Below are 54,254 nucleotides of genomic sequence, written 5' to 3'. Positions count from 1 at the left end.
GGGTAGCGGCTTCCTTCAAAATCTGTTGTTCCTCCGGCTTGAGCGCTCGTTCTCCACCCACCTGGAGGCGCTGAAGATATTGGGATAGCTGCGTAATACTTGAGAGCGGCGTCAGGAACTCCGATCCCCCAGCTGCAAGTACAAGCCGCTCATGGGCGAAGCCTGCCGAATACAGCGCCAGTTCGCTGGCATCGAGCTCATCGGTCGACTTGCTCTTCGAAGCCTCCTCCAAGTAGCTTTTCAGCAGCTCCATCTGGAACAACGACACTTGATACAGCAGATGCGTCGCGTCATGTTCTTCTTTATGCGGCCCGATCATCTGAACCAATTGATAAATCGGCCAGATGATGAGAAAGATGACGATACTGTACAGGATGGCTTTTCTCGTTAATTTTCGTCTCACTGCGCAATCCCCGCTTCCTTAATCGGACATGTGATCGGACATCTGCTTGGACAGCTGCCGCAATAACATTGTATGGGCGCAGGGACAAACAAATAACCACGGATTTGCTCCGTGGCTATCGTTTATTATGATGGGCAGATTGTTATTTCACGAGCTCTGCCAGTTTAATTTCAGGAGTTTCAACTTGCAATTCACCCATGCCGCGAACTAGCTTCTTCGCATGGAACGTTTCTGGTTTCAATACGGATACCATAAAATCAATGGCCAGTTGCGGGTCCACCGTCTCGCCGCAAGTATAACAGTCCAGCGCGGCAAAACCTCTCTCAGGATACGTGTGAATGGAGAGATGACTCTCAGACAACATAACAAGTACAGTTGCGCCTTGTGGTTCAAATTGCTTGGATTGTACAGATAGTACGGTTGCTCCGCATACCTCGGCAGCTTCAATCATCTGAGCCTGCAACCATTCTGCATTGTTCAGAAGTTCGAAATCTACCCCCCAAGTATCAACAGCAACGTGTCTTCCGAAAGTTGAGTATTCAGTTTCCATCTTTCGGTTCCCCCTTCCTAGGAATAAAATGTGTGTAAAAATTTCATCCGCTAGGACCTACGTCATTCACTTCCCGAGGGTATTATCTCTCGCAACATTCAATGTCCTGAGTGAATCCTGGTTCCTATATTGTTTCAACGAGAATAAAAATAACATCTATCGACGAGAAATGCAATAGTTTTTTTTGCCAAGCGCCTTCTCATCCCGACACGCAATATCTAATGTATGACGAAGCTCTTTCAGTTGTTCATTCCAGGCAAAAAGTCGTAAAAAAGACACAAAAAAGACCCGAAACCGGGTCCTTCATCTAGTGCGTATATGTGGTTGTTATGCCTCCAGGATAAACAAACGATGTGTAAGTTCTCCCAGGCGTGTGTCGATCTGCTGATGTTCCCCTTGATCCTGCACCATGTTGCGCAGGTCCAGAAGATGGTTGATTTGGTCGTAGATCATTTCGATCTCTTGCTCGACTTCTTTCTTTTCGAACATTTCCTGCATCAGACCGATAGTGTCTCTGTACTCATAAATGACAGTCAACACTTGTCCTTTGACTTCTTCGATCTTAACGACAGTACCGCGTTCATAGTGGTAAACCATTGTATAGCCGGGGTAAATGCGGTTCACCTTGGCGCTGCCTTTGAACTCGGATACGGCTTTGCGCATTAAATTAGCCAATAAAGTATTACTTAATCTGCAGGATCCTGTACATTCATATAGGCCCGATTTCTTCTCAAATGAAAGGACGATTTCTTGACCTGCGCCATCTTGGAACACAACCTCTTGGTTGCCGTTTTCCAAAACTTTCACTTGCAAAGTCACTTGGTGATCCACGAACATTTGAAAAAACCTGAACATCTCGGCTTCTGTTAACTGGAGGCAGGTCTTGACATATTCAGTCGCTAACCTTTGTGCCATAAAAATCCCTCGATTCTTTGTTTTCAAGCGATGAACAATTACCTTGTTTATATTATACTACATGCGTCTCTAATATTCCTGCGTACATTTCATGATAATCCGCCAAATATTCTGAAAAAACCAAGGAAATACGGAATGCCAGCAAATTTTCCCCAGAAAACCTCACTTTCCTGTATCCTTCTTTTTGATTTCCTCGCTCTTATGGCTTCCTTCTCTTATTTACACAAAAAACCGCCCCATGAATCAGGACGGCTCTTTAAGATCATTATGTTCGCTGGCTGCAGCAGGAGCTGTCTCCGGTGCAGTCGCGGGTCCATCCTCTCCGTAAGCAATGGCGCCCTCGAGAATACCCCACAGTTCGTCCCTGCCTAGCGTGAGCTCTGAAGAGAACAGCAGCGGCTGAACCCCTTTATCCATGCCGAGCGTTTCCCGCACGATCTTAAGGTGTTTGGGCCACTGGCTTTTGGGAATCTTGTCCGCTTTGGTCGCCACGACGAGTACCGGGACATCATGATGTCTCAGCCACTCATACATCGCTTGGTCATCCTTGGATGGCGGATGTCTGAGATCGACCAACTGCATGACAAGCCGCAGCGTTTCACGGTTCAGCAAATAGCTTTCAATGAATTTGCCCCACTGCTCCCGTTTCGTTTTGGATACTTTGGCATAGCCGTATCCGGGAAGATCGACGAAATATAAGTCCTGATTGATCCGGTAATAGTTCAATGTTTGGGTTTTCCCCGGCTGCGAGCTGGTTCTGGCCAAATTTTTGCGGGAGATCATACAATTGATAAGAGACGATTTCCCGACATTAGAACGCCCTGCCAGAGCAATCTCCGGCAAGGCATCCTGTGGATATTGGCTAGGTCCAACCGCACTGATGACGAATTCAGCTTGATTGACTTTCACTTTGATTCAACTACTTTCTATGGTTATCCGACATGAGCGGGCGGCCTGTTCTTCACAAGCGCATGTTCGAGCACTTGATCCATATGGCTCACCGGGATGAAGGTCATCTCTTCGCGGACGCTTTCTGGTACTTCGACGATATCCTTCTCATTATCCTGCGGCAGCAGGACGGTACGAATGCCGGCGCGATGAGCTGCCAGGGCTTTCTCTTTCAAGCCGCCGATCGGCAGTACGCGGCCGCGCAGCGTAATTTCGCCCGTCATCGCAACACTTCTGGAGACCGGGATATTCGTTAGCGCCGAGATCAAAGCCGTCGCCATCGTGATCCCTGCGGACGGACCGTCCTTTGGAATCGCGCCTTCCGGGATATGAATATGGATATCATTCTTCTCGTGGAAATCAGGTGCGATGCCGAGCACATCAGCCCGCGTACGCGTATAGCTGAACGCCGCCTGGGCGGACTCCTTCATAACGTCACCGAGTTTCCCCGTTAAAGTGAGCTTGCCTGTTCCCGGCATTACGGTAACTTCAATGACCAGCGTGTCGCCGCCGACTTCCGTCCAGGCAAGCCCGGTCACGGCTCCGATCTGGTCCTTCTCTTCCGCTACGTTATACCGGAACTTGACTGGTCCCAGATAATCCTTCAAGTTCTCTTCTGTCACATGAACCGGTGTCGAGGGATCGGATACGATCTTCTTGGCCGCTTTGCGGTTCATGCCCGCAACTTGCTGTTCCAGGTTCCGTACGCCGGCTTCGCGTGTGTACTCGCGTACAATCTTCATCAAAGCGGCATCGTCGACAACCAGTTGGTCTTCCTGCAGACCGTGATCACGCTTCTGCTTAGGCAGCAAGTATTTCTTTGCAATTTGCAGCTTCTCAATCTCCGTATAGCCCGGGATGTAGAGAACTTCCATACGGTCCAGCAAGGGACGCGGAATGTTGTGAACGGCGTTCGCCGTTGTCACGAACATGACATTCGACAAGTCAAACGGTACTTCAATGAAATGATCGCTAAAAGTGCTGTTTTGCTCGGGATCAAGTACTTCAAGCAAGGCCGACGCAGGATCGCCGCGGAAATCCATCGCCATCTTATCGATTTCATCCAACAAGAAGACGGGGTTGTTCGCACCTGCATTCTTCATCCCTTGAATAATCCGGCCGGGCATCGCGCCGACATACGTTCGACGGTGGCCGCGAATCTCGGCTTCGTCTCTGACACCGCCCAATGAGATGCGGATGAACTGTCTGCCCATCGATCTGGCAATGGAACGGGCAATGGATGTCTTCCCGACTCCGGGAGGGCCGACGAGACACAGGATAGGCCCTTTGAGCTGCTGGACCAGCTTCTGAACGGCCAAGTACTCCAGCACCCGCTCCTTCGGCTTCTCCAGACCGAAATGATCTTCATTGAGAATCTCTTCCGCTCGCTGCAGATCAAGATCATCCTCCGTCGACTTGGACCAAGGCAAGCCCAGAAGCCAATCGATATAGTTGCGGATGACGCCGCCCTCAGCGGAAGTCGCAGGCATCTTCTCCAGGCGGTCGATTTCCTTCTCGACCTTCTCCCGCACTTTGTCCGGCAGCTCGGCTTCCGAGAGCTGGTTGCGCAGCTCATCGGCTTCGCCTGCCCGCCCCTCTTTGTCGCCGAGCTCCTTCTGGATCGCTTTCATTTGCTCGCGAAGGTAGTATTCCTTCTGCGTTTTCTCCATCTGCTTCTTCACGCGCTGGCTGATTTTGCGTTCCAGCTCAAGCACTTCGCGCTCATTGTTCAGAATATTCAGCATCTTCTCAAGGCGCTCGCGAACATCAACCGTCTCCAAGATATCCTGCTTATCTTTGATTTTGAGCGACAAATGGCTGCAGATGACATCCGCCAATCGGCCCGGCTCATCGATATCCGAAACGGCCGCCAGCGTCTCCGGGGTGACCTTCTTGGATAAATTGATGTAATGCTCGAATTGATTCAATACCGTACGCATGAGCGCATCAATCTCAGGATCGGTAGTCTCTTGCTCCGGCAGCTCCTTGGCGGTAACTTCGTAGTATTCATCATTCACGAGGTACTCTACAATCTCAGCACGCAACACGCCTTCGACCAATACGCGGATCGTTCCATTCGGAAGCTTCAGCATTTGCCGCACTTTGGCAATCGTCCCGATGCGGTAAATATCCTCTTTGGAAGGTTCTTCAATGTTGATCTCAGATTGAGAGCAGAGGAGAATCATGCTGTCATCCACCATTGCCCGCTCAAGTGCTTTAACCGACTTTTCTCGCCCTACATCCAGATGTAGAACCATACTCGGATAAACCAGCAGTCCCCTCAGAGGCAATAGCGGCAATCTGCGCATCTTGATTTTTCCGGGTCCCATCCTCTGCACCTCCATATATAGGGAGCTTTGAGCCCAGCCCAAAGTCTCTCATGATTGTAATCATTTTAATTCGTTGCTTTTACATTTTATCAAAACTGCAAACAAAACACCAATTGGCACCCTGACAAAACGTGTGAGGTTCAAAATGTATCGCAGGATAAGCTCACTACGAATCGATCGTATGCTGTGGATTCGCATGCAAAATTGGCAGCGATGAGGAGGCAATGTTGCGATCTGCGGCATAAGGCATCGGAATCACATTATCATGCAGCTCGATACCCAGCGCTGTCATCAACACTTCTTCAATGGAGTCAGCGGCAATGACTTCAACGCCCGGCAGATCCGTAAACATCTCCTGCCAATTTTCTTTCGGGATAATCACCTTCGTCGCTCCAGCCTGGAACGCCGCCTCCACCTTTGCCACCACGCCGCCTACCGGCTTCACCTTCCCGTGGATGCTCATTTCTCCCGTCATGGCCAGCTTATTGTCTACCGGGATTCTATGTATCGCAGAGGCAATCGCTGTCGCCATGGAAATGCCTGCAGAAGGTCCGTCGATCGGCACGCCGCCTGGGAAATTGATATGCAGGTCATAATCGGAGGTGTTGAAGCCAAGCTTGCGCAGAACGGTCAGCACGTTCTCCACCGAGCCGCGCGCCATGCTTTTGCGGCGAATGGTGCGGGAGCCTCCTCCCACTTCCTCTTCATCGACAACACCTGTAATGTTGAACTTCCCTGTTCCTGGAGCGGCAGGAATCGCCGAAACCTCAATCTCCAGCAGGGTTCCCAAGTTAGGGCCATACACCGCTAACCCGTTCACAAAGCCGACTTGCGGCTGGGCAGGCACTTTGCGCTCCGGTCTCGGAGGGATTTGCGATGAATTTACAACCCATTCTATGTCGGAAGCCGTAATTTCATCTCTTTTATCCGATAAAGCAATACCTGCGGCAAGCTGAATCACGTTGACCGCTTCCCTTCCGTTCGTCGCATACTTCATGACGACTTGAATGGCCGCTTCGCATTTTTTGAAGCCAATCTTATCGAGCGCCTTGCGGGCAATCTCCCCAACCTCTTCCGGCAGAAGGGGACGGAAAAAAATCTCCATACAGCGGGAACGAATCGCCGGAGGGATCTCGCTCGGCGTACGCGTCGTCGCCCCTACCAAGCGGAAATCCGCAGGAAGTCCGTTTTGAAAAATATCGTGAATATAGCCTGGAATATTCGTATCTTCGGAGCTGTAATAAGCGCTCTCGAGAAATACTTTCCGATCCTCCAGCACCTTTAGTAATTTGTTCATTTGTGTTGGGTGCAATTCACCGATTTCATCGATGAACAAAATGCCGCCATGGGCTTTCGTTACAGCGCCTGGCTTCGGCTGCGGGATACCGGCAACGCCCATCGCTCCCGCGCCTTGATAAATCGGGTCATGCACCGAACCGATCAGCGGATCGGCAATGCCTCGCTCGTCGAAGCGCGCCGTCGTCGCATCAATTTCTGTAAATTTGGAGTCCGGGCGGAACGGCGACTCCTGGTTCTTCTTCGCTTCTTCCAGAACGACGCGCGCTGCGGCCGTCTTCCCGACACCCGGAGGCCCGTAAATGATGACATGCTGCGGATTCGGTCCGCATAGCGCGGCTTTCAGAGCCTTCAGCCCTTCGACTTGGCCAACGATATCCTGCATGGTGGATGGTCTTGTTTTCTCCGATAACGGCTTGGTTAGCGAGATCGATCTCAGCTTTCTCAGCTTCTCCAATTCTTTCCTCGACTCTCTATCGACAGCAGTACGGTTCGTCTGTTGGTTACGCAGCAAATTCCAGAAATACAGCCCGATTACAACCGCAAAGAACACTTGAATGACCATCAAAACAATACTTAAACTCATTTGTCGTACCTCCTTCGTAAACCTTAGCGATAACTTCCATTATTCCCGTGTAAAAGAAGGTTAATCCAATCCATGCAAACTTTTGGATGACGTATGATCGCCCTCTCCAAGAAGAAGGATAAGTACAGATCATCATGCAAAAGGATGTGGCGTTTTGAAGCGGCTCTTAACAATGTTCGTACTCCTACTTTGCTTTTGCGCAGCAGGTTCGGAAGCCTATGCTCTGGCAGGCAACCCGCTTCTGCCCTATGCCGACGTATTGATCGATGTCGGTCATGGCGGTATTGATACCGGGGCCAGATTCGGCAAATATGATGAGAAAGATATGAATCTGGCCATATCCAAAAAAACATATAAGCTTTTGCAGAAAAGAGGCTATCGGGTCGTTATAAACCGGACGGAGGATTATGCCCTAAGTACGGATAATAAGTGGTCCGTTGGCAGCAGGCACCGCAAAGACTTGGCGCAGCGTTCCGGCATCGCCAATACGATCAAACCCAAAATGATGCTCAGCATGCACATCAACTGGTCCGGCAAACCCGACCGCAGAGGGCCGCTCGTTTTTCACCAAAATCAATCGGAAAGCATTCTGCTGGCCAATCTTCTTCAAGATTCGCTCAACCGCGTATATGGAACGGAAGACGTGCCTATTCTCGGCAAAAAGTATTATGTGCTCCGGAATACGAAATGCCCTTCCGTCATCATCGAGTTCGGCTTTATATCCAATAAATCGGACCGTAAGCTGCTGAACAGCTCGCATCACCAGGCTAAGCTTGCCGAAGCCGTTGCACGCGCCGTGGATCAATTTTTTGCGATGACCCAATCGCCAGCTAGAACGTCTTCCCTCCAAGGCTCACCGTCTGGGAAAGGGGCACGAAGATTGCTTCCTTTTGGATCGAAGGAATAGCTTCTTTAATTACACTAGCCGTCTTCTTCCCCGGAGGGCCTACATGGCCGATGGCGATGACCAAATCTCTGTCGTGGACAAGCTTTTTGAACCGCACCATCTGTTTACTGATATGGCTGTATGTATACAAATCATCAAAAAACAACTGATTTTCTGAAAATGGTACCCCTTTGCGGGAAGCCAGCTTCCCAATCAGACTTTTGGGCGACGTGCGGCTGTCAAGAAGGATCAAGTTTCTCTCTTTGCATATATCGACCAAGATGTTCATGATTCTTTCGTCAGCCGTCACCTTGGAGCCCATATGATTGTTAATCCCGATCGCATAAGGGACATCCTCGACAGCCGCTACGATTCGCTTGCGAATCTCATCGCTGGACAAGTCCGTTGTGAGGGCACCCGGGCCCAGCCAGCTCTTCTTGCCGCGCACAGGCTCCATCGGCAGATGCAGGATGACCTCATGCCCTTTATCATGGGCCAGCTGGGCATCCTGTTTCGTGGACGGAAGGAATGGCATCACGGCAACCGTGAAGGGGATCGGCAAGTCGAGCATTTCGGCGGTGCCTTCCATGTTGTTGCCGAAATCGTCAATGACGATGGCCACCTTCTTGCTTTTGGTCTCGACGGCCGGAGACAGTTCGCTCGGTTGCGAAGCTCCCGTATGCACCGGCAGCAGCAGCAAAAACAGGCTAACGGCTGCAGCCAGGGAAATGTGGCGTCTTGGTTTCATTCTTTTAAGCATGTTCATGAGGTATTCTCCTTAATGATCGTGAGTTCGTGGTGCGAGCAAATTTCCAGTTTATCTCATTATGCTACGTATGCCGCTGAAATATGCGCCAGAAGAATAACAAAAAAGCCGTTACCTTCACCTCCAAGAGGCAAGTATAACGGCTGATAGGTTCATGAATGATTAGTGCTTACGACCGGGAATAACGCCTGTTTCTTCATAGGCTTTGACGATAACGTCGATCTCTCGCTTCAGCTCGCTCAGCAGCTCGGCTTCCGGCACTTTACGGATCATCTCTCCGTAGCGGAACAGCATTCCCTCGCCGCGCGCTCCCGCGATTCCGATATCGGCCTCACGTGCTTCGCCAGGGCCGTTGACGGCGCAGCCTAGAACGGATACTTTAATCGGCACCTTGATCTTCGCGATGTAATCCTCCACCTCATTGGCGATCGAGAACAGATCGATGTCGAGGCGTCCGCAGGTTGGACAAGACACCAGGGTAGCTGCGTTCGTAATCAAACCGAACGTTTTGAGCAGCTCGCGCGCAACCTTGATCTCTTCCACCGGGTCTGCGCTCAAAGAGATACGCAGCGTGTTGCCGATGCCCATATGGAGCAGCGTACCGATTCCCGCAGCGCTCTTCACCGCGCCGGTGAACAGGGTCCCCGCTTCCGTAATCCCAAGATGCAGCGGATAGTTGAAAGCCTTGGCCGCCTGCGAATAAGCCGCGATGGCCATCGGTACATCCGAGGCTTTGAGCGAAACGATAATATCGTGGAAATCGAGCTCTTCCAGAATATTGATATGGAACAATGCGCTTTCTACCATCGCTTCAGGCGTCGGGTATCCATACTTCTCGAGAAGATGATTCTCCAGCGAGCCTGCGTTCACTCCGATCCGAATCGGAATGCCGCGTTCCTTACAAGCCCTCACGACCTCCTCCACTTTCTCCCGGCGGCCGATATTGCCCGGATTGATACGAACCTTATCAATACCGTTCTCAATCGCAGCAAGCGCCAACCGGTAGTCGAAGTGAATATCGGAAACTAGCGGAATATGAATCTGTTTCTTAATCTCTTTAATTGCCTCGGCCGCTTCCTTATTGTTCACCGTGACGCGAACCAATTGACAGCCCGCTTCTTCCAAGCGATGAATTTCGGCTACTGTCGCCTTCACATCCGCCGTCTTGGTCGTACACATGCTTTGCATGATCACTTCGTTGCTGCCGCCGATCGTCAAGTTGCCTACGCGAACGGGACGTGTGTCTTTTCTATGGAACATTATGGTTTCTCTCCCCATGACACCAAACATCCTCCGCTCCAATTCCCTGTGAAGGGAACCGGATTGGAGGCTGTGTGTTCGTTTATGAAATTATGGGTTACGCACTTTCTTCTTTCTTCTTGCCTGCTGTCGAACCGTCCTTGGTCGTCAATACAGGAGCAAGCTTGTTTTGGACCGTTTCCTTGGATACGACACAAGTGGATACATCCGTTCTCGAAGGGACTTCGAACATCACATCAAGCATAATGCTCTCAATGATCGCTCTAAGACCGCGCGCACCAGTGTTCCGTTTGATCGCTTCCTTGGCAATGGCGTCAAGCGCCTCTGCGTCGAATTCGAGCGAAACGTTATCCATCTCCAGCATCTTCTGGTATTGCTTCACAAGCGCGTTCTTCGGCTCGGAAAGAATCCGAACGAGAGCAGCCTCATCCAGCGGCTCCAGAGTGGAGATAACCGGCAGACGTCCTACGAACTCCGGAATCAAGCCGAATTTGAGCAGATCCTCCGGAAGCACCATAGACAAGTACTCGCCCGGTTTCAAATCGACTTTGGCACCGTCCGTGCTGAAGCCGATCACTTTTTTACCGATTCTGCGTTTGATGATTTGCTCCAGGCCGTCGAAGGCACCGCCGCAAATAAACAGAATATTGGTCGTATCGATTTGAATAAACTCTTGATGCGGATGCTTGCGGCCGCCTTGCGGTGGAACGGAAGCTACCGTACCTTCAAGAATTTTCAGCAATGCTTGTTGAACGCCTTCACCGGAAACGTCTCTCGTAATGGACGGATTCTCGGATTTGCGCGCTACTTTATCGATTTCATCGATGTAGATGATGCCGCGCTCGGCTTTCTCCACATCATAATCGGCAGCTTGAATCAATTTGAGCAAAATGTTCTCAACGTCTTCACCCACGTAGCCTGCTTCGGTCAAAGAAGTTGCATCCGCGATAGCGAACGGCACGTTCAGGATTTTGGCAAGCGTTTGGGCAAGAAGCGTTTTACCGCTTCCTGTCGGTCCGAGAAGCACGATGTTACTTTTTTGAAGCTCTACATCTTCCAGCTTGTTCTGCGAATTGATACGCTTGTAGTGGTTATAAACCGCTACGGCAAGCGACTTCTTCGCTTGATCCTGGCCGATGACATACTGGTCCAGAATGTTGCGGATTTCCTTCGGTTTCGGAACATCCTTCAGATCCAGTTCTTCCTCGTGACCAAGTTCTTCTTCCACAATCTCGGTGCAAAGCTCTATACATTCATCACAAATGTAAACTCCCGGACCCGCAACAAGCTTGCGCACTTGGTCCTGAGATTTTCCACAAAAGGAACATTTGAGTTGGCCTTTTTCATCGTTAAATTTAAACATGGGATCACTCCTTTATTTCAAGTCGTTTCGAGTGATAACCTCGTCGATTAACCCATATGCCTTCGCTTCTTCAGCGCTCATAAAGTTATCCCGGTCGGTGTCTCTTTCGATCTTTTCAAGCGGCTGTCCCGTACGATCCACATAAATCTGGTTGAGTTTTTGCTTTGTTTTGATAATCCAATCCGCGTGAATCTTTATATCGGTCGCTTGACCTCTTACGCCGCCAAGCGGCTGGTGAATCATCACTTCTGCATTCGGCAGCGCGTATCGCTTGCCTTTGGCGCCTGCCGTGAGCAGCAGGGAACCCATACTTGCGGCCATCCCTACGCAAATCGTAGATACGTCAGGCTTGATAAATTGCATGGTATCGAAGATACCCATTCCAGCTGTTACAGATCCACCTGGCGAATTGATATATAAGTGGATATCCTTATCCGGATCTTGAGCAGATAAAAAGAGCAGCTGGGCAATGACCAAATTAGCCACATCATCATCAATGGCGCTTCCAATGAAAATAATGCGGTCCTTAAGTAGACGTGAGTAGATGTCGTAAGAACGTTCCCCACGTGCTTCTTGTTCGACAACCATAGGAATAAGACTCATTGTACCAACTCCTTTTGTGGCCAAAGCCATGTTCTCAAATTGGGATTCAGTAACAGTTTAACATGTTTGAGCAGCAAAGTCATTTTTTCAGAGGCGTGCTATGTATGGGATGGGCTTGCTTATGTTTGTGAGACGGTTCGGGAGCTAAAATAGGGTAAAAGAAAGGCACGTTGCTTACGTACGTGCCTTTACTAACCTTATTTATACTGCTGCGGAAACATGCTTGCTATTTTCGAGCAGGAAGTTCACCGTTTTTCTGACCACAAGATCGTTGCTCAGACCTTCCAAGCTGCCGTTGGAAGCAAACAGCTCACGAAGCTCTGCAGTTGTTTTCTGGTAAGAAGGAGCATATTTCTCGAGTTCCGCGTCAACTTCTTCATCGGAAACTGTGATGTTCTCAGCCGCAGCGATAGCTTCAAGAACCAAGTTGTTGCGAACACGCTTAGCCGCGTCTTCTCTCATTTGATCTTTCAGCGCGCTCTCGTTTTGACCGGAGAACTGGTAGTAGATTTCAAGCGTCATGCCTTGGGAACGCAGACGTCTTTCGAATTCTTTCACCATTACATCAAGCTCTGCTTCTACCATGGAAGCCGGGATTTCTACATCAGCGTTTGCTGCAGCCTTCTCAACAACAGCTGTTTCACGTGCAGCCTCTGAATCTTGTTGTTTGCGCTCTTGAAGACGGTTTTTCAGGTCTTCTTTGTACTCGGCAAGCGTATCGAACTCGCTCACGTCTTTGGCAAACTCATCATCAAGCTCAGGCAAGTTTTTGCGTTTGATGTCGTGGATTTTCACTTTGAACACAGCCGCTTTGCCTTTCAGCTCTTCGGAGTGGTAGTTCTCAGGGAAAGAAACTTCAACGTCTTTCTCTTCGTCTTTACCAAGACCAACTAGCTGCTCTTCGAAACCTGGGATGAAGGAGCCGGAGCCAAGCTCAAGGGAGTATTTCTCCGCTTTGCCGCCTTCGAATGGTACGCCGTCAACGAAGCCTTCGAAATCGAGTACGACAACGTCGCCGTTCGCTGCTTGTCCTTCTTCAAGAACGACCAGCTCAGCATGGCGTTGTTGCAGACGGGAAAGCTCGCTGTCCAATTCTTCGTCCGTTACATTCGCATCTGCAGTTTCAACTTCGATGCCTTTGTAGTCGCCGAGTGTAACTTCCGGCTTCACTGTAACTTTCGCTTTGAATTTCAGAGCTTGTCCTTTGCCGAATTGCTCAACGTCAACTTCCGGACGGTCAACCGGCTCGATTTTGACTTCTTCAATCGCTTGTACGTATACTTCTGGCAAAATGATGTCCAGTGCATCTTGGTACAGGCTTTCAACGCCAAATTTAGCTTCAAAGATCGAACGCGGCACTTTACCTTTACGGAATCCTGGAACATTCACTTTCGCGGATACTTTTTTGAATGCTTTATCAAGTGCATCTGCGACGCGCTCAGCGCCAACTTCCACTTCAAGAACGCCTACGTTCTTCTCTATTTTTTCCCAACTTGCTTTCATTTTATGCTTTCCCCTTCCAAAAATGTACGATGACATAGTTTTCACGTTACGCTCATTATAACCATTCTATTATAACATATAACAAATTCATTTCAAGGCGCGCCTACTCACTTTGATGAATCAGGGTCAAACTGCTTCACAAACGCTTGCAGGACAAGGTGTGCGCGCTTCCACGGAAGTGACATTGAATCCACAATTCCGTAGGTATCAAGCAGTTCCTCCCGGTCCACGGATCCGAACAGCTGCTCTTGAAGAACCACGTGCAGCGCGGATGCCCAGATGTCGACGGCCCCTTCCTCCGTCCGCACCAAATCCGTATACAGCGACGTTCCGTAAGCATAGGCCAGAAATTCCTGCCACATCTGTTTTGCAAAATAAACAAAATCGGGTTGGTTTATTTCACTAATGTCCCCTACTCTGCGAATCATATCACGGATTTGCATTGGAAATTCCTCCGGGCACAGCGGAGTCTCCTCAATATCTACAGCAATCCGGGTTCCATTCTTGGGGAATTCCACGATTCCCTGTTCCCCAAGCTGCTTCAGCGCCTGCAACGCCTTGAATTGAATGTGCGGATGCCGCGGTCTCTCGTACAGCCATTCTTTAATGGCTGCGCCAATTTCCGGCCGGTCGATGAAGCTCAACTGCTCCAGAGAGCTCACTTGTTGTTCTAATGTTCCTTCTCGGAGGGACTGGATCAGTTTCTGTGCGTAAGCACCGTCATCGGCTGCTTTCTCATGAATGTACTGGCGCAGCAAATCCTCTTCCGCCTCCAAATCTTCCTCGGACGGCACCTGATCCGGGAACATCGTCTCGGGAAACATCGTTTGCAGCCAAACGAGCAGCGCCCCCCATTGTTCCGCTTTGAGCGGATCGATTCCCGGAAATTGCAGCAGAAAAGTCAACAGCTGGAGAGCGTCGCTATACTGCTCCTTATGTAGAAAGCGGGTCAGTTCATCCTCGTAATACTGTATGGTTTTCGGAAAAAGAATCACATTGTTCATCGATGCTTCAGTTATGTGGATCACCTCAAGATCTTGTTCTCGCTGGTGACAGTTTACTTGATTGTTTCCACGAATGCAAAATAATTTTATAAGAAGGGTTGACTTCCCATAAAACGATGTGATAGTATTACTCTTGCTTCGCCAAACAGCCACGTGCCGGGCGGTAAGAAGTGATCTATGTCCCAGTAGCTCAGCAGGATAGAGCATACGCCTTCTAAGCGTACGGTCGGGGGTTCGAATCCCTCCTGGGACGTTCTGCAAGACGAAGAGACCACGAGAAATCGTGGTCTTTTATTTTTTCTCTTCTATTATAAGTGCGTTATTCTGACTAACTCGGATGTGCTTTTTATGGCTCCCTTTGGGTCGCCTATCTATGAATTCGGGAACTGCTAGAATTCATCAATAGCGCCAGTCGAGAGTTTTTGGAGGTCCTACAAAAGAGAAAATAAAAAGGAGCTTCCCCTCGAGCGGGGAGGCTCCTTTTCGGCATTACACGTGCGGCCGGTTCGGGGGCAAATGGCCTGGCTCCGTAGAGTCCAGGTTAGACTGAATCCGCGACGATTGCTTGGAATGATCGATGGTGCTTTGTATTTTCTGCTTCATGCTTTTCCCTTTACCACCCATATGAATGATTCCTCCTAGAAGTGAATTGATCACTCTACTAGTATGGAGCTACAGCGGAGCTAATATGCTGTATGAAATAACCACTTTATGCCGGGCTAACGGACACCAGCGCCGTTATTGCCGCGATAATGCCCCCTCCTCGCTTCTAACGGACACCAGCGCTCTTATTTGCCTATTTCGGGGGATGTTTCCTTCAAAATGGGGCAAATAGGGGCACTGGTGTCCGTTACAATTACCAGTCGGCGATATTTGGCAAAATAAGCGCCGCTGTGTCCGTTAGGCCGGTAGGGGAGACCAGGGCCTAGGCTCGGTTCGGGCCAGGCTCAGTTCGGGTCTGGGTTCGTTAACACCACACCCGAAAATACCCGAGCATAACAAAAGCCCGCAGAGAAACTTCTCTGCGGGCTCCCGGTGGTGCCATTAGACGTTAGTGCTTGTTGTTAGGCAAGTTACTGCCCGGTCGACCGTCACCTTGAGTCCTGAAATTCTTCGCGGCTTTCCTCTGCTTGTCGTGCAGCTTGCTGATGAAATGGCTATCCATGAGCATTCGCCTCCTGAAGAAAGAATGGCACTACCCTTTTAGCATGTCACGCAAGCTCTAAATTTAAACGCATAGCTAAATTAAGAAGAGCTCCTCTGGATTCGGCATCCACTTTGGCTTTCTCATAAAGCTCCTCGATCTGACTGCGTTGCTCGATAAAAGCAGGCTCCGATTTGATGGCGGTTTGCGTCCAGTTGATGAGAACGTTCTCGGCTTGGGTCAGCTCATTATAGGCACGGTGCAAGCCGACGCGCTCGATCACTTCTTCCAACTCGGCTTGACCGATTTCTTTGCCAGCCTCTTTCAACTCATTAATGCGTTTATCCGCTTGATTACTGATTTGTAAAAAATGCTCTCTGGCTGCCAGATAATCAATCTGCGCTTTGGAATGCTTCTTTTTCATCGTCATCACCTTTGCCTTTAGTAAGTAAGAATTGGATTAATTGTAACAGGCTTCATCTAAAAACACAAAATCCGTCTGAAAAGTCGACCCCCCTCGACGTTCGGACAGACATTATATGCCACCATTCCGCATACCTTTTATCATTATGCTCTCTTCATAAAGAAAGGAAGGAACGTCTATGTGCGGAATAACGGGTTGGATAGATTGGCGGAAAGACTTGACCGGGTACCCGTCCATTCTAGAAAATATGACGGAAACGCTCCATTTGCGCGGACCGGATGCTTCCGGCACCTGGATCTCGCAGCATTGCGCTCTCGGCCATCGGCGGCTTAGTGTCATGGATCCGGAGAACGGCGCTCAGCCCATGGTCCGGAAACAAGGCGACTACACCTATACAATCGTATATAATGGCGAACTCTATAATGCCCCTGAGCTGAAAAAAGAGCTGGAGCTGCGCGGTCATCATTTCCGCACGACATGCGATACGGAAGTGCTGCTTGTTGCCTTTATGGAATGGGGGCGGGCTTGTGTAGACCGTTTGAACGGGATTTTCGCTTTTGCGGCATGGAATGACCAAGAACAATCGCTGTATTTGGTTAGAGACCGGCTTGGCGTAAAGCCGCTTTTTTATTCTCATCAGAACGGCGTTCTTCTATTCGGATCGGAGCCAAAAGCCATCCTGGCCCATCCGGACTTCCAAGCGGAAGTCGGTGCCGAAGGGTTGGCAGAAATATTCGCAGTCGGTCCGGCGCGCACGCCGGGACATGGCGTTTACCGCAATATGTCGGAGCTGAAGCCAGGCCAATGCGCGGTTTATGACCGCAACGGCTTATCCATTCGCACCTACTGGAAGCTGGAGAGCCACGCGCATCCGCACGACGTCGCTGCCACCGCGGAGCATGTCCAAGAACTGCTGAACGACACAGCGCAGCGGCAGCTCATTTCCGATGTTCCGATTTGTACGCTTTTATCCGGCGGTCTCGATTCCAGCGCCCTGACCTCCCTTGCGGCCGAGCATTACAAAAATAGCGGGAAAGGCGCCCTGCACACTTTTTCAGTGGATTATAAAGACAATGATAAGCATTTTAAAGCCAATCTGTTTCAACCGAATGCGGACGCCCCGTGGATCAAACGAATGACGGAGCATCTCGGCACCGAGCACCACTTCATCGAATTCGACACACCTGAGCTTGTGGAGTCCTTGAAAACGGCCGTGTTTGCCAGGGATACGCCGGGGATGGCCGATGTCGACGGGTCCCTTTATTTGTTTTGCCGGGAAATTAAGAAGGAGGCTACCGTCGCCATTTCCGGTGAAGCGGCCGATGAAATTTTTGGCGGATATCCGTGGTTTCATAATGAGGAAGCCTTAAATGCGTCGACCTTCCCTTGGTCGCTCAAACTGCCTAACCGGGTGAACCTGCTCGCCCCCGATCTGGTGGACTGGATCAAACCGGTCGAGTATGTCAGCAACCGGTACCAGCAAGCGTTAAGCGAAGTGCCGCGGCTCGCCGGAGAGACAGGTCAGCAAAACCGCATGCGGGAAATGTCTTATCTCAACATTACCCGGTTCATGCCGACGCTGCTCGATCGCAAAGACCGCATGAGCATGGCCGTCGGGCTCGAGGTCCGGGTGCCCTTCTGCGATCACCGTCTCGTAGAGTATGTGTGGAACATTCCTTGGGAAATCAAAACGTCGGGGGACCGGGAAAAAGGCATTTTGCGCAAAGCCTTGAAAGGCGTTCTCCCGGACGATGTTCTGACCCGTAAGAAAAGCCCGTACCCAAAAACGCATAATCCGAATTATTTGGCGGCTGTGCGCAAGTGGGTGCTGGAAATTTTGGATGATCCCAGTTCACCGCTGCTCCCTTTCATCGATGTGAAAAAAATTCGCGCCTTGGCGAGCTCGGACAACAACGACTTCGACCTGCCATGGTTCGGTCAATTGATGACAGGACCCCAAATGTTCGCCTACTTGGCACAAGTGGATACGTGGCTGCGTCACTACAAGATATCTATCCGTTAAAAATCAAAAAGACCTGCTGTCCACGATATGTGGAAGCAGGTCTTTGGTATAATCAGCCGTTCTGATCCGGCAAGCGATCCAAAAACAGCCGTAAAGCTTTGGCCCTGTGGCTGATTTCATTCTTTTCTTCCACTGTAAGCTCCGCCATCGTTCGGCCGAGCGCAGGAATATAGAACAACGGATCATACCCGAAGCCCCCTTCGCCGCGCTCTTCTGCAATAATATAGCCGCGGCAGGAATCCTCGGCTTCAATCGTCTCGTTCGCAACAGGATCAATGAGCGCAAGCGCGCACACGAAAGACGCTTCGCTAAGAAGCTTGGGATGCGTCCCATCCGCCGGAATTTCTTCGGCCGGCGCGGCCGCATGCAAAGCATGCAGCAGCTTGGCGTTGTTATCCGCATCGGTGGCTTGCTCGCCCGCATAGCGGGCCGAGTATACGCCCGGCGCTCCACCCAGCGCTTGCACGCACAATCCGGAGTCATCGGCGAGCACGGGAACGTGCAGATGCGCCGATATGATTTGCGCCTTGATCCGCGCGTTCTCGGCGAACGTCTCGCCGCTTTCTACGATATCCGGCAAGTCCGTATAATCCGCCAAACTGCGAACCTTATACCCTTTGGCGCCGAACAGCCGTTCAAACTCCTTCACTTTCCCTTCATTGCGTGTTGCAATGACGACGATATTACTTCGAAGCCGCATGTTGAACACCTCGAATACGGTCAGCGATCGGGCCGAGCACCTTGCTCTGCTCTTCGATCATCGTACGAATGCCCGCCTCTGCGAGCAGCAGCAGCTCATCCAATTCCTTGCGCGAGAACGGTGCCTCTTCACCCGTGCCCTGAATTTCGACGAATTGACCTTGCCCTGTCATCACAACGTTCATGTCCACCTTCGCCTGCGAATCCTCTTCATAATTCAGATCAAGGCGCGGCGTATCGCCGATGACTCCGACGGAAACGGAAGCCAGAAAGTCGTTAATCGGGAACTTCGCCAAATTTTTCTCCGTGGCCACCTTGTTGATGGCAAATGCCATGGCAACGAAAGCGCCGGTAATGGATGTCGTACGCGTTCCGCCGTCGGCTTGGATGACGTCGCAATCCAGCGTAATGGAGCGCTCGCCCAGCGCTTCCAAATTAACGACGGAGCGCAGCGCCCGGCCGATCAAGCGTTGAATTTCCATAGTGCGGCCGCCAAGCTTGCCCTTGGCAGACTCACGCTGATTCCTAACCTGTGTCGCACGAGGCAGCATGGAGTACTCAGCGGTTACCCAGCCCTTGCCCTGCCCTTTCAAGAACGGAGGAACGCGCTCCTCCACAGTTGCCGTACAAATCACTTTGGTATCGCCAACTTCGATCAGCACGGAACCTTCAGCATGTTTTATGTAATGTGGGGTTATTATCATGGGACGTATTTCTTCGTTCGTTCTTCCGCCAATGCGCATTTTAATCGTATTCTCCTCCTGTTGCTTCGAACCGAAGCTAATTGCTCTCGCCCCATTAAGATGGAGTATTCTATCAGTATTATTCCTAATTAATACTAAGTTATCTCGACAGCATGCGCAACTTTTTTGACTTGTAAATAATCCCGGGAATAAATCCACATAAAATAAGAACCCCCATGCAAGTGACTGCATAGGGGGCTATAGAGCGGTACAAGCTATTACAGCTTTGAAGGGTTAATCTGATTAGGTCTGAGCACCGGCTTGGTGTAGGTCTGGCTGTTGTCCGATGTCGTGAACTTCACGGAACCGTCCACTTTAATTTGCACTTGTTTGAACGGCGTATTCTCGGTCAAGGAAAGAATCACCGACTGCAGCGCATCCGTGGAAGCCTTATTGTCTGCGCCGAGAAGCTTGTTCGAGAAGTCAACCGTCACAAGGGAGTCCGCCGGCTGAATGCTCTTGACCTGCGTTGTCGCATTCAGAACGGATGTCAGCCCTTTCTTCTGGTCGGGCCCTTTGATTAATTGGTCGACGACCGCTTGCGCGATGTTATCGGTTCTTTTCACGAGCCGTGTGACCGGTACATAGTACTTATAATTTTGATCGTTCTGATTCAGGAAATAGAGTGTCACCGGCGTCGATTGCCCGAACTCCGCATCTTCAGCCTTCTCTAAGTTAATCCCCATCGAACGGGCCAACGGCGTGTCAAGCGGGGTTTTCCCTTTCGGCATTTCTTTGAGGTCTTTGCCTTCAACACGCAGCTGCACTTTCTCAACCGTTGGGAAGTTTGTCAAATTCCACGTGATGGCTTCCAATATTTTTCTCTCATTTTGCTGATCATAGGCAAGAAACTCTTTGGAGAAGTCTACGATCGCCCGTTTGTCGTTGGTGACGTTCAAGCTGATTACTTTCGTCCCCTGCGGGAGCAGCGCTTGGAAGCCGGATGGGAGCAGGCTCGCAACAGGACCTCCGTCAACCATGTACTCCAGCGTCGTTTTCGCTACGGATACCGTCTTGGGCAATCCCAGACTGAGCGGTGCGACGAAGCCTTTGGCATCCTTCACATAGACTGTCATTTGGGCTGAGTTCTCTTCCGCCATATCAATCGTGACCGCGGCCGATGTGGTTTTCGCGTCTGCTTCCGCACCCGTGGTCGGAGGTGCATCGATGTCACTCTTCTTCCCTGTGCCCAGGACCGAGCATCCTGTGGTCAGCAAGGCAATCACCCCCGCGATAGCGGCTGAACGAATCCAATGTTGATGTTTCATTTGCTTATTTCCTCCTTCGAGTTTTGCAGAAGCTTGCCAGGAAGCATCTGCCGTGTATTTTTTTCGGCTTGGCCTGTACACTGCTTGTTCGTATTAATATGTATACGGAGCTTTGTCCGATTTATAACTACTTTTTGTCCACTCTATGAAAAAAACAAAATAGCTGAAAAGCGCGCAGCTTCCGCACGTTTTCAGCTATTGGAAATGATATGCTATACTTGGTAACATAACCGAGTTGCACATAGAAAGATCCCTATACTGGAGGGCCTATCATGAGAACATTCCTCAAAGATAAAACACTCATTTTCAATGAATTCCGGGAAGAGGTGTTCAGCCACTACCCGCAAGCCGTCATCGAAGAAGCTGTAGCCCGTCTGCTCGTCGAAATCAAAGGCATCAAGAAAATTCCGCACGAAATGATTACGTCGACTTTACTTGGCGTTCTGAGCAAAACCGAAACTTACAATGTCATGTCCACGCTCATGGAGCTGGAAAAAAAGGTCAAACACGATTCCGAGCTGCTCGCCAGCATGAAAGATCCCGCTTATAACGTTCATCGTACGATCGCAATGTCCATTTGCGGCTTGTACGGCAGCGGCGCGGCTTCTCTCTTCGGATTTGTCGATTGCAAATTTCGTTTCTTCTTTCCGACGAAACGGCCGAAGTCGTTTATATCCAAGGGCATCTGCGCCATTGTCGCCTCGACGGCAAGCGTCATTATTTCGGAGAATGTGAAGATCGATTATACGCAGCGCAATCTCGACATGCTCGCAGCAAGAGGCGTGCAGTTGGAAGATATGGTCGAGATCCTGGATCAGCTTCAGCGGCCTTATAATCCGGATATGGAGCGCAAGCTATGCGAAGAGCATATCCTTGCGGTGCTGCGCAAACAGCAGACGTTCCATGCGCTGCAGCTGGCGATCAAAATCGATACGGCCGTCGAAGCCGGCGAATTCAAGCCGCAGTATAACCATATTGTCGGCCAGGACGAAGGGCTGTTCGGGGTGGACGAAAGCATCGCAACCGCAGTTCCGCTCATGTACGGGACGATTGCGCTTACAAATTTCGGGTACCTCGATAAGGAGAAACTCGGAATCATCCAAGACCTCGACAGCGATCACTCCGAGGGCAAATGCAACACGTTCATCGACGATATGGTATGCGGCATCGTCGCCGCGGCTTGCGGCCGGCTGGCGCATAATAATATACCGACGTACAGTAAGCCTCTGAAGTAACACAATACTGAAGTAACACAATAAACCCTCATGACGTAATTGGTCATGAGGGTTTATTGGTGTCAAGCAGCTATGAACTTCTGCCCGCTGCGACATATTGGATCAGCTCCGCTGCCGGGTCGGCTGCGCGGATGCGTCCCTCCGCTTCGAGCAGGATGAGGTGCGCGATCGTCTCCGACAGCGCGAACCTCATCTGGTGAATGCTGAGCCGGTCGCCGAACGTCGCCCGGCATACCTCATAAGCGCTCAGCGGCGCGCTTAGCTGCCCTTCCATGAGCGCGAGCCGCTCATGATGATGGCGCACGAGCTCCTCCGTGCGCGCATTAAAGCCCTGCCATGGCTCCCGGTGTCCCGGGTAAGCCATGCGCACCTTCAGCCTGCCGATCTCCTGCAGGCTGGTCAAGTACGCGCCGAGCGGATTCTCTTCCACCTGCGGGAGGAAGGAAACGTTCGGCGATATTTGCGGCAGGACATGGTCGCCGCAAAACATCACCTCCGCCTCGGCATCGTAGAAGACCAGATGACCCGCGGCATGGCCGGGGGTCTCGATGGCTTCGTACACGCGGTCTCCGAGGCGCACGGGTCCTTCACGCAGCAGCGTCACCTGAGGCTGCGGCGAAACCAGCTCGACGAAGCTCTCCATGTGCTTCGTCATCTCCGCAAGCCCGACTTCCGGGAAGCCATGCCGGGCGAAAAGCGCCAGCAGCAGCGCCGACATCGGCTGCTCCGCGCCCCACAGGAGCTGCACTTGCGCGTACCCGGTCTCCGAGAGGAGAACCGGCGCGCCCGTGCGCTCCTGGAACCATCCGGCCATCCCGTAATGGTCGGGATGGTGGTGCGTGAGCACAATCTGCTCGATGTGCTCGAAGGCGATGCCGCGCTGCTGCAGCACCTCCTGCCAGCGCGCCTCCGCATCCGGGGTGTGCAGCCCCGGATCGATTACGGTGTAGCCCCGGCTGCCGCGGATCAAATAAGCGTTCACCCAGCGCAGCGGAAAGGGCAACGGCACCTTCACTTGCGTTATTGTATCTGTATGTTCTGTCACGATGTTCATTCGCCTGTCATCCTTCCTTGCGCCCCACAAAAATCATCCGGCTGGAAGCATCCGCCTCGTAAGCCTGGCCTTCATACCCGCCGTACACATGGTCGATATGTAATCCCGCGCGGTGCAGCATCGTTTCGAACGCCGCCCGGTCGTACAGCTTCACCTGTTCCAAATAATTCCTCTCCGCAAGACCTTCTTGCGAAATTACTATTCGCTTGCGCACGCAGCCATCCTCGATCGCTCTGGCTTCGCGAATGCGCAGGTCCCCTTCCGTCCTTTCGGACTGCAGGACCAAATGCTTTTGAATATAGACCGGATTCAGGAAATCGACGATGAAACGGCCGCCTTGGTTAAGCAAACGGTTCATCTCGTGGAACACCCGTTCGTTCTGCTCATCCTCGTCGAAATAGCCGAATGAAGTAAACAAATTCACCACGGCATCGAACTCGTGCTGGATCGGAACATTCCGCATATCACCGCGCAGCCAGTTGACCCGCTTGTCTTGATCAAGCTTCACCGCTTCACAGAGCAGAACCTCGGACAAGTCCACGCCCGTAACTTGATAGCCGAAGTCCGCCAATGCCAGCGAATGTCTGCCCATCCCGCAGCATAAGTCCAGCACCTCGGCCCCTTGGGGCAAGTCGAGCCAGTCGATCATCTTTTTCACTTCATGATAAGCGCCCTGCATGTCCCGATGCTTGTATACGAGCAAATAGTCATTCCCGAAACTTTCCTGATACCAAGCCATTTTGTTGTCACACCTTCAATTTCTATTTATGATGATTAGGAATTTCAAATGAGTTCAACTTCGACCGCACAATTCGCAAGCCTTCGGCAGCCTCTTCTCGGGAGAAATTGCCTGCTTCGAGACGATCTTCATCCGTTTCCAACAGAGCTTCATAGAAAGCAGTGCCTTGCCGGAGAAACTCCGATTGTCCCGGATGATCGTCCATATAATGGAAAATGACATCCTCCGCCTTTGCATAATCACCCATTTTGGCATAGTGGGCAAAGAGCAGTCTCTGCACATCTTCGGGAATCACCCAAGACTGCAGCCTTCCCAAGCTGGCCTGAATGCGGGATGTAATCTCCGCTGTTTCCTCATCCTCAGGCGCTACTTGCGGAGAAAGCGACAAGTGAAGCAGCAGATCCAACGATTTCAGATAGGCGCGATACGCCCCGTCGGTTTCCTCATGCTGCTTCAGCAAATCTCCATGCCCCACAAGCATGTCCCCGATCACCATCGCCTTCGCCGTGTCCAGATTCCCCTGATAGGACAGCAGCTCCAGGATATCCTTGCTCGACAACGCCTGAAGCGAACGAATATGGAGTCCGAGCAGGTGGCGGCTGGCTTCATCCAACTGCTGCTGAGCATCCTCCAACTGGATGTGTTCCTTATTAAAAAGAATGCGGTGCAGCACCAGTGTCATTTGCTCGATCTGCCGCATAAAATAATCGCGTTTGAACATCCGTTACGCCCCCTCTGCCCAAAGAAAATGCCTCATTTCAGCTTACCATGCCACGGAAAGAAACTCAAAAGAAGAGATCGCCTATTTTTAGCCATGGACCGCACCATTGGCAACAGCCCTTCATAAACTAATTTTGACTGTATCCCTAAACCTTGTATTTCCCAATACCCGAGCAAGGAGGGGTGACACACATCCATGGGCATAATTCGTAAATCCTTCCTATTCCTAGACATTCCTTTTCAATGCCTCCAAGCCTTATAATATAAGGCTTATCAACCTAATCGGTAGATACCTAAATACTGTGTATTTGCATCAAATATCATCTAATCCTACCTCGATTTGCATCAAAAATTGCATCAACAACAAAAAAGCCGGATAAGGGTTTGTTCACCCTCTCCAGCTTCGGATCTTGATTTCATTATGATATCTTTTGACCTAAAAACCATTCTGCAAATGCTCTCTTTGGAACTTTATAAATTCGGCCGATCTTCACTACATGAAAGGCATTAGATTGAACTAATTCATACGCTGCTGATTTACTAATCCCGAGGAATCGCTGGACATCAGCCACATCTAAAACTTCTGGAAGCTCTTCGATTGTCATCACCCCATCACCTCTAATATTGTATATTCCTGAAAACCATTGTCCTATTCATTCTTGTTGTCTTGAGTCTTTTCTACATCAATCCTCAGATTCAAAGCCAGCTTGTACAGAGCGGTCTTGCGGATCTTGGTGTATTGGTCTTTCCCGATAGCAGGATTAAAAATGAAGTTATACACTTGGTAGTCCTTGATTGGTTCACCGTTCTTGTCGTAAGGCTTTAAGTAACGTTCTTCTATGAGCAACCTTTCTTTAGGAGCCAGATGCCTTACAGCACGTTCTACACGATCGCAGAATGCTTTCCGCCGCGCCTTTTCGTCCACATTGTAAATGGCGATGCTCGCGGTCTGGTCACTGTTCACGTTCGTGGGTCCACTAGGACGATCTTCATAGCTTGCTGTTAACGTAGCCTCTCGTTCAACAAACTCCATGTACTTACAAAGGTGGTAATGTTCAAACACTCGCATAAGTGCTTTTTTGGTTTCTCCACCATCAAGATCAGGGAAGATGTCGTCACCGAAAGTTAATTGCAAAATTGTTCACTCCTTTTACTGGGAGCTATCTATTTTTATTTCCATTTACCCATCTCATTTATGATAAGATTGCTCTGGGTGATTAAATGACTAAGAACAAAGCTACTGACAGCGAAATAAATAAATACATCCATGAACAATTGCAAATCCATTGTGAATTAGGAATGAGCAAATACATTGATGCAGAAGATAAAAAATCTTACGAAGCTGGTATTGGCCTAGGACAAATGATTGGGACTTTTCTAATCTTGTATGAGCTTAAGAAGAAGTACGGCATTGATTACGAGTGAACATTTTAAAGGATAGGTCTTCTGCCTTTAACACCATACCAATAAACGGAATATAATATTGCTGTAAGACTCCACCCCTTAGTCATTTAGCCGTTCCTGCCGGGCTGGATGACTCTTTTTTTTTATATCTTTAAAATGTAACGTGTGTCATAATCGAATTGGGCCTGAGGAAATATTGCTTTGGGCTTTTAAGTAATTCAATATTCAAGTAGTGCCATCAATCGTTAATTGTTTATCTTCAAGTCTGCGATACAATATTCATTAATTTCCAGCACTCCGGGCAGAATAGCCTTGGGGGTGAGCATTACCGTGAAATGTGTCTACTGCGAAAATATCCAACAAATCAAAGGTACGAAGTATAAGTGTTACACTTGCTCTATAATTAACAATCGCAAGCGATAAGTGCCTTCGGGCACTTTTTTAGTTTCCTCAATATTCAAAACTTGTTCGTCAGACTTGAACCCTTGAGGTAATTTCCAATATTTAGGATCATACACTGAATAATAAAAATAATACTCACTTCGGAATAGGTTGGTGTCACTATGAAGTACCGTTTATGCGAACTACCTGAGTTGTTGGAAATTCCCAGAACTACAATCAGAAATTGGTTAACTATCTACCATGAATTCATACCCACTGTCCATCAAGGGAAATCTACCTTTTATGCTAATGATGCTGTGTCTGTCTTAAGAAGGATTAGTTTTTTTCGAGAGCATTTATACTCGCATTCAACTATCAAAGAAATCTTACTGGAAGAAGGATATGAAACTGTAGATGAAACTTCCGTTATTTGAATTTGTGTATCACACTGCAATTTTTAAGTCTCTCAATATTCAAATTTTCCCTTATGCTCCGGACGCTACTGTTGGGGTAAGATAGGCATTATTCTCATAGCACTTTACCGCTTGCTGGAATATGTTATTGACGTAGGGCCTCATCATCTCATTCCCTTTTGGTTATTGAGCCATCCCCTTGCCGGTGGGGGTGGCTCTTTGCTTTTCCCCCTCAATATTCCATTAGAGATCCAGAGGAAGCCTTTCTAATTTCTAATCAATTTATAATCAGTGATGTATGAAGAATTAAAATTCCTTTAAGTTGTACTATGAAACTATCACCATTCCTATTAATTTACATATTTATGTAGTAACAATAATAAGGAGTGAGTAAAATGGCCATCTATAATGGAGATTTTGAAGATGATACAACAGCCCCATGGCTCGCTAGAAACGTTAGGTTAATTACCGTGCAATCTAATACAGGTATAAATCATATACGATTTCAGGCCCCACTAAGAGGAAGAGGGATTGCTTTTCTAACTCAACGGGTAACCCTAGTTCCAAATAGCGCATATAGAATAACCTTCTATGCCAAGTCATCATCAACTATCGGAAAACTAAGAGTAAGTCTTGTTGGTGCGTCTGATCCGGGAACAGTAATCCCTATTAAAAAAATCTCAAATCACTATAGAAGATTTACTGTGATAATTCCAGCATTTGCAATAGGAGAGAGAACAGATTTTGATTTAGAATTTCGGATAGAAAATAGTAGTAGTACCAAAAGCGTAATCTTAGATCTCGATACTGTTTCTTTGACTCAACTCTAATCCTGGATCTGGAGCTTATTTCTAATCAATTTCTAATGAATTACTTACCGTCGTTATCATATAGGATCTAATGATTGGATATAAATTGAGTAGAAAGGAGATGGTGACAATCCCTGACTCAATTCATCATATGGCATCTAAGCAAGACCTTATTGATATCATGCGGGCTTGTGCAGACCAAGAGCAGTGGAGAGCAGCATTAAAGTTATTCGAGCTGTTACAAAAGATGGAACAGGATAATAAAAGTTCTGTCCTTATAGAGATCAGATCAGCACCACCATAGCCACTTTAAAAGGGGCTTTTTTTATGCATATTTCAGGATTCCTGGCGGAAACAAGCCTTCGAAAATGGCCGCTTCGCGTGCGAGGAGTTGCAGCAAATTAATCGCCCCCCTGGAATCCTTTAATCGGATTTGATTGCCTTGCGATCTCTGCTCTGATTTTAGCTTCAGGAGCATAGTTTTCGTGCCAACCTTCTGGCTTCTTGATCTTCCCTTGTTCATCTCGTTCAACCTTGCCTTCCGGACCAACCTTGCCCATATTTGCAGCATGTACGATATCAAAGATAGGCTCAGGCTCAACGCCCATTAGCGTATATGTTCCAATTGCAAAGTAAATCAAGTCCGCTAATGCATCCACTTGATCTTCAATTGTCTTAGCGCGCATGAATTCGGTAAGCTCTTCAAGCATGTAGGAAGCTCGGTCAAGGACTGGGAACGTTGAAGGGAAAGGACTATTATCCGCATAAGTCCATGTTTTCGAAAACTTCTTCATGGACTTACATAGATCATCCATACGATTCCCAAATAAAATACTTGTTTCAACTTCTCGGCCCAACATCGTCGGTGTAGCCGGCATTTCAATCCCGCACGCTGTGTGGAACTGCTTAACTTGTTCATATCGCTTATCCATTGTTCACTCTCCTATTCTGTTCTCTGGCTCCATAGCAGCCGTGCTACCATGCCGATCTTGTCAATATCATGTACCGCTTGCCAGCCGCGTCCGTCGGTCCAGCAATCAACCTCGGCCCATTTCTTGCCTTTGTGATTCCACTTGAAGTTTGTTGCTCGATATGTCTTCCCGTGAATCACGATTTGAGGGAGTAGATATATTTCGACTCGCTCTTTTTTCATGGGCTAGGACTCCACTGAAACGAATTCAACAGCACTTAAACGTTCTGCAATTCTAATCATTTGTGAATGATGACCAAGACTTTCGTAAAATCCTCTGCAGCAAGTTTCCTTACCTGCAATAGTCGCTTTATGACAAACAAAGTAAGTTTGTTCTTTACATATTTCTTTGAGTAAGTTGTCCCTGCGCTTATCTGAAACTATTTTGTTTGGGCTGAACAAGCATTGGTTGCAGCATTTATCCGATACCTGAAACATGTTTGCGTCCTCCCTTGCCTTAATCGGTAGCCCCCGACTAGCAGGGGCATTGAAAGATTACTCTTCGTCCAAGAACGTTAACGGGGCATCTTGATCCTCTTCCTCATCGGTATCCGGAGTGAATGGAAGGTTGTTCTCAGCATGTTCCCGTCCTTCTTCTGTAACCTCTTCATGGTTTTCAGTTTCATGTAACTCTTCTGCCACTTCATCCTCATTGGCTGTATCACCTTCACCAGCTTCAGCTTCCTCGACAATCACATCTTCAATGTCCACTTGTTCCCCTTCTTCGTCGGCTGGCTTAGAGATTGATTGAACAAAACCAGTCCCATCTACTACTGCTTGATATCCACGACGGGGTTCCAGGTAATCCCGCACTTCCATTTGAGACGTTCCTAAAGCAATGTAAATACTCTCTTCACGCTCTTTAAGATCCTGAAGATCATCCAAACTGACTGTTGAATTAAGAGTTAGAACGATCTCAACTTCCTTGCCGCTCGTAATTTTTTTCAATTTACCTTTAGTTAAAATTGTTTCGTTCATATATGATCACTCATCCTTTAATTTAAATTTGGTTATGCCTTCTTCTTTAATTTCTTAACTGCAGGATTCTCTATGGCCTGCAACACTTCAAGCTGATAGTTGTGAAACTCAAAGGGATTATGGTTATAAATGCCCTTTGCCATCTGAGCCAGAACAAATGCATCTCGGACGTTGTCGCTGCTGTGTTCGAATCCCCAGCCCCTATAGATTGGAAGTACCATCTCGTCTTTCTTCGTGTTCCCCTTTCCAGTAGCGAACTTCTTCAACTGGCTCGGAGTCGGCTTCTTATAGTCAAGGCCGGCATTTATTAGAGCGAATCTAAGTGCAAATCCTACGCCGTATTGAGTGCTCACTGCCTGCCCCTGAGAACCAAAAGAAAAATCTTCTATGCAAACGAATGAACCTTTAGGAATAAGTGCGACGATATTCCTTGCATAGTCCTGGATTTCTCTTTCAGTTGATCTGATACCGTTTTTCAGGTGAATCTCTTTACACTGGATTACATTTCCAGAATCGTCCAACTCGACAAATCCCGTTTTCGTTGACGGATCTATCCCTACAAATCTCAATGCCGTTTCCTCCGTAACTTCGTTTGCTGTGCTATATGATTTGCTCGAGCCTGCTTCCTCCGCCTTATTTCATCTAAGGCAGCCATCTTGTGCTCCAAGCTGCAACCTGTATCGTTGTAAGCTATCTCGGCCAATTGATAATTCTTTGCGGTTCCCCATTTCATTTAACTTGTACCGCCTTCCGTTCAGCTATCTCTTCATCTGTCAGTCCACTATAAGCGTAGTGACAAGCTTCAACAGCTTCATAAGGCGGAATCGCCAGCTTATCCATAGCGCTCTTCACCGGACATCCACCGTTTAATTCCGGTGATCCGTCACACTCTCGGCAAGCGAATTGCAATGTGGCTAGAGCCAAGTTAAGAACAATGTCTCTTTCTTCCTGGACCGTTTCATTTCGCATCTTTGCATCTGCAGCTGCGTTCTTCCGGACGATTTCCTGCGCTTCTCGCTTATGCATTAAACCAAATTTATAAATCTGACTTTCCCGATATAACGTCGCTGTTGTCTTCAGATCCTTATCCTTAGCCCATTCATGAGCACCGAAGGCAATCCATTCCCGCGCTTGTTCAAAGGCATATGTGGACATCTGAGGCATTGTCGGAATCTTTGACATGGCAGCTGGGAACTCACTGGCTAGAGCTAGGGCGACTATGAAGGCATCCCGCTCAGCGCTATTCATGTAAGGCTTCACTTTGTGCTGGATCATCTCAAAGGTTTCAGTTTCTTCTACAAGCACCGTGTAATGAGCACCGCAGAGGGAGTTGCCTGTTTTAGGGTCGGAGAAGCTGCAGACGAACTCCAAAGTTTTACGACGCTGTTTAACCGGAATTTTGAGTATATTAGGATAAGAGCATTTCGGGCATTTAGTTCGGTAGTGTGTGTCAGGCATACTCAATCACCTCCAATTAACCTTTTACCAATCTCATAAGCTACGTTCGATGTAACTCCATTTCCCGCCATTTTATAAAGTTGCGAGTCACTGATCCCTGCTTCTTTGAGTTTGTAAAACCACTCGTCAGGGTAAGATTGCAGGCGAAAACATTCGAGAGGTGTAAGTTTGCGGATTCTGTATCCATCCGTTATCTTTTTAGGCTCTTTGTAATCCGTTCCGTTCAGCGTCGGACACACATTGTTGTACACTCTCGGCCCTTTTCCACTACGAGAATCAATGTGTTGCCGAGTGTCTATAATCGCTACACCGTGTTTATCCTGAGCCGTCATTGGATCGCCTGGTTCTTTGAACCTTCTGCCGTTTTGCCTTTTTTCCACTTGGTCAGGAGTAAGGCATGGCATCGGTTCAAGTACCATCGGAACCTTATCAACTCTCGACGCTTGAAGAGTTCCGGTTTGATCTTCGTACACGCTGTACTGCTTAGAAAAATTACGTTGTAATATTTTTGTCCCTTCACCCTTATTGGTAGTTAATGTCGGAGCTAAGCCTTGTGAATCGTATACAGCGCCGTTCATGCCGTTTCCGCTCGGGTTTGTATTGCCAACAAGGAGGACTTTCGGTTCGTTTCCCGTGTGTCTTGTTGTCAACGTTGGGGCTAATCCTTCAACGTCATAAACGCGGTTCATTTGGTCATTCCCGTAATATTCAAGGCTACCTGCAACTTTTATTTTTGGTTCAAACTGCTCTTTTACGGTGTACCAGCCTGTTTTTGCACCACCGCCGCCAGCTTCGGCTTTTAATGTTCGGGCAATTTCTTCTCCGTCGTAGACTCGATTTGCATCGGCTTCACCTTTGGTAAGTTCTCTAAGAGTTTTGCTGTTTTCTCCGCTGATAGGAAATATTTCTCGTCTACTTGTTCCTCTAAGATGGCAGACAATGAACACCCGTTCCCGGTTTTGGGGAACCCCGAAATCTTTGCTGTTGAGCAATTGCCATTCGCAGTCATACCCCAGTTCATCCAGCGCACAGAGAATTGTTGTGTATGTCCTTCCTCCGTCGTGATTAAGGAGTCCCTTAACATTTTCAAGGAGTATGTGCTGCGGTTTGAGTATGTTAGCGAATCGGACAATCTGGAAGAAAAGAGTTCCTCGTGTTGCGTCTGCGAATCCTTCGCGCTTTCCTGCAATACTGAATGCTTGGCATGGAAATCCTCCGCTGATAAGGTCGATCCTGTGTTGCTCTCTAAGTAGTCGAATATCGTCATCTGTAACAGTTGTGATGTCAAACTTAGCCCACATCCTTTCCTCTGGGTCGTGAAGTATCTTGAAGCATTCGTGCGTAGTTTGTTTTTTGGGATTTCCACAAACGGTGCAGAACGTATAAAACTTTTTTTTCTTGTATGGTTCATGTTTTGTAAATGTCTTGCATTTCTCACACTTAACATCGCATTCCACGAAACCAACGCATTCCATGCCCGCTTTTATGAGACCGTAGCCCATGCCGCCAAGACCGGCGAATAGTTCAATGAAAGTATTGTTTATACCGTCCACCTCCGTCCTGCACGCATCGCTTCAAGGTGAAGCTCATTGTTTTGCCGAACAAACTCCTCTGCGTATAAACCCACATCTTCACCTACAAGAGTCTCCTTGCCAGTTGCCCGAACCATACTGACCAACCCTTGCCCAGCTTCGAAGAATGCTTTCAGTGCAGCCTCTTTATCAACTGGTGGCTTGCATAGTTCATCTATCAAGGTATCCAAGGCCTCAAGTGTTTTGCGCCGGGCCTTCTCTTCGTCCTGTCCAGTTTCAACATTGCTGATTGTTATGGTGATGGATATCATATAATCACCTCCTAGAATTTAATCAGTTCTTTGATCTCAGCCTCTATGCGTTCAGTTTCAGCAAGCAATTCACTGAGCGTGCTTGCTGTTGATTCAGCAAGTTTTAGCCGAAACAGACCTTTCGCAGCGCCGCTGATAGTTGGATAGTGAGCAAAGGGGGTAAACATCTCTTTCCCCTTCGATTCACCACTCTTACCAATCGTTCGTTTTTCGAGGGAGCAGTTGTGTTGCTCTACTGTCATGAAGATGTCTTTCTCAATATGAACTCTTGCCATATGATCACCCTTTCCTATAGCCAGTCTGGAGGAGGAGGTTCTGGATTCTCCTCTTTTGCCACTTCTGACTCACTCCGTGTTTCTAAAACATTTTTCTCGGTTTTCTGGTGTTTCATTTCCACATCATGGGCAGACGTATCCCTTTGCTCTTTTTTTACATCTGCCACAACCCATCCGAGTTCCTCATAGATAGCCCGAACTCCAGGGTAATTCTTAACATATTCAGAACGTTGATAAGCAAGGATTGCGCTGTTAATGATGTCATACTCGATCATCAATTCCGATTTTTTCTGTGGAGAGATTAATGGATGTTCCATTTCGACGGCCTTATCAATACGTTTCTTCCGCCATATTTCGTCGTCTTTAGAAACCTCCGACGAGAGGTATATCTGCAACTCTTTACGCATGATGTCGATATTCTTTTGAAGTTTTCCCTTGGTTTCTACATCGGTATCCAAATAATTTGCCTTGGCTACCTTATCGATCAACCATGCAACCATTGATTCATAATTAGCAGCAGTGATTTTACTCATCTCTTACCAGCTGCCTTTTTCTTCTGAGGTTCCTTATCCTTCTCAAGCTCAACATAGCGTTGCAACCACCATTCGAAACGGTACCGGAATCGGTTTAGACCAACGTTCCTGCCTTTAGCAAAGATTGACTGGACAATCTTTACATTTCCATCATACTCACCGTTGTGCCAAAGGAACTCGACCACATCCGCATCCTGCTCAATGCTGCCTGATTCTTTTAAATGTTTTAATTTCGGTTCTTCATCATCGACAGCGCGGTCCAGCTGTGACAACATAATAAACACAAAATTCATCTTTCTGGCCATGTTCTTTGCTGTCCGTGTAACCCGGCCAATTGCCTCATGACGCTTTTCACCCCTCCGGAGAGTAATCTCCATGATTTGAAGGTAATCCACGATGATCGCAGCAATCTTGCCATGTCTTTTTAACATTTGCTTCGCGGTAGAACGAATTTCCTCGATTGTTATTCCGGATGAATCTTGAATGTATATAGGCAATGTCTCAAGTAGGTCGTATGCCTCATTTATCTTCTCGTGTTCTCTGTCCGTGAAGCCCTCTTCGCCACCTTTATTTATCAATCTGTTGTAATTCACGCCGGCCACGTTAGAGACAATACGATCTTTAACTTCATTCTCGCCCATCTCCTGGGAGTAAATCATTACGCATCCAGCATCTTTAGCTGCAATCCACTTACCATTTTCCAAGCGTGATTGCTGAGCGATACCATAGACCAATTGCAGAGCCTTCGCCGTTTTACCTACGCTAGGCCTTCCAGCGATGATATATAGCCACCCACGCCATAATTGTGACCACTCATCAAACTGTTTGAAGCCTGAGAGGATTTTCTGCGCCCTAGTCTTTAAGTGCTCATAATAATCTTTTTTGCTTTCCCCAAAACTACGCATGCGGGCCACCGATTTCGGTCGAACTTTATCGGCAATTTCCTCTGCGGCTGCATGGATTTCATCATCCGTTTCAAATTCGCCATTCAATGCCGCCTGCATCATTTCTTCGCCTGCTTCATACATCCGACGCTTTAAAGCCTTGGTTCGAACAATGCTGGCATAATATTTGACATTTGCTGTAGACGGCACTGCAGACATCATGTCTGAGAGATAACCTACTCCTCCAATTTCAACAATACGCCCGAATTTATCAAATTCCCCAACCACTGTAATTAGATCAATCGGAAGATCGCGCTCATGGAGGTATTTCATTACTTTGTAAATCAATTCATGACGTTGTGAGAAGTCTCGTTCTTCTAGAAATGAGATCTCTTCCAAGCATCTTGAATCAAGGAGAATGGCGCCTAATACTGATTGCTCAGCTTGTAAGTCGTTTAACGTCTGGAGATCCATCATCATAAACGAATTCCTCCGGTTCATTTCCTAATCTGACCCATTCAGAGAAAGCTATTTCACGATTGCGGGATTCAATTTCTTTATCAATGGGTTTATCCTCATCGCTGCGGATATCCGCAATGGTTGGTGGAAATCTGTTTATCTTGATGTGTTGGAATAGGTTTGCCTGGGCTTGTTCATAGCTGATATCTTCAAGCATTACGTGCCAACCTTGAGTAACTGCTGCAGTAATCACGAAATTAGGGAAGAAGGTTTTTATTCCCGCCAGAAACTTCGCCGTTTCCGTTTGTTTCAAGCGCCTCGCCCTCCCTATAGAATTGTTCTAAAATATCCATTTCATGTTGATTCTTCGAATCAGGTTTGTAAGGATTGACCATCGTTTGGTTCATATAATTTTCAAAGTTGGTAGCATTGAATAGAGTCGATGGCCGAAGATACTCTTTCCACTTGGAGTCGTTAATCCAATGATTGACCTTAACGTCGATGACGTGGATAAAGTCTTCGAAGGTTCTCCCTTCCTCCAGACGACCGCTTAACAAGCTGATATTTGCCTTGGATTTATGACTGTACTTCTTACCCGTCTTCTCATTAAGATAGTTTATAACCTTCTCATATATTAAGGTTTTACTTTCTTTAGAGATTTTCTTTAAACCTTTCTTTTCTTGGGTGACGAAATCGTCACCTCCAGAGGTGTTGTTTTCGTCACCTCCAGAGGTGATAAAATCGTCACCCCAAGAATTTTGTTGAGGGGTCGTTTTCGTCACCTCAACCACACTCCTTTCAGGAAGTTTCCATTCTTCGGTATGTTTATTAAAGCCAATCTTTCTTGGAAATTTATTTGTTTGCGGCCGGGTCACAATAAGCACCTTATTATCAATTAAACTTTTTAGTTCTGCTTTCACTTTGCGCTCATCGATTTCTGTTGCCTCGGCCAAGAAAGAAACGGCGAATTCATGATCTTTCCTCTGAAAACCATAAGTGTACCGCCATACTGCATGAATGATCCGAAATTGAGAGGGAGAGAATTTGTTCTTCATCATGGCTTCAAGGATGTTATTTGCTATCCTGGTGTACTTTTCTTCAAGCTTTGACAAGGCTCCTCACCTTCTCACTGAATTGCTTCTTGGTCCTCGCGAATGATTTTGGTCACGATTTCCGTAATCTGCTGTGAGAACTCTTCGGAATCGTTGGCGATAATGTACCCGACATTCTCTTCACTTTGTTCCTCAACGTAATTTAGTACTGCCGCCTTTATCCTGTCCTCGAGCGTCTCAACCTTGTAATCATTAACTAAAGCATTGGCAATATTTATGCCGCCTCCGCTCTCGCGATAGTTGAACAATGTGCTCGCATGGGTCCCGTCATTTTCAAAATAGACTCCATACATAATCCCTAAAATGGTTGTATCGTTTACCCCAGCTGCTCTAAAAAACTCAATCGCTTCTGCCACATGAAGCGGCAGCGTTACAAGCTTTTGACGGTCGACCTCGCACTCAATATGCTGTAGCAGTGCTACTTTCTCTGCTTCAACTTCCTCGATATGCTCGATCAACCTAATCACTGTTTTTCTTTCAAATGACCGATTTCCCATCCTGAGCACAGTTTTTAATCCTTCTAAATAATTGTCGGATACCTTCATTCGCTGACCACCTCCAAGAAATAATGATGTCCTTCCTTTAATCCCTTTTCCCTGAGGGCCCTCATAACTTCCGCCCGGGCATGCATTGATGTATTGTTGCTGCTGGATAAGTGGGTAAGGTAAATCTTCTCGCCTTTGCCTTTGACCAGCTTGCTAAGCGCCTCTGCTGCCTGCTGATTGCTGAGATGACCGAGATCGGAAAGGATCCGGGTTTGGGTGCTAATTGGATAATTAGAATTCTCGACAAGGATTGGGTCGTGATTGCTCTCGATAATATAGATGTCTGAGTCGGCCATTGCTTCTAACATGTCATTATCTACTTTACCGGTGTCCAAGCAGACGCTAACCTTCTCACCACACGATCCCTTGATCGCATACCCTAGTGGGTTGTAGGCATCATGGTGTGTCTTGAATGCATCGACTTCAAACCATCCATCATCTCCACAGGAACCACCAATCAGAACACCTCTATCGTCGACTTCATTCATCAAATCCTCGTCAACAGTCACAATGTCTTTCCACTCCTGCTCGCCAGCAAAAACAGGGATACGGTATTTATTCGCAAGCGGCAAGCCTTTAATGTGGTCACCATGAGCATGGGTGATAAATATTCCTGTTAGTTCCCCAGGTATAATTCCATTATCAATCAGCCGCTGCTCAATCTTTGTCTTAGCAATGCCGGCATCGATTAAGATGCTCGTGCAACCGCTCTGAAGGTGAATGCAGTTACCTTTGGATCCGGAGGCGATGATTGTAACTTTCACTCCAGTTCGCCCTCACTCTCACCAACTGCTAGATGGTAAACAGCTTGCCAAGCTTCCTGACCTATTTTGAATGCATCATTCTTCTCTTGAGTCCACCTAGGATTTATTACCCCTCCATCAAAACCATTAATAAATCCTAAGATAAAATCATTACTTATACCGAACTTCTCTTCCATAACATCTTCCAAATCTCTGATCGTTTTAAATAGAAAGTCATATGCCTCATCATGATCTGAGCTGCAACCGATGTATAGCGCCGAAAGTCCACATGCACATCTCTTACCGCCGTTATCTTTTTCAATCCAATCTAGTCTTAATGGAATGAGTCCTGTTTCTTGATAAGCCTTGAGCACAGCGGCAGCATTTATCTGGATGTTTTCCATATGCTACTCCTCCATGTTGATCGGTTCTTCACTATCTGCGATCTTTTGATCAAGCATCAAGATTGCGCCTTGCAACTCAACAAGAGTCGGTACCTTCGGATCCTTGAAAGTGATTTTGTTATCTTTCAGGTACTGATTTCTTGCTACTTTATCTGTAATCCCCAACTGATTGAACCGGTCGTTAATATCTATCATCGCTTGCTTGACTGGATCTACTTTTGGTTCTTCAATTACTGTAGCAGGCGGAGTGTTGGTGTGAGTCGCTTCACTTGTGATGTCTCTACGTTGCGGAGTTTCTTGAGATTGGCTCGAATCCAGGTTGTTCTGTGTGGCATATTCATCCTCACTGATTTCAACACCATACTGCCGTTTAAAAGCCCGCTTTATTGCATGCTTTACAATCATGTCATCGAAATAACTGGTCCACATCTCCTTATTCCTACCCTTAGTAAGGTGATCCACTTGATCGTTCGTAATGATTACCGCGATATTCGGAGCACCTTCACGATACGCAACACAATAAGCTCCTACAGTCTTTCCACGCGTCATGGAAATAATGCGATGCTTAGGCTCCCCAGTAACCATGTCGATCTCAAAGTCGTCGTTTTCTTTCACTTCCGAAGCAATGAAGCCTTTGTACTGAGGATGACGTTTCCCGAGTGCGACAATGCCCTCAACGGAAATTTGGATGGACATTTGCGGTCCGTACTTCTCACTTTGGTAAACAATGCAGTGAATCTGATTGAGGAACGGGTTAAGTCCAGCTGCGGCTGCTGTTCGAGCGAAGAGATTGAATTGAGCATCCGTCGTGCCCTTAGCGATCGTATTTTTGATCGTATCCAGTTCCGCTTGCGTGAAATCTCCAATTACTTGCACTTGAGTTGACATATGTTAAATCCTCCCTAATTTAAGTTCTTGCTGCTTAGTCTGAGCGTTAAGTAAATTCAACTTTTTTTGTTTTTGAATCAATATCTTTAATGACTTGCTCGTTAATTCGATTTTCTTCAGGTGACCTGAGACTGTCCTTTGACTAACACCCAAAATCTTCGCAATTTCATGTGTGCTATACTCACGGTGAACATATAACACGAAAACTTTCAGCGACAGATTTGCCAACTGGTTCTTCATGGAAGTCACCTAAGGAGACCTATCACGATTAATGCGATGAACGTCACAACCAAGTAAAAAATGAGACTAAGGAAGAGTGCGTTCTTAATTCCTCTTGCTGCACTTAGTGGATCCTCCTCGATCTCTGCCTTTACTTCAACCATATCAAGCGGCATGCCCACCAACTTAAGTACACCCGTCTCTAAAATGGCTTGTATGGACGATAGAGCGAAGATCAGACCTACATAGAAGGTTATGGTCGGTGCAATGAGATAGGAGCCAATGAGGACCGCTGAAACCCATATTCCTGCGCACCAGTAGCAATTCATAACACTACCGATGAAACGTCTTACAGAACCACCTTGAAGAGTGTAAGTAAACTGATAATCAATGAAGTCCCGTGTTACAAAGTTATTCCTTACTGGTTCGAAGATTTTGTCATAAACGATGAAATGAGTGATCCGGAAGACAGCAAGGGCTAGGATGATGAAAGTTAGAATTGTCATTTGTAGCTCCTTTACTTAGCAGGCTCATACGTCACATCTTCAAAGAATTCACTTAGAAGATAAGCGCAGCCGGCTTCTTTATGTTCGTGCTTCGGTTCCCAAGATCCCATAATTGCTTTTACATGGCGCAAAGCTTTGTTTTTATCTATTCCATCCTTAGGCTTGAATTGTGTGTTCTTCAAACCCCGATAAAACCATGTTCCAACTAAATCATTCCACTTCGTACGACCTTCTTTGAATTCCTTGGGTATATCGGACATTGCTGGTAGCAACTTACTCATATCTCCACCAAATGCAATGCTTAATCCGTTAACATCGACTGGATGACTCCATTTCTTAGTCATACAACATCCTCCGTTTCAATTTTCAATTCCTGATCCGGTACCGCCCGGCCTGTGATAAGCTGCCCATACACCGCGACTTTGCCAGTGTAGGATTCAATCCCATCCACGAACGTTGGAACAATCAACTCGCTTTGCTTGTAAAGGACATCCGATAATTCCAAGCCGGCGCCGATCTTCTCACCCGCGGATAAGGTCGGATAGTCCTTACCATCCATCTGGATGACGAAAGCAGGCTTATAATCACCAGTGGAAGCGACATAATCGAACAACCGGACCGACAGTGTAGTGAAGAGCTCTTGCACCTTGCTTACCTGGAGTTCAGCTTCCTTGGCCTTAAATGCTTTGATTGCATCAAGCACAAAGATTGAGTCGTTCTTGGCATTGAGGTAATCAACCTCATTCTGTTTCGCTTTCTCCAACTCAGCAGTCGCTTTTGACCGTGTGATGTCTGCCTGTAGGATAGAGTTAATTTCACCAATACGGCTGATCAAGTCTGCCACGGAGTAGTTCGGGCCTTCCATTTGCGGCAATGCTTCCAGTTGAGCAACAAGCTCCTTCTTCTGCTCGAGCATGTCGTTAACTCGCTTGGCTATGCCGTTCACCACAGTCTTCTTATTTCCGAGCGATGTCGCCCTAGCTTCTTCCGTCAACTCTTGGCCACATGAGCTGCATGTTGTGCTGATCTCAGTTCCTTTTGTTCTGGCATGCTCAGACTTGCCATCAAGGATCCGTTGAGATAGTTGATCGATCTGCATTTGAAGTCGGCTCCGCTGATTCTCCCACTGAGTAGCTTTTGCCTTATCCGCCTCATAAGACTGAATCTTTTTATCAAGCTCTTCGCCTTCAGTTTGCAATGATTCTCGGTCAATTTCCGCTGCTGGTCCCAGCGCTTTAAGCTGATCTGAGAGTGTTTTGACGCTTCCTTGTGACTGAATATGTAGCTTATCGTTCTTCTTCTTAAGGTCGGCATACTTCTTCTCAAGGTCCGCAACTGAGTGTTTTTTGAGCTCTTCTTCAAGTCGGGCAGCATGCGGGTTGTGAACAATATCCTTTACCTTTTGATCCGGTGATGTGCGAGACATTGCTTGAAACACTTCTTTATTAGTCGGTGCCGATACATGCTGCATGACCTGTTCCCGTTGCTTCTGCCAGTGCTGGGTGAAGAAGAATCCCGGACTGTATAGCGCTAGGAATTGCTCTTTGCTGAATAAATCCGCCACGTGAGCTTCGAATTCCTTAGCTTTCATTGGAACTTGATTCACATAGAACTTATTTGTACCGCCGATAATCTCACGGGTTAATGTTTGTTCAGTCCCATTAACAGAAAGTGTCAGAGAGGCGTATACACGCTCATATGGACGGTCTGTAGGAGTAGGGTCGAACTTACCACCAGTTAAGTCGCAGCCCCAGCAGATCCAAACAGGAGCACCGCCGATTGAGGATTTACCTTCGCCATTTTTTCCAGTGAGCTTGGTGACATCGCCGTAATTAACTGTGATTTCGTCGTGTCCGGTGTAGCTGATAAGGTGGAGTGAGATGAATTTAATTTGCATTACTTCTTCGCCTCCCGCGTTTCGATTTCAGCGTTCTTTTTGTCACACCATGCTTGACACTCTTCGACGGTTCTAAAAACATGCTCCGAGCTGCTGTCAGAGTTATCAAAATAATACTTATGATGCCTTGCCCCATGCCTGCCGAACTCAAGTGTAATTGTGTCCAACCTCTTGGGGTCGGAAGGTTTATAGCGGTATATCCTTTTTGAGTTATACCCGCCACACTTCGGGCATTGTATTTCTAATGTTGTATCTCCGACTAAAGCGGACACTTTTCCTTTGTCGTTGCACGTTTCACACGGTATTTTTATCCCTACATGTCGAGGGTGGTAACAAATATCTCCCGGGTAAACCCCGCCGAATACCTCTCGGCGTGCTGCTGTCATTGCTTCACGCATCATGTTATCCTTTGCGTGCCCGGTTACGTACAACTTATTTTTGAGGTCTTGATTTGCTTTGTAGAGCTCCTTATTCAAGCGTTTCGATCTTGCGAGACCATCTACAACCTCACCAATGCGGTGCTCAACTTCCGCGGCGATAAGCTCTTTCATTTTGTAGCTGAAATCATCCATTTCATCGACTGGCGGGCACCATTCATCATGATCGTACATTTGCATTACCTCCAGTATCTTCTTCAATTTCGGGATCATTTGTAAAGCCGCTAATCCTGCCTATCTGTTCGATCATCAACTCGACTTCCTGCTCTTTGTAATCAGCCATTTCATCCTCGTGAATAACTCGACCATTTCGTTCCCAACTCATGGGCTGATCAAAACGATCTAGTGCTAGAAGTTCAAACGGTTCAAGGCCCAAGTCTTTCTCCAGTGAAGCAATCTCACCTCGTAGCCAATCCTCGCCGGCTTCAAGAACACAACCGCTGTTTAGATATTTATGGAGCAGACAGAGATGATCAACGGATTTGGATGATTGTAAGATGAGCTTAATAATATTGCTACCAACTTCGATTCCAGAAGCCGCATGCGGGCTAAGACTGAAATGCCCACCTAAGACTTCTTCGCAAGCTTCAGCAGCGTTTTTCCCACGAGCTGCAGCTTCATATATGAGCTGCATTTCAGCGACGTCACAAATTTGGACTTCCACCATCCGTTCTATTTGTTCAACTGTCATAGGCTTATTCACCCAATTTCAATTTGATAAGATTCGATACCGTTGCGACAAAAAGTCCGTTTGTTGGTTTCTCTTTAAACAGATCTGTTTTATTTCGATTTTTGTCGTACCAAACCTCAATTGCATTACGCATTGCCCTTTCAACTCTTGATGGTGATGAGTTGTATTTGCTCGCAATCGCACTATTGAGAAAGCCCATTCTCCCGAGAACCGGTTCGTCACCTTCACAAACCATCAAGATAGCTTCACGTAAAAATCCGTATCCGGTAAGGTGTGGAAGCATGCCTAGCTCATTAAGCTTAAGAGTTATGTCCTTACTGAGATTGCCGGTTGATTTAATCGTAGTGATGGCCTCTTGACCCGTATCGTTTGCATAAGTCGCTGGAGCAAAACTCGATGATAGGATCTCAACCAGTACTTTGCGAACAATTTGCTCAACTTGCTCTTCTGTCATGAATGTTCATATCTCCTTTCAGATCATCTGAGCCTCAAGCTCATCGAGTTTCAAACAGATTTCAGCGTGCCACTCCATATCGCCCATTTCGTATGCGTGGAAAGCCAGATCCTTGAGTCCATCCAACTTGCAAATAAGCATTAAATTTTCTTTTAAAAGACTTACGAGCAGCTTCATCTCGGCCTGATCCATTACTAAGCTGCCATCTTTTTGAAGAGTCATTTCAGTTACTCTCGCCAGTCTCCGGTGGACTTCATGGATAGCTATCATGCTCACCACCTCCAATCCTTGAGTATGCAAATGATTGCTGCAGCTCCAGCAAGGATTATCACCCATGCCTGATCGTCGTTGTATTCGGAGGATTCGAATGTGACGCGGGCGCCTGGTTCAATGTCTTCACCATTAATTTTGATCCTCATGTAGATCACCATCCTGCATAAATGATTTAAGCAGTACCAGGTTGCAATATACGAATTCAAGGGTTTTAGGATCAGTATTTTGAACTAATTCCGTAAATACTCGGATGATGGTTTCTTTTGGGTCCGTGCCGAGTTGTTGACATGTCTTGTGCCTTACTGCCTCAATTAGAGTTTGAAGATGTCTCAATTGCCTTCCCACCCTCGACGATTATTTAACACACAAAATCCAAATGAATGCGTGTTATTAACACGTGATAAGCATAACTAAATAAGAACATTTCGAACGAACGTTCCTGTTGTGTGTTTTAAAAACACATAATATAATGAGATTAGCGAAAAACATAACAAACAACAACTATTTACTTCTCTAAAGCCTGTAACTTGTGCGACATGTTCTCTACTGCAATAGCGAACACGTCAGGGAATAATTCTTCTAGTGGCTTCTTAAAAAATAACGAGTACATGAAGGCATTTAATAAATTAGGAGTTGTTTGACCATCCTCTGTACCTCTTACAGAATGTTCCGTGACCCCAAATATTAAACCAACCTCTCTGCATGAGCCGACATTGTTCCGACACTCCTTAAACAACCTACGCTTAGCATCTTCTGGAATAATTGAGCTTGGGCCTCGTCTTTTTTTTGTGGTGGTTTTTTGCTTTAGCATGATATCACCTCCTTGTGAAAATAATAATATCACGAGTGTTTTAAACACACAATACTTATTTTTGTGTTTTTCATACAATTGTTTTTGAATCACATGATTATTAAACACAAATATTGAAATAATGATTTACTGAAAGGTAGTGATTACGATGTTAACTCTAGGGGAAAAAATCAGGTCGTTAAGGGAAAAACGAAGCCTAAAGCAAGAGGATCTTGCTGAAATGATCGACAAGAAGAGGACAGATATATCCAGCTACGAGATCGGCCGTACAATGCCTAATGCAGAGACATTAATCAAGATTGCTGATGTTTTTAGAGTATCCGTGGATTATCTCCTGGGACGAACAGAGGACCCTCACCAGATATTTGAAAACAAAGAAGAATTGCCGAATGAATCAAAACAAGTAATTTTTAGGGTTACGGAAATGTTGCAAGAAGGTATGTCAGAAGAGGACTTGAATTCTGCTGTGGAATTTCTCGAATTTCTAAGAGATAGGAATGCGAAGAGGAACAAAAAGTAATACTTCTTTAGGGCAAATTTTGGCCGGAGAAAGAGCAACAACATCAGTATAATAAGAACATAAGTTCGACAAGAGGATTCACAACATAGGACGGTGAGTCGTTGGAAAATTAAAGCTCCTTTTAATAGCAAATGATTTATTTAAAGATTTCTTATTAAGCCACCAAAGGAGATGAACTATTTTGGAACGAAAAATACAGGACTTATATCAAGAAATAGGCGTGTATTGCCCTTTTGAGTTGGCCGAGAATCAAGGGATAAATCTTGATTATTATTACCTAGGAACAGACACATGCGGTTTATACCTTGATTTGGAGGGATATCAAATTATCCTAAACACTGCGATGGATATAGGCAAGCAAGTCGAAGCTATGCACTTGCTTATTGCACATCATAATTCAACAAGTCGGGGGATTGAGAAAAAAGTCTCTCGCAAAGAGTTAAGTAGACTTAACAAAATTGTTCGAGATATACATAAACTCGCCTCAAAGGGTCTAAGAGTATCAGCTTCTTAAGGAGATAATTGCACGAACAAAGGAATGCAGCAATTCACATCTCTAGCTCTATAATAACTAAACTAGCAAGTCTAAGGTGCACCATGAAATGTCATTATAGATTGACAAAACAACCTACTTCATGGTCGGAAGATCACCGAGAAGTAGGTTTTATTATTTTCGTTAGATTACAGTCGGGACGGGACTCTAAGCCTGCCGGATATCATTTGCAAAGACACCTGCAAGGTTTTCATACATTTCCAATGCCGAATCAACTAATTCGATTGCCCGATTCATATGTCCCTCACCCTCTAAACTACATGCGATATCGAGGTTTCTCCAGATAGCAGCTGTAGTATGTTTCAAATCGTGTACCTTTTTCCAATCTACTGTTTTTTCCAAAGCCAACCATTCCTCTCACCTATAATTATGTATGATTACGGACTACCTTAAATTAAATCAACTTGCTCCTTAATTAGAAACCACCTACGAATCTTCACCTCCAGGAAAAAAATAAAAACTACTATGCATTCAAATTACTGAGAAACAGAAAAGTATATCTTCATTTCCAGAATTCGAGCGCACTAAATCAATTTAATATTGTAAGTACAAAAATGAACGCACTTATGCCAATATCAAATGGTTTAGAAAATTTCATTCGGCGCATACAGAGTCTCGCAGTATGCCCGTCAATTTATTTTTGCTCAGAAGTCTGAATCAACTTCGACCTACAATTATCAATATTCTCGATCTACTGATAATTTTTTTGCGAATGGGGGACAGGTGACTTACACATTGCACATGTTCCTCACTGCTGATCGGTCGACATTAATTTTTACGAAGATAATCTATCGTGTTTCTTAGAAATTTGAATAAATAGTAGTTTAATTTTCCGAATTGATCGTAGTTATAAAAGAACTAAAAATCAATCAAATAATTATCATGCTACTGAATTTAACGTCAACTTTGTCTTATAATAATCATTTAATTTATACCGTCCATAAAAAATTTTAGTTAAAAATACGTCAATTCACGTTTTGACGTCCCATGTAACAAAAAAGTAGTTCCTAAATAAAAAGGTCTGTTAGTGATAAATAGGTCTGTTAATGCATGTAATTATGTAGTAGAAGAATTCCCGTTCAAATCATCCCCCATGACATGGGCGGCGAGACACGAAGTAATACTTCTATTACTGCTCAATGTGTGCTCTAATTTTTTCCTGATATACCTACTCTTTAAAATCAATAAATTCTAAATAATAATAAAAGTTATTATCTACACTTAAATTTTATTTTCATTGTTTGTCCTCCTTATCAACAGTATTAATCAAAAATGTAGTCACAGAAATTGTGTGACTATTGAAAATAATACATCCTTATAAATAGAGTTGTCAACAAAAAACAACAAAATATGTAACGGACAAACAAAAAAACCTAAAAGAAAAATCCTTTAGGCTTTAAATAATAAATTCCTCAAATACCGGCAACCGCATCACTCCGGATTTATACCAATCCCGATACTTCACTTTGCAGCGAACAACAGGCTTCACAAAAACATGTTCCTTGCTCTCGCCACTCTTAAACGACTGAAACACCGGCCACATGGATTCACGAGCAGATTGAGTGATTCCAAGCTCCATCGTACCGATCGGGCGGATGCGATCTCCCTCTGGGTATCCAAGCAACCAAGAGTATTCCTTCTTGCTGTACCCAGTTATGTAGACCTCGGCATTCTGATAATTGATTACCTTTTGCCACGACCAAGAGCGGATTCCCTTTTCATATCTCGAGTCTTTCTTCTTAATCACAATACCTTCGAGCCCATGCTGGCATACGATCTTAAAGAAGTCTTTAGCACTTCCTTTTATCGGTCGAACAATTCTATAATGGTCTGTCTCCTGAAGTATCTCTTCAAGCAGTTTCTTACGCTGCACTAGCGGCAGTCCAGTCACATCTATGCCGCGGTGGTACAAGATATCGAAAGCCATAAATACAACGGGTTTGCGCTTCTTGCTGGACCTGAATCCCGAGTTCGTTGATTCAAAGTCTGCACGGCCGTGTTCATCAAGGACTACTATCTCACCATCGAGTATTGTGCCCTTTGGAATTGGCGGATTGTGCAGCTCAGGGTATTTCGCAGTTGCATTTGTATTTTTAGTATATAAGTTGAGCTCTTCCATATTCGAAACGATTAATCGAATGCCGTCCCACTTCAACTCAGCGAAAGTGGAGCTACTTTCAAACGGTTCATTGTTTTTGGCATATTGGAGAAGCATTGGAGGAATAAACATTTTCTTCATCACCCATAATAATCGTACACCTTAGAGTTCCTCCTCGCTAATGGTAGTTGAAGGAAAAAAGCCTAGGGCATTGGGCCCCGGGCTTTTTATTATTTATAGCGAATTGCAGTACCTGTCATATATACAAATTTACTTACCGCGTTTCGTTCGAATGTCGCTCCAATAACAGCGTCAGCTCCGACTGAAGCACCTGCTTCCCCAAGTGACTTCACTAAATCATCAAAAGGTATCTCGAGACCTCCAGACTCTTTGGCCCACACCATCTGCATAGGTTCAAAAGCTTGTGGCAACGAATGGACAGTATAAACCGGTACAGGTTTAGGATTGTTAATTGGCGTATCTTGCTTACGACCAAACATTTAATGAGCCACCTCGCGTCCCTAGAATGATTGTATAATTTTACCTAAGTATAAAACAGCCTATTACGAATGGTCCACAAGTTTCTTCTTGTATTAGTCCTTTCATCGAATCTCACTGGGACAAGAAATTATTCTCAACTCTCGATTAGGAACACTCAAACCCTCACAATTCTTCTGAGATGAGATCACATAGAAGTGCGGCATGATTGCGCTGGAGGTTGCTCCGGATCTCCAACTCTGAAACTCTGCGGACCTGTAAGCATCCTCAAAAAAAGAGTTGTAGATTGAAAACTTACTCTGCCATTGCTTCACACTTAGTGGCGTCCTCTGCACTTCCGCACATGCAAGCTTCTTCTTCCCTTCCGGAGTAGCGAAAGCAAATACCACATCTGGATTCCATACTAAGGATCTGCCAGCAAAGTTAAACTCCTGCTTGTATTCATAGAGCCATTGAAACGGCTGCAAGGTGAAATATATCTCTCCCACTTCTAAAGCGTGCTCAACGTGCTCACATGGCAGCCTAGATCCATTCATCATCAGCAGGCCCTTGCGTGTTAGGCGCCATATTTTTGCTCGCCTGTGCCACTCCCACTCGATTAGTTTTTCCTGAAGCAGATCCTGAAGGTGCTGAGAAGCTTTCTTTAGCGGGCTGGAGTTTGAGTTGAATAGTTTTGCTATCTGATCCGTGCGAGCTATTGGAACTTGTGAAAGAGCCTTCAGTATAATTTCTTTCTTTGTTGGTGCGCTTAGAGTTGCCATTCTCGATGATCATTCCTTTCTTGAGTGGCGCCAACAACTTCTCCCACTCTCTATCGCCGCCAATATATGGAGTCTGAACTAAAATATCTTCCCCGTGGGAATAGATGCAGCGCCCTTTATCTTTAGGATTAATTCTTTCTGCGCCAGGACGATCGATTATTATTTGGGACCCAAAGTGATCCTTAGTCCGGAATGCAATGGAAGCTTCAACGTTATCTTTGAATTGCTTATTGATCACTCGGGCATCCGGCCGCTGTGTTCCGTAAATGCAAAACACTTTAGGTTCACGTCCTTTTCGACCGATGAATCCAATTGCATAATCACAATCAAATGCCAATTCCTTATCCAGAGTTTTCGCGGCGTATTGAGATGGAGAGAGATCGGCAGCCTCATCAATGAGCACAACAATCGGTTTGAAAGTAGCAATAGTCTCTTCCCGATTCCCGAACTCCCTCGACTGAATTACTGCCTTTCTCCTCTCGAGCTCCTTAACCAATCCCACAAGTATTTTCCTACTGGATATAAGGTCATCCGCAACCGTTACAAGCCCCTCAAAAGGTGAGAAGGAATATCCTTTCATGTCGCAGATATATACTTCGTAACCTTGCAAAAGAAGCTGATATGCAATCCATCTCTGCCAATCCGTCTTTCCTGCACCGGACGCACCGCCCTCCAGGATATGAACATTAAGCGGATGGTAAACAGGTTGCATTAACCGATCGTAGCCAATAAGCAATTGGTTCTGCTTCAAATGCTCCTTCTTATAACGCAAAGGAAACGGCCAATCTCTCTCGATGATTCTGCAGACGAGCAGACCCTTGAAGTTGATCAACTCAACCTCTTTCCCGCACGTCGCTATAAGTGCAGGAAGGTACTTCTCAGCCTCTTCATAGGACGAGTTTGGTGGTACATGGAATCCGATTTCCCACCCGCATATGACCCTTCTATGCTTGTAATACGTCCAACCCTTTTGTCCTTCCTTGATGTCTTTTAGCAATGGCTTATTGAGTATTCGAAGAATGCGTTGTGCATAGTTCATACGCTTACGAGAACGAGGACTAAAGCTGCGGATAAGAGAAGTACGAGCGTGGTTTTAGGGTGCTCTTTAAACCAATTCGAATTAGGAGTTGATCCTTGTTGATCTTGCCAGAATGGATCTGCCATGATGGCGGCGCACCTCCAGTGAGCGCGATAAGCGCGAATGAATGAAGTTGAGTGGAACGAAACGAAAGGATACGAAAAATTTTTAAGGGGTGAAAGTCACGAAAATTAAGCCGAACAAACAATGAATTACCTCCCTGTACCATTCACCCCTCACATTCACCGTAAACAAGCAGTGAATGTTGCTTGGACTTTCACCGATTCTTAAAGAATGATTGCCATTTATAAGCGTTGGACAATTTCCCGTGTGTAACTCCTTCGTGCTGCTCGCGAAGAAACAAGACTTTGAACAGAGTGATCATGCCGGCTTCCCCACCAATCGGTTATAAGTTTTCGAACCTTTCGGCACCACACGGAAACGGGGTTTATCGTTCATGATCTTGTAGCCGATCCAGGACCCAATGATATAGTACCGGTATGCTGGGCAAACAATGTAAACCGTGACAGCAGCTAAAGCAAAAGCAGTTTTACCAATTTTCATATTCCACCTCACTCGAAATAATCGATCAATGGGGCAGGGTTATAGGATACAGTAACTTCTGCACTATACCCATTTCAATCAGCAAATCACTCCTTTTTGAGAAAATCAATTAACTGCGATTGAATATCCAATTCAATTCTAGGAATATTTCCGGAAGCTAATAGTTTGTCAACTTCATCTTTACTCTTGTTAAAACTAATCCATCCGGTTGTTTCCCCTATTTGATCCATCCATGCTACTTTCAAATCATTTGTTAGAGTGTAAGAGCGACTATACCCAAGGGTAGAGATAAACTGAACTGGGTAAATAGCGTAGTGATCTTTCTTTGTTGAGTTATTGATAGTCATTTGATATGCAATTGAATAAGTGTTTTGACCGAGCCCTAACTTTCCGGATTTAAATAGTTCATAGTAAGCCGAATTAGAGTCAGTGTGGTCGATAACAACAGCTTTATTAATAACTAGATCCAAACCATCCCCTAAATGATGAGTGTAAGGAAACTCTTTAACTCTAACTCCCCACATCGTTTCAAAATTATTTCCCCGAAGCTCAATTTCGGCGAAACTTTGAGCTGCTTTATCAACCTCTAGCTTACCGCCACCTTGAACTGTCAAAACTCTTTCAATTATTGTTACAGATTGTGCTCTAGTTGTTGACTTATCTAAGCCCAACTCTCCACCGGCTAGTCCTTGAATCAGACCATTTTTTGTTGTATTGAACATGATAGATCGATCATCCATTTGCATAGCCTTATTTTGCAGCGTTTTATTGGATGCTCGAAGCGCAATCCTAGACATTTCAAGACGCGAGATAGCTTTATTCATATTATTATCTTCGAAATCCTTTTCGCGAAGAATGTTAGCGTTGATGGCAGCAGAAATGTAAGGTTTAAACCACTCAGATCCCGAAGCCTCACCTGATACGGTTAATTTAGTCGCTGTAACGATCATTTTAATAAACTCGGCACGACTAACTTTTTGCTCGGGACGAAAAGTTGAGTCATCATATCCGTCAACATATCCTTTTACTGTTGCTTTCTCGATGGAAGTTTTTGCCCATTGCTCAGAAATATCACTGAAGTTCGGAAGTCGGGTGGAACTGTCAATAGAACTAGCTTCTGCTGATACTGCGGCGTTTTTGCATCCACTTAGCATTAACATTGTGGCTGTTGTAGCGATAATTAATTTTCTTTTCATGCACTTTTTCACTCCTTGATTGTTATATGAATATATAATTTGACTATATAACAGTAAAATACGCAAGTTTTCATAGAAGAACAGCATAAACAATCGTTGAAGTTAAATGAAACATCAGATTCCCTAGCGCTTGGAAATTTAGCAAATAGATCAAATGAATATATCAAAACGAGAAGCTTTTGCAAGCATTTTTACAACCCGAACTCATAAACATTACCTCCTAGTAAAATGCATGTCGTCGCCAATATGAAAAATGAGATGAGGAACGTCAAACCAAAAATCTAATGTTGCTATGAAAATCTCTACAGTAATGCCGGTTACTGCAATTGTCCATGCGAGAGTATTCTTCATGTTGACACCTACTTTTTGAACTTATCAGACGGCGGCCAATCGATATCGAACTCAGTTCGAAGCATATTCTTAAATTGCTCTTTGTTGCTCTCTTGCTTCTCAGATAAACGATTGAACGGGATTATGTTATCCGGTTCATCCTCTATGGTGATATGATAATGATTCGATTCCTCTTTCATTTTGTCTAAGCGAAATTTCGTTAGTAAAACCGCTGATGCTGCCATCATTCCTGCGCCTAATGGTAATAAAAACATCCTTACCATCCTCCCTTTTGATCAGCTTCGCACTTCGAGATGGTGCACATTCTTTGGGGCTGGTCGGTATTGAAGCATAGGCTAGAACGCTGCCGGCAAAGATACAGAAGCCAGTGAACAGGCCAATCATTTATTGCACCCCTAGCACATCTGAGATAAATCTTCCCACGACGCCAATCTGACCATCTCCACCAATATTTTGAATCAGATCTTTTGCCAAGGAATGCAAGTAATTGTGGCCATGTCGCATGGTAAAGTGATAAGTAGATTGACCAAACCCGTATAACGCCTTTGTAACTACGAATGGTTCCGGATCAGTAAACGCTTTGCCAATTAATTTAGCGGTGCATAAATCAGGATTCGTGTCAGCTCCGCACAAATCAATCGCCTTTGCACAATTCGATTGGTCAACAAGCTGCGAACACACCTTAGGAACTAGAGTGATCTTCATAACATCACTCCGAATGTGTGGGCAATTTCTCCGACCTTATCCCATACCCATTTCAAACTAACTACGGCAGCTGCCACATCCAAAATGATTGTGAAGAATATTGCGAAGTTCTTGCCACCCATGCTAACAATAAAATTGTTCCCGATATGGCCGATGATCGCTATCCCTACGATAGATAAAACTTGTGGTGGAATAATCACTTTGACTCGCCTCCGTAATGCGCAATCAATGCTTCACGAACGATCTTTGAAACATCACGTTTCTTTTCCTTCAACAACTTCTCGAGCAACCAACCTTTAACACGAAACGTAAATCGCTTTTCTTTCATCATTTCAGTTCATCCAGGTGCTTCAGAATTTGGGCTTTAATCTCCTCGTTTGTGATCTTCTGACCTTCCGTCAACTCCATCGATAAAAGCAAATTCACATCCGCCAACATCTGCTCCAACCCCATGCGCGTTGCCTGCTTGAGAAAGTTGTTCTCTTGCTGCACGACTCTTGCCATCGCCATCATCCTCTCTTCGTTGTCTGACAATATAGATATATGGCCTAAGCTTGGGCGTGTTTCCAATGTTTTTGAAAGTAGACGAATATTTTTTTCATAGATTGTCCACTCTAAATGCTATACAAGCTAGAAAGGGTGGATACTCATGTATGGATCGATAGGGAAGAAAAGGACTCGTTTCGGGCGTTGGGCGGATAAAGAAAGATTGACGCAACAAATGCTAATTAAAATAACTGGAGTTAATAAGAACACGATGACTGAGCTTTGTAATAACGAAGAATACAATCCACATATCCCAACTAAGACAAAAGTAGTGAGTGGGCTGCGTAGAAATGGTTTTGATGTAGAAATGGCAGACTTCTGGTGAAACGCAAAAAAAGCCGCCAGTCCTCTCTGGCAGCAGCGTAAATTTTAAAGCTTTATGGATCGATCATTTCATCCTCTGTCCATTCTTTGTTTAATTCGGCTTTTAGAACATCTCGATATCTGATCCAATCCCAATTCTTTTCACCAGTGAATGGATCTTCAGTATCAAATTTAAATTCATTACGCTGGCTACGTGCCACAATACCAGTTAATTTTTTCGTCTCGTACTCATCGTATAAGGTAAGAACGATTGGTTCCCTGTACATATGCGAGTGACTCAGCGTAGCAGATATGATCTGTATCTCCTGGTCGTCGCGGATTGGTCGCGGGAGACGTTGACTTTCTTTACGTTTTATTATCGCAGCTTCTTTATGTTGGGGTAGCATCATCCGACTCGATTCCCAAAGACCGTTGTGTTCTAATTTTTTACTCACCAGCAATGCCCCTATTTATTCAAAATTAACAAACATTTTATGATCGACGTTCAATTCTTTCTTCTCAGTTGGGGACGTGTCTATTGGCTTGAATTTACTTTTGTCCAGTCGAGCTACATACTTTCCTAACCGTACTGACATCTCTGCTTTTGCATATCCTTTCCAAATGCCAAAGTTCTCCTCAAATCGCCGAACATAAATTTTATAGTCAAGTGTCGAACCTACTTTCCACGCCTTCACAACTTTAATATCAGCATCTTTGAGGCGCTTCTTAGATTCAACGTGATCAATCATAATCATATCAAGCAATTGCTGGAACTGATCTGGATGCAAGTGTTTTAGCGGTGTACTCTCAGGGAAAGTCATCCAGCTATCGATCATCTCTAAAATCATTGGGAGTAAGATAAATGTTGTAATGTCATCTTGTTCTTCTTTAGTTGTAAACCCCATAGAACACCTCAATTCATTCAAAATGGGAACATACATTCTCGTTTTAGTATTATACACCGCGGACGTAATAGTTATGCAAGTGAAATTTTATGGGAACGGAGAATGCGAACAGAAGATTAAATGTAAATTTAATGAAACACATTGGTAGGAATTGTCGTATGAATACAAGAAATGATGGTGAATAATAGATTTTCAAAAAAAAAAAATGACCCCCTGTCTTTTTAGAGGCGGAATAATGTGCACCCCTTAGAATAGACATTGGAAAAACCCCCTGGTTAATCCGATGAATTCTAAGGGGTGTTTTTTATGGGGTTTAAGGGACAAACG

The 54,254-nt window shown here is 46.1% G+C and carries 71 protein-coding genes and 1 tRNA gene (1 of these 72 running past the window's edge); 11 read left to right on the top strand and 61 right to left on the bottom strand.

Annotated elements, in window-relative coordinates; translation table 11 throughout:
* The 6 genes from J2X61_RS33110 to lonB all read right to left on the bottom strand — a co-directional run.
* A protein-coding gene (locus J2X61_RS33110) for an S-adenosylmethionine decarboxylase (RefSeq protein ID WP_274470736.1) crosses the window boundary here: on the bottom strand, positions 1 to 403 show its 5' portion. Its footprint begins 134 nt before the window's first position; 403 of the gene's 537 nt are visible here — the first part of the coding sequence; it begins with the start codon at positions 401 to 403; its stop codon lies off the left edge, out of view.
* Positions 404 to 545: 142 nt separating this feature from the next.
* Positions 546 to 953, bottom strand: a complete 408-nt coding sequence (gene speD, locus J2X61_RS33105; protein WP_274470737.1) for an adenosylmethionine decarboxylase — start codon at positions 951 to 953, stop codon at positions 546 to 548.
* A gap of 327 nt (positions 954 to 1,280) precedes the next feature.
* Complete coding sequence (locus J2X61_RS33100; protein ID WP_274470738.1) at positions 1,281 to 1,868, bottom strand: non-ribosomal peptide synthetase module; 588 nt, start codon at positions 1,866 to 1,868, stop codon at positions 1,281 to 1,283.
* 243 nt (positions 1,869 to 2,111) lie between these two features.
* The gene (yihA, locus tag J2X61_RS33095) at positions 2,112 to 2,777 is read right to left on the bottom strand and encodes a ribosome biogenesis GTP-binding protein YihA/YsxC (RefSeq protein WP_310194426.1); all 666 of its coding nucleotides are present in this window, start codon (positions 2,775 to 2,777) and stop codon (positions 2,112 to 2,114) included.
* A gap of 23 nt (positions 2,778 to 2,800) precedes the next feature.
* Positions 2,801 to 5,146 (bottom strand): endopeptidase La, encoded by a 2,346-nt coding sequence (gene lon, locus J2X61_RS33090; protein WP_274470741.1) that lies wholly within the window; start codon positions 5,144 to 5,146, stop codon positions 2,801 to 2,803.
* A gap of 166 nt (positions 5,147 to 5,312) precedes the next feature.
* A complete protein-coding gene (gene lonB, locus J2X61_RS33085; RefSeq protein WP_310194424.1) occupies positions 5,313 to 7,028 on the bottom strand; it encodes an ATP-dependent protease LonB in 1,716 nt (571 codons plus the stop codon).
* A gap of 172 nt (positions 7,029 to 7,200) precedes the next feature.
* Between lonB and J2X61_RS33080 the strand changes: the two genes are divergently transcribed.
* A complete protein-coding gene (locus J2X61_RS33080; protein ID WP_310194422.1) occupies positions 7,201 to 7,935 on the top strand; it encodes an N-acetylmuramoyl-L-alanine amidase family protein in 735 nt (244 codons plus the stop codon).
* Here the strand turns inward: J2X61_RS33080 and J2X61_RS33075 are convergent.
* From J2X61_RS33075 to J2X61_RS33050, 6 genes are all read right to left on the bottom strand, one after another.
* Entirely contained in the window at positions 7,859 to 8,680 is an 822-nt protein-coding gene (locus J2X61_RS33075; RefSeq protein WP_310194418.1) for a divergent polysaccharide deacetylase family protein, read from the bottom strand. The two genes, J2X61_RS33080 and J2X61_RS33075, sit on opposite strands and share 77 nt — an antisense overlap.
* A 162-nt stretch (positions 8,681 to 8,842) precedes the next feature.
* Positions 8,843 to 9,940, bottom strand: coding sequence for a flavodoxin-dependent (E)-4-hydroxy-3-methylbut-2-enyl-diphosphate synthase (gene ispG / locus J2X61_RS33070; protein ID WP_274470745.1), 1,098 nt, complete (start codon positions 9,938 to 9,940; stop codon positions 8,843 to 8,845).
* A gap of 97 nt (positions 9,941 to 10,037) precedes the next feature.
* Positions 10,038 to 11,303, bottom strand: coding sequence for an ATP-dependent protease ATP-binding subunit ClpX (gene clpX / locus J2X61_RS33065; protein ID WP_274470746.1), 1,266 nt, complete (start codon positions 11,301 to 11,303; stop codon positions 10,038 to 10,040).
* A 12-nt stretch (positions 11,304 to 11,315) separates the two neighbouring features.
* Entirely contained in the window at positions 11,316 to 11,906 is a 591-nt protein-coding gene (clpP, locus tag J2X61_RS33060; protein ID WP_029194632.1) for an ATP-dependent Clp endopeptidase proteolytic subunit ClpP, read from the bottom strand.
* Between the two features lie 201 nt (positions 11,907 to 12,107).
* The gene (gene tig / locus J2X61_RS33055) at positions 12,108 to 13,409 is read right to left on the bottom strand and encodes a trigger factor (RefSeq protein ID WP_274470747.1); all 1,302 of its coding nucleotides are present in this window, start codon (positions 13,407 to 13,409) and stop codon (positions 12,108 to 12,110) included.
* Positions 13,410 to 13,516: 107 nt separating this feature from the next.
* Positions 13,517 to 14,413 carry a hypothetical protein gene (locus tag J2X61_RS33050; protein ID WP_274470748.1) on the bottom strand — a complete coding sequence of 299 codons (897 nt, stop codon included), beginning with the start codon at positions 14,411 to 14,413 and terminating at the stop codon, positions 13,517 to 13,519.
* 179 nt (positions 14,414 to 14,592) lie between these two features.
* Between J2X61_RS33050 and J2X61_RS33045 the strand changes: the two genes are divergently transcribed.
* Positions 14,593 to 14,666, top strand: a tRNA-Arg gene (locus tag J2X61_RS33045).
* 236 nt (positions 14,667 to 14,902) lie between these two features.
* On the opposite strand, the gene J2X61_RS33040 is transcribed toward J2X61_RS33045, so the two are convergent.
* The 3 genes from J2X61_RS33040 to J2X61_RS33030 form a co-directional block, all read right to left on the bottom strand.
* Complete coding sequence (locus tag J2X61_RS33040) at positions 14,903 to 15,037, bottom strand: hypothetical protein (protein WP_274470750.1); 135 nt, start codon at positions 15,035 to 15,037, stop codon at positions 14,903 to 14,905.
* Between the two features lie 427 nt (positions 15,038 to 15,464).
* Entirely contained in the window at positions 15,465 to 15,578 is a 114-nt protein-coding gene (locus tag J2X61_RS33035) for a DUF4023 family protein (protein WP_274470751.1), read from the bottom strand.
* 46 nt (positions 15,579 to 15,624) lie between these two features.
* Entirely contained in the window at positions 15,625 to 15,981 is a 357-nt protein-coding gene (locus J2X61_RS33030; RefSeq protein ID WP_274470752.1) for a hypothetical protein, read from the bottom strand.
* 178 nt (positions 15,982 to 16,159) lie between these two features.
* Between J2X61_RS33030 and asnB the strand changes: the two genes are divergently transcribed.
* Positions 16,160 to 18,004, top strand: a complete 1,845-nt coding sequence (asnB, locus tag J2X61_RS33025; RefSeq protein WP_310194413.1) for an asparagine synthase (glutamine-hydrolyzing) — start codon at positions 16,160 to 16,162, stop codon at positions 18,002 to 18,004.
* Between the two features lie 52 nt (positions 18,005 to 18,056).
* On the opposite strand, the gene J2X61_RS33020 is transcribed toward asnB, so the two are convergent.
* From J2X61_RS33020 to J2X61_RS33010, 3 genes are all read right to left on the bottom strand, one after another.
* Positions 18,057 to 18,704 carry an XTP/dITP diphosphatase gene (locus J2X61_RS33020; protein WP_274470756.1) on the bottom strand — a complete coding sequence of 216 codons (648 nt, stop codon included), beginning with the start codon at positions 18,702 to 18,704 and terminating at the stop codon, positions 18,057 to 18,059.
* Positions 18,688 to 19,446 carry a ribonuclease PH gene (gene rph, locus J2X61_RS33015; RefSeq protein ID WP_274470757.1) on the bottom strand — a complete coding sequence of 253 codons (759 nt, stop codon included), beginning with the start codon at positions 19,444 to 19,446 and terminating at the stop codon, positions 18,688 to 18,690. Before rph ends, J2X61_RS33020 begins: the two co-directional genes overlap by 17 nt.
* Before the next feature lie 218 nt (positions 19,447 to 19,664).
* On the bottom strand, positions 19,665 to 20,714 hold the full coding sequence (locus J2X61_RS33010; RefSeq protein ID WP_274470759.1) for a GerMN domain-containing protein: 1,050 nt from the start codon (positions 20,712 to 20,714) through the stop codon (positions 19,665 to 19,667).
* A 272-nt stretch (positions 20,715 to 20,986) separates the two neighbouring features.
* Here J2X61_RS33010 and J2X61_RS33005 point away from each other — a divergent pair, with 272 nt between their 5' ends.
* On the top strand, positions 20,987 to 21,949 hold the full coding sequence (locus J2X61_RS33005) for a phosphatidylglycerophosphatase A (protein ID WP_310194407.1): 963 nt from the start codon (positions 20,987 to 20,989) through the stop codon (positions 21,947 to 21,949).
* A gap of 70 nt (positions 21,950 to 22,019) precedes the next feature.
* On the opposite strand, the gene J2X61_RS33000 is transcribed toward J2X61_RS33005, so the two are convergent.
* The 5 genes from J2X61_RS33000 to J2X61_RS32980 all read right to left on the bottom strand — a co-directional run bounded on the left by J2X61_RS33000 (position 22,020) and on the right by J2X61_RS32980 (position 25,597).
* A complete protein-coding gene (locus J2X61_RS33000) occupies positions 22,020 to 23,003 on the bottom strand; it encodes an MBL fold metallo-hydrolase (RefSeq protein ID WP_310194405.1) in 984 nt (327 codons plus the stop codon).
* Positions 23,004 to 23,010: 7 nt separating this feature from the next.
* Positions 23,011 to 23,742 carry a class I SAM-dependent methyltransferase gene (locus tag J2X61_RS32995; protein ID WP_310194402.1) on the bottom strand — a complete coding sequence of 244 codons (732 nt, stop codon included), beginning with the start codon at positions 23,740 to 23,742 and terminating at the stop codon, positions 23,011 to 23,013.
* Positions 23,743 to 23,764: 22 nt separating this feature from the next.
* Positions 23,765 to 24,463, bottom strand: coding sequence for a DUF6483 family protein (locus J2X61_RS32990; RefSeq protein ID WP_310194400.1), 699 nt, complete (start codon positions 24,461 to 24,463; stop codon positions 23,765 to 23,767).
* Positions 24,464 to 24,881: 418 nt separating this feature from the next.
* The gene (locus J2X61_RS32985; protein WP_310194397.1) at positions 24,882 to 25,067 is read right to left on the bottom strand and encodes a helix-turn-helix domain-containing protein; all 186 of its coding nucleotides are present in this window, start codon (positions 25,065 to 25,067) and stop codon (positions 24,882 to 24,884) included.
* A gap of 44 nt (positions 25,068 to 25,111) precedes the next feature.
* Positions 25,112 to 25,597, bottom strand: a complete 486-nt coding sequence (locus J2X61_RS32980; protein ID WP_310194393.1) for an ArpU family phage packaging/lysis transcriptional regulator — start codon at positions 25,595 to 25,597, stop codon at positions 25,112 to 25,114.
* A gap of 86 nt (positions 25,598 to 25,683) precedes the next feature.
* Between J2X61_RS32980 and J2X61_RS32975 the strand changes: the two genes are divergently transcribed.
* The 4 genes from J2X61_RS32975 (at position 25,684) to J2X61_RS32965 (ending at position 27,773) form a co-directional block, all read left to right on the top strand.
* Entirely contained in the window at positions 25,684 to 25,887 is a 204-nt protein-coding gene (locus J2X61_RS32975; protein WP_310194390.1) for a hypothetical protein, read from the top strand.
* Between the two features lie 542 nt (positions 25,888 to 26,429).
* Positions 26,430 to 26,681, top strand: a complete 252-nt coding sequence (locus tag J2X61_RS36550) for a MerR family transcriptional regulator (RefSeq protein WP_396135533.1) — start codon at positions 26,430 to 26,432, stop codon at positions 26,679 to 26,681.
* Between the two features lie 374 nt (positions 26,682 to 27,055).
* Positions 27,056 to 27,490 carry a carbohydrate binding domain-containing protein gene (locus J2X61_RS32970; protein WP_310194388.1) on the top strand — a complete coding sequence of 145 codons (435 nt, stop codon included), beginning with the start codon at positions 27,056 to 27,058 and terminating at the stop codon, positions 27,488 to 27,490.
* Positions 27,491 to 27,620: 130 nt separating this feature from the next.
* The gene (locus tag J2X61_RS32965; protein WP_310194386.1) at positions 27,621 to 27,773 is read left to right on the top strand and encodes a hypothetical protein; all 153 of its coding nucleotides are present in this window, start codon (positions 27,621 to 27,623) and stop codon (positions 27,771 to 27,773) included.
* A 97-nt stretch (positions 27,774 to 27,870) separates the two neighbouring features.
* On the opposite strand, the gene J2X61_RS36545 is transcribed toward J2X61_RS32965, so the two are convergent.
* The 26 genes from J2X61_RS36545 to J2X61_RS32840 all read right to left on the bottom strand — a co-directional run bounded on the left by J2X61_RS36545 (position 27,871) and on the right by J2X61_RS32840 (position 43,849).
* The gene (locus tag J2X61_RS36545; RefSeq protein WP_396135532.1) at positions 27,871 to 28,401 is read right to left on the bottom strand and encodes a pyrophosphohydrolase domain-containing protein; all 531 of its coding nucleotides are present in this window, start codon (positions 28,399 to 28,401) and stop codon (positions 27,871 to 27,873) included.
* Positions 28,402 to 28,412: 11 nt separating this feature from the next.
* Positions 28,413 to 28,622 (bottom strand): hypothetical protein, encoded by a 210-nt coding sequence (locus J2X61_RS32955; RefSeq protein ID WP_310194384.1) that lies wholly within the window; start codon positions 28,620 to 28,622, stop codon positions 28,413 to 28,415.
* Positions 28,623 to 28,625: 3 nt separating this feature from the next.
* Complete coding sequence (locus tag J2X61_RS32950; RefSeq protein ID WP_310191186.1) at positions 28,626 to 28,877, bottom strand: hypothetical protein; 252 nt, start codon at positions 28,875 to 28,877, stop codon at positions 28,626 to 28,628.
* A gap of 57 nt (positions 28,878 to 28,934) precedes the next feature.
* Positions 28,935 to 29,417, bottom strand: a complete 483-nt coding sequence (locus J2X61_RS32945; RefSeq protein ID WP_310194382.1) for a hypothetical protein — start codon at positions 29,415 to 29,417, stop codon at positions 28,935 to 28,937.
* A 32-nt stretch (positions 29,418 to 29,449) separates the two neighbouring features.
* Positions 29,450 to 29,986, bottom strand: a complete 537-nt coding sequence (locus J2X61_RS32940) for a hypothetical protein (protein WP_310194378.1) — start codon at positions 29,984 to 29,986, stop codon at positions 29,450 to 29,452.
* A gap of 160 nt (positions 29,987 to 30,146) precedes the next feature.
* Positions 30,147 to 30,875, bottom strand: a complete 729-nt coding sequence (locus J2X61_RS32935) for a hypothetical protein (protein ID WP_310194377.1) — start codon at positions 30,873 to 30,875, stop codon at positions 30,147 to 30,149.
* A gap of 2 nt (positions 30,876 to 30,877) precedes the next feature.
* The gene (gene dcm, locus J2X61_RS32930; RefSeq protein ID WP_310194375.1) at positions 30,878 to 32,428 is read right to left on the bottom strand and encodes a DNA (cytosine-5-)-methyltransferase; all 1,551 of its coding nucleotides are present in this window, start codon (positions 32,426 to 32,428) and stop codon (positions 30,878 to 30,880) included.
* Positions 32,416 to 32,718, bottom strand: coding sequence for a hypothetical protein (locus J2X61_RS32925; RefSeq protein WP_310194372.1), 303 nt, complete (start codon positions 32,716 to 32,718; stop codon positions 32,416 to 32,418). Before J2X61_RS32925 ends, dcm begins: the two co-directional genes overlap by 13 nt.
* 11 nt (positions 32,719 to 32,729) lie before the next feature.
* A complete protein-coding gene (locus J2X61_RS32920; RefSeq protein ID WP_310194369.1) occupies positions 32,730 to 32,993 on the bottom strand; it encodes a hypothetical protein in 264 nt (87 codons plus the stop codon).
* A 14-nt stretch (positions 32,994 to 33,007) separates the two neighbouring features.
* Positions 33,008 to 33,526, bottom strand: coding sequence for a hypothetical protein (locus J2X61_RS32915; RefSeq protein ID WP_310194368.1), 519 nt, complete (start codon positions 33,524 to 33,526; stop codon positions 33,008 to 33,010).
* Positions 33,523 to 34,890 (bottom strand): replicative DNA helicase, encoded by a 1,368-nt coding sequence (locus tag J2X61_RS32910; protein ID WP_310194366.1) that lies wholly within the window; start codon positions 34,888 to 34,890, stop codon positions 33,523 to 33,525. Before J2X61_RS32910 ends, J2X61_RS32915 begins: the two co-directional genes overlap by 4 nt.
* A complete protein-coding gene (locus J2X61_RS32905; RefSeq protein ID WP_310194364.1) occupies positions 34,850 to 35,182 on the bottom strand; it encodes a replicative helicase loader/inhibitor in 333 nt (110 codons plus the stop codon). Before J2X61_RS32905 ends, J2X61_RS32910 begins: the two co-directional genes overlap by 41 nt.
* Complete coding sequence (locus tag J2X61_RS32900) at positions 35,127 to 35,981, bottom strand: conserved phage C-terminal domain-containing protein (protein WP_310194362.1); 855 nt, start codon at positions 35,979 to 35,981, stop codon at positions 35,127 to 35,129. The genes J2X61_RS32905 and J2X61_RS32900 overlap by 56 nt, the downstream gene beginning before the upstream one ends.
* Positions 35,982 to 35,995: 14 nt before the next feature.
* On the bottom strand, positions 35,996 to 36,526 hold the full coding sequence (locus tag J2X61_RS32895) for a hypothetical protein (protein ID WP_310194360.1): 531 nt from the start codon (positions 36,524 to 36,526) through the stop codon (positions 35,996 to 35,998).
* The gene (locus tag J2X61_RS32890; protein WP_310194358.1) at positions 36,523 to 37,290 is read right to left on the bottom strand and encodes an MBL fold metallo-hydrolase; all 768 of its coding nucleotides are present in this window, start codon (positions 37,288 to 37,290) and stop codon (positions 36,523 to 36,525) included. Before J2X61_RS32890 ends, J2X61_RS32895 begins: the two co-directional genes overlap by 4 nt.
* On the bottom strand, positions 37,287 to 37,673 hold the full coding sequence (locus J2X61_RS32885; protein WP_310194356.1) for a hypothetical protein: 387 nt from the start codon (positions 37,671 to 37,673) through the stop codon (positions 37,287 to 37,289). Before J2X61_RS32885 ends, J2X61_RS32890 begins: the two co-directional genes overlap by 4 nt.
* A 3-nt stretch (positions 37,674 to 37,676) precedes the next feature.
* On the bottom strand, positions 37,677 to 38,561 hold the full coding sequence (locus tag J2X61_RS32880) for a RecT family recombinase (protein ID WP_310194355.1): 885 nt from the start codon (positions 38,559 to 38,561) through the stop codon (positions 37,677 to 37,679).
* 3 nt (positions 38,562 to 38,564) lie between these two features.
* Positions 38,565 to 38,801: a helix-turn-helix transcriptional regulator gene (locus J2X61_RS36540; protein ID WP_396135531.1), complete on the bottom strand. Its 237-nt coding sequence runs from the start codon at positions 38,799 to 38,801 to the stop codon at positions 38,565 to 38,567.
* Between the two features lie 5 nt (positions 38,802 to 38,806).
* The gene (locus J2X61_RS32875) at positions 38,807 to 39,286 is read right to left on the bottom strand and encodes a DUF1360 domain-containing protein (RefSeq protein ID WP_310194353.1); all 480 of its coding nucleotides are present in this window, start codon (positions 39,284 to 39,286) and stop codon (positions 38,807 to 38,809) included.
* A gap of 11 nt (positions 39,287 to 39,297) precedes the next feature.
* The gene (locus J2X61_RS32870) at positions 39,298 to 39,630 is read right to left on the bottom strand and encodes a hypothetical protein (protein ID WP_310194349.1); all 333 of its coding nucleotides are present in this window, start codon (positions 39,628 to 39,630) and stop codon (positions 39,298 to 39,300) included.
* Complete coding sequence (locus tag J2X61_RS32865) at positions 39,627 to 41,183, bottom strand: ATPase (RefSeq protein ID WP_310194347.1); 1,557 nt, start codon at positions 41,181 to 41,183, stop codon at positions 39,627 to 39,629. Before J2X61_RS32865 ends, J2X61_RS32870 begins: the two co-directional genes overlap by 4 nt.
* The gene (locus J2X61_RS32860) at positions 41,183 to 41,794 is read right to left on the bottom strand and encodes a hypothetical protein (protein ID WP_310194345.1); all 612 of its coding nucleotides are present in this window, start codon (positions 41,792 to 41,794) and stop codon (positions 41,183 to 41,185) included. Before J2X61_RS32860 ends, J2X61_RS32865 begins: the two co-directional genes overlap by 1 nt.
* Positions 41,781 to 42,311 carry a hypothetical protein gene (locus tag J2X61_RS32855; RefSeq protein ID WP_310194344.1) on the bottom strand — a complete coding sequence of 177 codons (531 nt, stop codon included), beginning with the start codon at positions 42,309 to 42,311 and terminating at the stop codon, positions 41,781 to 41,783. Before J2X61_RS32855 ends, J2X61_RS32860 begins: the two co-directional genes overlap by 14 nt.
* A 4-nt stretch (positions 42,312 to 42,315) precedes the next feature.
* Entirely contained in the window at positions 42,316 to 42,765 is a 450-nt protein-coding gene (locus tag J2X61_RS32850) for a sporulation initiation factor Spo0A C-terminal domain-containing protein (RefSeq protein WP_310194342.1), read from the bottom strand.
* Between the two features lie 18 nt (positions 42,766 to 42,783).
* Positions 42,784 to 43,035, bottom strand: coding sequence for a DUF7667 family protein (locus J2X61_RS32845; RefSeq protein ID WP_310194340.1), 252 nt, complete (start codon positions 43,033 to 43,035; stop codon positions 42,784 to 42,786).
* Positions 43,036 to 43,543: 508 nt separating this feature from the next.
* Positions 43,544 to 43,849, bottom strand: coding sequence for a hypothetical protein (locus J2X61_RS32840; RefSeq protein ID WP_310194337.1), 306 nt, complete (start codon positions 43,847 to 43,849; stop codon positions 43,544 to 43,546).
* A gap of 148 nt (positions 43,850 to 43,997) precedes the next feature.
* On the opposite strand from J2X61_RS32840, the gene J2X61_RS32835 reads away from it, so the two are divergent.
* Positions 43,998 to 44,369, top strand: coding sequence for a helix-turn-helix domain-containing protein (locus tag J2X61_RS32835; protein WP_310194482.1), 372 nt, complete (start codon positions 43,998 to 44,000; stop codon positions 44,367 to 44,369).
* A 181-nt stretch (positions 44,370 to 44,550) separates the two neighbouring features.
* A complete protein-coding gene (locus J2X61_RS32830) occupies positions 44,551 to 44,883 on the top strand; it encodes a hypothetical protein (RefSeq protein WP_310194334.1) in 333 nt (110 codons plus the stop codon).
* Between the two features lie 186 nt (positions 44,884 to 45,069).
* On the opposite strand, the gene J2X61_RS32825 is transcribed toward J2X61_RS32830, so the two are convergent.
* The 10 genes from J2X61_RS32825 to J2X61_RS32780 form a co-directional block, all read right to left on the bottom strand.
* On the bottom strand, positions 45,070 to 45,264 hold the full coding sequence (locus tag J2X61_RS32825) for a hypothetical protein (protein ID WP_310194332.1): 195 nt from the start codon (positions 45,262 to 45,264) through the stop codon (positions 45,070 to 45,072).
* A gap of 1,054 nt (positions 45,265 to 46,318) precedes the next feature.
* On the bottom strand, positions 46,319 to 47,161 hold the full coding sequence (locus J2X61_RS32820; RefSeq protein WP_310194329.1) for an ATP-dependent DNA ligase: 843 nt from the start codon (positions 47,159 to 47,161) through the stop codon (positions 46,319 to 46,321).
* Positions 47,162 to 47,250: 89 nt separating this feature from the next.
* Positions 47,251 to 47,520 carry a hypothetical protein gene (locus tag J2X61_RS32815; protein ID WP_310194326.1) on the bottom strand — a complete coding sequence of 90 codons (270 nt, stop codon included), beginning with the start codon at positions 47,518 to 47,520 and terminating at the stop codon, positions 47,251 to 47,253.
* Between the two features lie 520 nt (positions 47,521 to 48,040).
* Complete coding sequence (locus J2X61_RS32810; RefSeq protein WP_310194323.1) at positions 48,041 to 49,111, bottom strand: hypothetical protein; 1,071 nt, start codon at positions 49,109 to 49,111, stop codon at positions 48,041 to 48,043.
* Positions 49,112 to 50,007: 896 nt separating this feature from the next.
* Entirely contained in the window at positions 50,008 to 51,117 is a 1,110-nt protein-coding gene (locus J2X61_RS32805; protein WP_310194320.1) for an S-layer homology domain-containing protein, read from the bottom strand.
* Positions 51,118 to 51,476: 359 nt separating this feature from the next.
* Positions 51,477 to 51,722 (bottom strand): hypothetical protein, encoded by a 246-nt coding sequence (locus J2X61_RS32800; protein ID WP_310194318.1) that lies wholly within the window; start codon positions 51,720 to 51,722, stop codon positions 51,477 to 51,479.
* Positions 51,723 to 51,852: 130 nt separating this feature from the next.
* The gene (locus J2X61_RS32795) at positions 51,853 to 52,173 is read right to left on the bottom strand and encodes a hypothetical protein (RefSeq protein ID WP_310194316.1); all 321 of its coding nucleotides are present in this window, start codon (positions 52,171 to 52,173) and stop codon (positions 51,853 to 51,855) included.
* Positions 52,170 to 52,373, bottom strand: a complete 204-nt coding sequence (locus J2X61_RS32790) for a hypothetical protein (protein WP_310194314.1) — start codon at positions 52,371 to 52,373, stop codon at positions 52,170 to 52,172. Before J2X61_RS32790 ends, J2X61_RS32795 begins: the two co-directional genes overlap by 4 nt.
* Positions 52,370 to 52,504 carry a hypothetical protein gene (locus tag J2X61_RS32785; protein ID WP_310191289.1) on the bottom strand — a complete coding sequence of 45 codons (135 nt, stop codon included), beginning with the start codon at positions 52,502 to 52,504 and terminating at the stop codon, positions 52,370 to 52,372. Before J2X61_RS32785 ends, J2X61_RS32790 begins: the two co-directional genes overlap by 4 nt.
* Positions 52,501 to 52,707 carry a hypothetical protein gene (locus J2X61_RS32780; protein WP_310194311.1) on the bottom strand — a complete coding sequence of 69 codons (207 nt, stop codon included), beginning with the start codon at positions 52,705 to 52,707 and terminating at the stop codon, positions 52,501 to 52,503. Before J2X61_RS32780 ends, J2X61_RS32785 begins: the two co-directional genes overlap by 4 nt.
* 115 nt (positions 52,708 to 52,822) lie before the next feature.
* Here J2X61_RS32780 and J2X61_RS32775 point away from each other — a divergent pair, with 115 nt between their 5' ends.
* Positions 52,823 to 53,044 (top strand): transcriptional regulator, encoded by a 222-nt coding sequence (locus J2X61_RS32775; protein WP_310194309.1) that lies wholly within the window; start codon positions 52,823 to 52,825, stop codon positions 53,042 to 53,044.
* 52 nt (positions 53,045 to 53,096) lie between these two features.
* On the opposite strand, the gene J2X61_RS32770 is transcribed toward J2X61_RS32775, so the two are convergent.
* Both J2X61_RS32770 and J2X61_RS32765 read right to left on the bottom strand, forming a co-directional pair.
* Complete coding sequence (locus J2X61_RS32770) at positions 53,097 to 53,477, bottom strand: YolD-like family protein (RefSeq protein WP_310194306.1); 381 nt, start codon at positions 53,475 to 53,477, stop codon at positions 53,097 to 53,099.
* A gap of 15 nt (positions 53,478 to 53,492) precedes the next feature.
* Entirely contained in the window at positions 53,493 to 53,927 is a 435-nt protein-coding gene (locus J2X61_RS32765; protein ID WP_310194304.1) for a YhjD family protein, read from the bottom strand.
* Between the last annotated feature and the right edge of the window lie 327 nt (positions 53,928 to 54,254).

Origin of the sequence: Bacillus sp. 3255, assembly GCF_031456485.1 — a bacterium.
Classification (GTDB): domain Bacteria; phylum Bacillota; class Bacilli; order Paenibacillales; family NBRC-103111; genus Paenibacillus_E.
Note: the sequence above shows the minus strand (reverse complement) of the source record. Positions and strands in the feature narration are given on the sequence as shown.

Excerpts from the sequence above, each read along its gene's own strand:
- rph (WP_274470757.1), bottom strand. The coding sequence starts at position 19,446 with ATGCGCATTGGCGGAAGAACGAACGAAGAAATACGTCCCATGATAATA.
- speD (WP_274470737.1), bottom strand. The coding sequence starts at position 953 with ATGGAAACTGAATACTCAACTTTCGGAAGACACGTTGCTGTTGATACT.
- J2X61_RS32820 (WP_310194329.1), bottom strand. The coding sequence starts at position 47,161 with ATGAAGAAAATGTTTATTCCTCCAATGCTTCTCCAATATGCCAAAAAC.
- J2X61_RS33005 (WP_310194407.1), top strand. The coding sequence starts at position 20,987 with ATGAGAACATTCCTCAAAGATAAAACACTCATTTTCAATGAATTCCGG.
- J2X61_RS36550 (WP_396135533.1), top strand. The coding sequence starts at position 26,430 with ATGAAGTACCGTTTATGCGAACTACCTGAGTTGTTGGAAATTCCCAGA.
- J2X61_RS33010 (WP_274470759.1), bottom strand. The coding sequence starts at position 20,714 with ATGAAACATCAACATTGGATTCGTTCAGCCGCTATCGCGGGGGTGATT.
- clpX (WP_274470746.1), bottom strand. The coding sequence starts at position 11,303 with ATGTTTAAATTTAACGATGAAAAAGGCCAACTCAAATGTTCCTTTTGT.
- J2X61_RS32950 (WP_310191186.1), bottom strand. The coding sequence starts at position 28,877 with ATGTTTCAGGTATCGGATAAATGCTGCAACCAATGCTTGTTCAGCCCA.
- ispG (WP_274470745.1), bottom strand. The coding sequence starts at position 9,940 with ATGTTCCATAGAAAAGACACACGTCCCGTTCGCGTAGGCAACTTGACG.
- J2X61_RS32875 (WP_310194353.1), bottom strand. The coding sequence starts at position 39,286 with ATGACAATTCTAACTTTCATCATCCTAGCCCTTGCTGTCTTCCGGATC.
- J2X61_RS32785 (WP_310191289.1), bottom strand. The coding sequence starts at position 52,504 with ATGATGAAAGAAAAGCGATTTACGTTTCGTGTTAAAGGTTGGTTGCTC.
- J2X61_RS32985 (WP_310194397.1), bottom strand. The coding sequence starts at position 25,067 with ATGACAATCGAAGAGCTTCCAGAAGTTTTAGATGTGGCTGATGTCCAG.
- J2X61_RS33100 (WP_274470738.1), bottom strand. The coding sequence starts at position 1,868 with ATGGCACAAAGGTTAGCGACTGAATATGTCAAGACCTGCCTCCAGTTA.
- J2X61_RS32990 (WP_310194400.1), bottom strand. The coding sequence starts at position 24,463 with ATGTTCAAACGCGATTATTTTATGCGGCAGATCGAGCAAATGACACTG.
- J2X61_RS32880 (WP_310194355.1), bottom strand. The coding sequence starts at position 38,561 with ATGTCAACTCAAGTGCAAGTAATTGGAGATTTCACGCAAGCGGAACTG.
- J2X61_RS32965 (WP_310194386.1), top strand. The coding sequence starts at position 27,621 with ATGGCATCTAAGCAAGACCTTATTGATATCATGCGGGCTTGTGCAGAC.
- asnB (WP_310194413.1), top strand. The coding sequence starts at position 16,160 with ATGTGCGGAATAACGGGTTGGATAGATTGGCGGAAAGACTTGACCGGG.
- J2X61_RS32835 (WP_310194482.1), top strand. The coding sequence starts at position 43,998 with ATGTTAACTCTAGGGGAAAAAATCAGGTCGTTAAGGGAAAAACGAAGC.
- J2X61_RS32915 (WP_310194368.1), bottom strand. The coding sequence starts at position 33,526 with ATGAGTAAAATCACTGCTGCTAATTATGAATCAATGGTTGCATGGTTG.
- J2X61_RS32775 (WP_310194309.1), top strand. The coding sequence starts at position 52,823 with ATGTATGGATCGATAGGGAAGAAAAGGACTCGTTTCGGGCGTTGGGCG.
- J2X61_RS32885 (WP_310194356.1), bottom strand. The coding sequence starts at position 37,673 with ATGGAAAACATCCAGATAAATGCTGCCGCTGTGCTCAAGGCTTATCAA.
- J2X61_RS32765 (WP_310194304.1), bottom strand. The coding sequence starts at position 53,927 with ATGGGGTTTACAACTAAAGAAGAACAAGATGACATTACAACATTTATC.
- J2X61_RS33020 (WP_274470756.1), bottom strand. The coding sequence starts at position 18,704 with ATGCGGCTTCGAAGTAATATCGTCGTCATTGCAACACGCAATGAAGGG.
- J2X61_RS32855 (WP_310194344.1), bottom strand. The coding sequence starts at position 42,311 with ATGACAGTTGAACAAATAGAACGGATGGTGGAAGTCCAAATTTGTGAC.
- J2X61_RS32800 (WP_310194318.1), bottom strand. The coding sequence starts at position 51,722 with ATGTTTTTATTACCATTAGGCGCAGGAATGATGGCAGCATCAGCGGTT.
- lonB (WP_310194424.1), bottom strand. The coding sequence starts at position 7,028 with ATGAGTTTAAGTATTGTTTTGATGGTCATTCAAGTGTTCTTTGCGGTT.
- J2X61_RS33040 (WP_274470750.1), bottom strand. The coding sequence starts at position 15,037 with ATGGGTGGTAAAGGGAAAAGCATGAAGCAGAAAATACAAAGCACCATC.
- J2X61_RS32895 (WP_310194360.1), bottom strand. The coding sequence starts at position 36,526 with ATGAAGGTATCCGACAATTATTTAGAAGGATTAAAAACTGTGCTCAGG.
- J2X61_RS32815 (WP_310194326.1), bottom strand. The coding sequence starts at position 47,520 with ATGTTTGGTCGTAAGCAAGATACGCCAATTAACAATCCTAAACCTGTA.
- J2X61_RS36540 (WP_396135531.1), bottom strand. The coding sequence starts at position 38,801 with ATGAAGAACCAGTTGGCAAATCTGTCGCTGAAAGTTTTCGTGTTATAT.
- J2X61_RS32850 (WP_310194342.1), bottom strand. The coding sequence starts at position 42,765 with ATGACAGAAGAGCAAGTTGAGCAAATTGTTCGCAAAGTACTGGTTGAG.
- J2X61_RS33080 (WP_310194422.1), top strand. The coding sequence starts at position 7,201 with ATGTTCGTACTCCTACTTTGCTTTTGCGCAGCAGGTTCGGAAGCCTAT.
- J2X61_RS32955 (WP_310194384.1), bottom strand. The coding sequence starts at position 28,622 with ATGAAAAAAGAGCGAGTCGAAATATATCTACTCCCTCAAATCGTGATT.
- J2X61_RS33000 (WP_310194405.1), bottom strand. The coding sequence starts at position 23,003 with ATGAACATCGTGACAGAACATACAGATACAATAACGCAAGTGAAGGTG.
- J2X61_RS32945 (WP_310194382.1), bottom strand. The coding sequence starts at position 29,417 with ATGAACGAAACAATTTTAACTAAAGGTAAATTGAAAAAAATTACGAGC.
- J2X61_RS32865 (WP_310194347.1), bottom strand. The coding sequence starts at position 41,183 with ATGCAAATTAAATTCATCTCACTCCACCTTATCAGCTACACCGGACAC.
- J2X61_RS33050 (WP_274470748.1), bottom strand. The coding sequence starts at position 14,413 with ATGAACAATGTGATTCTTTTTCCGAAAACCATACAGTATTACGAGGAT.
- J2X61_RS32845 (WP_310194340.1), bottom strand. The coding sequence starts at position 43,035 with ATGATAGCTATCCATGAAGTCCACCGGAGACTGGCGAGAGTAACTGAA.
- J2X61_RS32920 (WP_310194369.1), bottom strand. The coding sequence starts at position 32,993 with ATGGCAAGAGTTCATATTGAGAAAGACATCTTCATGACAGTAGAGCAA.
- tig (WP_274470747.1), bottom strand. The coding sequence starts at position 13,409 with ATGAAAGCAAGTTGGGAAAAAATAGAGAAGAACGTAGGCGTTCTTGAA.
- J2X61_RS32925 (WP_310194372.1), bottom strand. The coding sequence starts at position 32,718 with ATGATATCCATCACCATAACAATCAGCAATGTTGAAACTGGACAGGAC.
- J2X61_RS32910 (WP_310194366.1), bottom strand. The coding sequence starts at position 34,890 with ATGATGATGGATCTCCAGACGTTAAACGACTTACAAGCTGAGCAATCA.
- J2X61_RS32935 (WP_310194377.1), bottom strand. The coding sequence starts at position 30,875 with ATGCCTGACACACACTACCGAACTAAATGCCCGAAATGCTCTTATCCT.
- J2X61_RS32860 (WP_310194345.1), bottom strand. The coding sequence starts at position 41,794 with ATGTACGATCATGATGAATGGTGCCCGCCAGTCGATGAAATGGATGAT.
- lon (WP_274470741.1), bottom strand. The coding sequence starts at position 5,146 with ATGGGACCCGGAAAAATCAAGATGCGCAGATTGCCGCTATTGCCTCTG.
- J2X61_RS32970 (WP_310194388.1), top strand. The coding sequence starts at position 27,056 with ATGGCCATCTATAATGGAGATTTTGAAGATGATACAACAGCCCCATGG.
- J2X61_RS32975 (WP_310194390.1), top strand. The coding sequence starts at position 25,684 with ATGACTAAGAACAAAGCTACTGACAGCGAAATAAATAAATACATCCAT.
- J2X61_RS32840 (WP_310194337.1), bottom strand. The coding sequence starts at position 43,849 with ATGCTAAAGCAAAAAACCACCACAAAAAAAAGACGAGGCCCAAGCTCA.
- J2X61_RS33035 (WP_274470751.1), bottom strand. The coding sequence starts at position 15,578 with ATGGATAGCCATTTCATCAGCAAGCTGCACGACAAGCAGAGGAAAGCC.
- J2X61_RS36545 (WP_396135532.1), bottom strand. The coding sequence starts at position 28,401 with ATGGATAAGCGATATGAACAAGTTAAGCAGTTCCACACAGCGTGCGGG.
- clpP (WP_029194632.1), bottom strand. The coding sequence starts at position 11,906 with ATGAGTCTTATTCCTATGGTTGTCGAACAAGAAGCACGTGGGGAACGT.
- J2X61_RS33030 (WP_274470752.1), bottom strand. The coding sequence starts at position 15,981 with ATGAAAAAGAAGCATTCCAAAGCGCAGATTGATTATCTGGCAGCCAGA.
- J2X61_RS32870 (WP_310194349.1), bottom strand. The coding sequence starts at position 39,630 with ATGACTAAGAAATGGAGTCATCCAGTCGATGTTAACGGATTAAGCATT.
- J2X61_RS32795 (WP_310194316.1), bottom strand. The coding sequence starts at position 52,173 with ATGAAGATCACTCTAGTTCCTAAGGTGTGTTCGCAGCTTGTTGACCAA.
- J2X61_RS33075 (WP_310194418.1), bottom strand. The coding sequence starts at position 8,680 with ATGAACATGCTTAAAAGAATGAAACCAAGACGCCACATTTCCCTGGCT.
- J2X61_RS32995 (WP_310194402.1), bottom strand. The coding sequence starts at position 23,742 with ATGGCTTGGTATCAGGAAAGTTTCGGGAATGACTATTTGCTCGTATAC.
- J2X61_RS32805 (WP_310194320.1), bottom strand. The coding sequence starts at position 51,117 with ATGAAAAGAAAATTAATTATCGCTACAACAGCCACAATGTTAATGCTA.